The organism is Paenibacillus sp. J2TS4, assembly GCF_018403245.1.
In the GTDB taxonomy this organism is placed as follows: Bacteria; Bacillota; Bacilli; order Paenibacillales; family NBRC-103111; genus Paenibacillus_L.
The window spans coordinates 230,686-288,356 of sequence record NZ_BOSH01000008.1; the positions used below are offsets into that span (position 1 = coordinate 230,686).

Sequence of the window (57,671 nt, forward strand, 5' to 3'; positions counted from 1 at the left end):
AAATTGAAACAGAACATAGTAGGCCAGCAGCATGCCGATAGAAAACAGCATCGTCATTTCCGGACGAATCGGGCTGCCGCTCACATATTGGCTTAAATCTACATTGGCGAACAGAATATACTTGACCCACTCATACCCGCTTAGCATTTGAACAATCATGTTGCCGAGAAGCATGAACAAGAGAGAGAAGGCGATCGCCATAGACGAGCTGCGAAAAGCAGCCGAGACCATAAAAGCAAACGTTACATACATAATCAGCTCGACAACCTTGTAGCCATAGGTTTGCAAAATATGGAGCAACATGGATCCTTCCTGGACATTGCCGTCGGCCCCGATCGTCACATAAGGTCGATCGAGTCCATCCATTCCTTCAAAAACAGCTCCTAACGCAAAAGCAGCAAGGAAGCACACGACGAGCAGGAAGACAGCGAACCATAACGTCGCCAAATATTTGCTCAGCATAATTTTCGTTCGGGAGGCTGGACCGACCAGCAGCAGTTTAATGGTCCCCCATGAAAATTCCGCGGCAATCATATCCGCCGCAACAATAACGGTTAGTATGGCGACCAGAATAATCATCGAAGAAGAGATATCTACCATATTCCACAAAGTACGCTCCTGCGGATTTAAATTTTGTTCCAAATAGTAATTGTTTAATTTGATTTCATTTTCTGCCCGCAGCTTGTCCTCCGGAGTGAAATTAGCCCCCTCGCTCTCCAGATTATTCTGAATATGTTGATTTTGCCGGGCAATGTCCTGTTTCCAGTCTGCGCTTGGCTCCCTTTTACTTTCATCCCACTGGATGATTCCTCCCACTAACGCAAGGGCCAGAATTAGAATCCCGATCATCGCCCATGTGCGGGGACGACGATAGATTTTCATATTTTCATTACGAACTAAATTGTACAAGCTAGACAATGGGCTCCCCCCTGGTCATATCCAAAAATTGATCCTCCAACGATCGCTGCGCCGCTCGAATCCCATACACATTAATTTCCGCATAGACAAGCGCTCTTGTTATTTCAGGAATTCTCTCCCGTTCCACCACTATTTCCAAATGGCCATCCCTTACGGACATAAGCTCAACTGGAATAGCTGCAGACAGAAGGTCCTTCGTTAATTGCGGATCGTCGACATCGATAATAATCTGCTGCCTTTGAGCAGAACCTTGCAATTCACTCATCGTGCGGACATCGATTAATTTGCCTGCCTGAATAATGGCGACTCTGTCGCACATCAGCTCCATCTCAGACAACAGATGGGAGGACACGACGACGGCGATGTCCTCCTGACGGGCCAGATGGCGCAAATAATCGCGCAGCTCACGGATCCCCGCCGGATCCAGACCATTCGTCGGCTCGTCCAGAATAAGCACCGAGGGCTTATGCAGCAGCGCCTGAGCCACCCCCAGCCGCTGTCTCATCCCTAGAGAGTAGCTCTTCACCTTCTCGTGAATACGATGCTGCAGACCGACAAGCTCCACTACCTCGCGGATTCGTTCCTTGCTGACGCCGGAATGCCTTCTCGCGAATTGAAGCAAATTTTGATAGCCCGTCAAAAATTTATACATTTCGGGATTTTCCACAATGGCCCCGATATGGGTCATCGCCAATTCAAAATGTTTACGGACGGAAATGCCATTAACGAACACTTCGCCCCTGGTCATCGAGATCAGGCCTACAATCATCCGGATCGTCGTCGTTTTGCCCGCGCCGTTCGGCCCCAGGAATCCGAACACTTCCCCCCTGGGAATATCGAACGACAGATTATCTACAACGAGGCGTCCCCCGATTTTTTTCGTTACATTCTGAAGCTGCAGTACGGCTTCCTTACTCATGAACAGATGGACCTCCCAAGCTTTTTGTCTAAGTATACCTCCCGTATCTCCGCCTGCGGAATGGCCCCGGGTTGAGTCCTGGACTGGACTAAAGTCGGTGCTACCTCCCCGTCCCCCATATCTGGTTCAGGTCAAAGCATCCGCAGATTCAAGCTGCCAACTCCCGCTTTCGCCAACCTTTAGTTTACACATTCACTCCTCCCCGGGTAGGCAGTCCTGCCTTCGCCAAAAGTTATCATCGCAGGATTATGTATCACAAAAAAAGCTGTTCCATCAGCAGAAAAATCTACTCATGGAACAGCCTCTTCTGTCCTCTTATGAACCTGTCAGCTTTTGGGGACATGATATCCGCGCTCTCCGAACGGCTGAAGCTTGTCGATCCACTTTTCTTCCAGCTTAGCTAGCTCATCCTTCGTATCATAGTACACGTTATCTTTCGGCTTCAAAGTCTCCAGCACTTCAAGCTCGAAGGCTTCTTCCCCGTATTCCGTCCATTCCTTCTGCAGCTCCTTGTTCACGTCAGTCCCGTTGTTCAGCGCAAACCGCTTGCCATTGAGTGACTTCAGATTTGGGGTGCTGCCTATAAACAGTTTCCCGTTTTGACAATTTTTGATCTGATAGACTCCCGCTTCGATTTTCATTTCTTTATATTGCTCTGCCAACTGCTTTTTACGTTCGCGATCCATCTTTTCCTACTCCTTTTTAATCTGGTTAACCGAGCCGTTATCAAGCCAGTACTCGCTTCCGTCCGGCTTTCTGTCCAGAAATCCGTATTCAATCAAGTACCTTCTTAACGTAACGTGGTCGTCATAAACTTCCTGCAAAATGGCATTGACTTCCCTCTCACTATAGATTCGTTCGTTCGTAAACCGTTTGGCGATCTCGCGCAGTACGACTAGCTTTTGTTTTTCCTTCAGGTGAAAAGTCGTCAGGCGCCCCCCTGCTTCTCGCGGAAAATATTTCTGTAAAATAGCCTCTTTCTCTTCCAAAGTAATATTATAACGATCATCTGCCATCGTCGCCGTTTTATGAACGTCAATGAAAGTCGGAGCATGCTTGTCCTTGTCCTTGAGCAGTTCCATCAAGGTCAGAAAAACTTTAGACTGACGCTCTTTCTCCTTAAGCGCAAAGCGGTGATTCCGAATAGTCGAAGCACTGCCAATCCCCATCACCTGCTGTATTTCCTTATCGCTCTTTCCTTTGTAAAAAAGCCGCAAGAGACTGTTCTGATGCTCCGTAAGGCCCGTCAATTTTTTATCCAGCCGAATCAAATACTCGAACACGGAGTGATGCTCTCTCTCGATATGAAGGCGCATATATTTCTCCGCTTCGTAGAAATTCCCTGCATCCGGATATACGATCCCATGCTCCACCGCTTTACCGCAGAGCAAACATATATAATACTCTCCCTCGCAAACATATCCGCGTTTAAACTCCTCCGGTGCTGCATTCCAAAAACGATCTGCACTATCCATGCCTAAACACACCCTTGAATTATGTTGTGTTAATATAGACATTATCATATAACGTCTATGAATTGTCAATTCCTAGTGTCGCCCCTCTACCTCCCCTTCTTCTAACATCTTCCTCTTTTGAATTGAATCAAGTGCGTTCCGAACCATTCCCTTGGGGTTCCCTCGATCTTATCACCATTCCACTGGCATCACTTCGGAGGCACCGTCCCGATTGACATCCTCAATTGATTTCCCCATAATTTATCGTGAGAGTGTAGAAACACAGCTCCGGTTGGTAGTCCGGACGCACGGCGGTTCTTCCCGTGCCCGTGTCAGTAACCTTCCCCCCTCGGGATGTCCTTCACTCTCTGCATTAAGAGAGGGGAGTTTATATGAAATTGACGGTTTATCATGACGGCCAATTTTGGGTAGGAGTTATTGAGCTTAACGACGGTGGAAAACTAAAGGCCGGAAGGTACTTGTTCGGAAGCGAGCCCAAGGATCAGGAAATTCTCGATTTCGTAAACAACCATTTGCTGGGTTTCTGCAGGCAACTGTCTCAGGAAGTATCTGTCGGTTTCACCGAAAGGCGAGCCATCAATCCGAAGCGGATCGCGCGAATGGCGGCCCGGGAGATGAATAAACCGGGAGTGGCTTCTGCCGCCCATCAGGCTATTCAATTGGAATACGAGAAGAGGAAGAAAGAGAGAAAAACCTTTACCCGGGAACAGAAGGAACAGCTTAAAGAATATAAGCGGGAGATCGCCCGGCAGAAGGCTAAAGCCAAGCACCGGGGAAAGTGAAACTCGTTTAAGCCAGTTTGAGCATCGGTTAGCCGGATGGAAATCGGAAGTGAACACCTTTCACAAATGGGGTACAATAAGGATTGGAAGGATTATTTTACAAGGAGGCTTACCATGACTGATTTCAGGCAAAAATTAGAGCGGTATGCGGAATTGATCGTAAAAGTCGGTGTCAACGTGCAGCCAGGGCAGACCGTCTGCGTGTCTGGTTCAACGGAGATGACGGAGCTGGTTCGGCTTGTAGCCAGCAAGGCTTACGATGCAGGGGCCCACAATGTCCTTGTCGATTGGAACGATGAAGGGTTGTCCCGGCTTAAGTACGAAAAGGCCGCAGACGAGGTGTTCACGCATTTTCCCGAATGGGAAGTGGCCAAAAGAAATGATTTGCTGGACCAAAAAGCCGCCTTCATCTCCATCATCTCTCCGAATCCCGATCTGCTCAAAGGAATTGATCCGAAACGCATCGCCAATTATCAGAAAGCTTCAGGGAAAGCGCTGGAACGATTCCGGCAGTTTATCCAGTCGGATAAAGTGAGCTGGACCGTTGTGGCAGCCTCCACCCGGGATTGGGCTTCTAAAGTCTTCCCGAACGTCAGCGCGGAAGAAGCGGTTAGTCAACTGTGGGAAGCGATTTTCGAGTCGGTGCGCCTGAACACGGACGATCCGCTGAAGGCATGGGAAGAGCATAATGCTACATTACATAAAAAAGTCGATATCCTGAACAGCAAGCATTTCCATAAGCTTCATTATAGAGCGCCGGGAACAGACTTGACGATAGAACTCCCGGAGAAGCATCTGTGGGTCGGCGCCAGCAGCACGAATGAGCAGAATGTCGAGTTCATGGCCAATATGCCGACGGAAGAGGTCTTCAGCGCGCCGCTCAAAACCGGGGTCAACGGCTATGTTTCCAGCACCAAACCGCTTAGCTACGGGGGCAATCTGATCGACAATTTCAAGCTGACCTTCGAGAACGGACGCATTGTGAGGGTGGAAGCGGAGCAAGGGCAGGAAATCCTGCAGCAGCTTATCGATACGGACGAAGGCTCGCATTATTTGGGAGAAGTGGCGCTCGTACCGCATGAATCCCCCATTTCGCAATCGAACGTTCTGTTCTACAACACGCTGTTTGATGAGAATGCCTCTAATCATCTGGCCATTGGCAGCGCCTATGCCTTCAATCTGGAAGGCGGCAAAACGATGTCGCAGGAGGAACTCGCGCAGAACGGCCTGAACATCAGCATCACTCACGTCGACTTTATGATCGGCTCCGCAGAGATGGATATTGACGGGATTCATAAGGACGGCTCGGTCGAGGCTATCTTCCGCAAAGGAAACTGGGCGATTTAACGCACACAATTTCTCATGACAAAAGCAGCAGGAGCGAAGAAGCTTCTGCTGCTGTTTTTACTTTTCTGTCCAACTTTCCTTCGCCAGGCACCACCCGCTTTTCCCAGCAGAATCAGCCCTTAAAGAATGACTCAGGAAGGATACCGAGCAGCGCTTAGGCTGCAGATTGCCGCGAAGTCCGCCGGGATGCTCCAATCCCCGTAACCGCTTTGCCGATCGGCGTTCTAGACAAGAGCATCGTTACGACTACCGACATGGCTGAGCACAGTACAAAAGCAAGCATAGTGCGCAAGGTGACATTCATACCGTCCAGCAGCCAATCCGCAAGGGGGACGGCTCCTTTCAGCATTAAGGCATGCACCAGATAAGCCCCGTAGGAATAACGCCCGATGACATTCAACCATCGGTTAGTTCCTGCATCAATCCGCTCGGTCAACCGCATCGTGAGTCCATACATGACCATAATCGATGCTATCAAATAAACGGCCATCACCGGACGAAGCAGGAACAGATCGTTAAAGTGGATCTGGAAAACCGGCTCAAGCTGAAAGCCGGAAATGACCCGATAAGCGAAGTAACAAAACATGGCGATGAAAAAAAGATTAATCGGCACCCGGTATCGTTTGATCCAGCTTTTCCAGGAATGAAGCGCTATCCCGGCCACTGCTCCCAGCAAGAAATAATAAATGAAATACAAACCATTGCGATCGGCATATTCCGTGAACATTGGTGTGATGACCGGAATGTTCCATTGCTCGGCAGCCAGGTTAATGGGCCAAACCAGCGTCATGAGATAGACGTATAAGCCGGCCATAACAAGCAAAGCCGCATAAGTCCGCGCCCGGGTGTCAAGCTTCCTTTGCAAGGCGAGGACAGCACGGCGTAACACTGGGAAGAATAGATAGAACTGCAGGATCATGATGACATACCAGAGGTGATAGGAGGCTTTCCCCGTTACCGCAAGCCTCAAGAACTCGATGATCTCCGTCATCACGTCCTTATTCCAGCTCCAGGAGACGGCATAATAGACAGCGCTCCAGACCAGATAAGGGACGACAATATCTTTAAAACGTTTGGCCATAAAGTCTATGTAGCGCAGCGGACCCTCATAATTGTAAAAAAGGACCAGGCCCGTAATAAAAACGAATAACGGCACGGCAAATTTGACAGCAAGCAACAGCAAAGCAAGCGCGACGCCGTCGGCCAAGTTCACATCCGGTTCGTAGGCATAATGACCAATCGTATGCTGCAGCACAACGGCTAGAAAGGCCAGCGAACGCAAGTGTTGAATTTCTGTAATTCTGGGCTTCTTCATCTTTGTCGACGATCCTCCAATGGAATGAGGTCAAATTCCTACCGTTCCTCATTTTATTACAGCTACTGCCGGATTGGAAGATCAGCCGCCAAAGCTCTCGTCGAAAGCGGCAAACTCGATAAAATCTGCCGTATCCCATTGCCCGTCATACCAGTATTTGTGTACACTCCACATGCTTAAGCTCGGTTTCTGGAAGAGTCGCTCCTATGTCGATAAAAATGATTATAACTGGAAAATCCATCAATACCTCCACGGCCGTTCGCGTACGATATGGACCGCATCGACCCACCTTTGCTCATCATGCCGGCGTCCCCTGATCACTACGCGATCCGGCTTGGCGGCAACCAGCAAACTTTCACTGATTGTGCCGGGGATCGGCCCTTTCGTTGTTGGGCTCCACGGCTGGCGAATCGAGGAGCTTTCGATATGAGCGAAACCGACATTTCGGTAAATCCCGGGACTTTGCAGTTCATAATGCGTATGACCGGAAAACAGAATGACTTCAGGATGGGCGGACAAGATATCCTGCAGCCGCTCCCGCTGAACGACATCTTCCAGAGGTTGATGCAAAAAGACAAACACAGGCGGCTTATCGGGCGCAGAATCCCCGGCCGTGTGCTTGTTATCGTTCTGTCGCAACGCATCGTTCAAAAATTCAAACTGTTCGTCGGAAAGCCAGGCGTGTTCTCCAAACTCCCGGTTCGCATCCTGATACTGCTCCCCGGCCAGAAATATAAAATGGTAAGGTCCGAACCAGCGATCGTAGTACGGCTTTGGCAAGTTGAAATAACGGGTGAATTGGCGAACCGCCGCTTCCGAGGACCACCCGTTCGGAAACGTAGACTTATGCCATTCGTAATGTTCTCCCTTCCTGTACCACATCCGGTAATACTCATGGTTCCCCATCGTTACCCAGACGGGCAAACGGGCATGGTCGGCAAGCAAGGACAGCAATGTTTCATAATCCTCGCTGCGCCCATCCGTAAGATCGCCGTTCACGATGATCAGCTCGGGCGGTTCCGGCAGACCGGCATAATCTTCGAGCGCGGCATGCAACCGCCTATGCGATTCTGCATCCCAAAACTGGATATGAATATCCGACATCACAGCAAAACGAAACACGGAATCACCACTCCTTGCGGATAAAATTCAAAAATTCGTCTTTCTTCATCGTTTGTCTCCTGCGCCTATCCGACAAGCCCCGTACGCTCCACACTCTCCACGAAATATTTTTGCGCGAATAAATATAAAATAAAGATCGGCGCAATCCCGAGCAAAATACCCGTATTCAGCAGCAAGGACGTATGGGACACACCTCCTACATGCTCCGGCCTGACGATGCCGGGCAGCAAGTCAAGCATTCTGGACAACAAGGTGGAGTTGTGCATGTACAGAGTGACGAAATAGCTGTCATTCCATTGCCATACGAACGAAAACAGCATAACCGTCGCAATCGCCGGGACCGCATTCGGCAGCATCACCCGGGCGAATGTCTTGAACACTCCGGCTCCGTCAACATACGCGGCTTCTTCCAGATCTTTCGGCAGCGCGCGGAAAAATTGACGGAATATAAATATATACAACCCGTTCTTCAATCCCATCGCCAGCGCTGACGAAATAAAGAACGGCCAGAAGCTCTCGAGCAAGTTCATTCCTTTATTGCCGGTAAACAGCTCATACAAGCCGAACACATCGAAAAACCGAAAATGCAAATAAGTCGGAACCATCAAAGTTTGCGGCGGCACTACGATCGTAAAGATCACAATCGCAAACAAAATGCCGCTCCCCTTAAATTTCAGCCTGGCAAATCCATACCCCGCGAGCGCGCAAGATATAAGCTGAAGCACTGCCGTACCGATACTGAGCAGAAAAGTATTGGACACCGCAGTAAAATAATCCAGATACCCGATTATCGTCTTCACATTATCCAGCGTGAAGTTTCTCGGAATCCAGACGACGGTGGAATCGTACAGATCGAGCCGATCTCTGAAGGCCAGCGAGAGCTTCAACAAAATCGGGTACAAAATAATAAAGCAGATACCGAAAATAATAACACCGCGAACAAGGACCCACAGCCAATGCTTCGCTTTGTCAACCGGACGATAACGGTCGAACCATTGGGCAACAGCAGTCGAAGCCTTGTGGCTGCTCTGCTTGAAAGCCGTTTTCATGACACTTCCCCCCCTTGAACCTAATCATAGTAAAATACCCGTTTGGAAATGACATATGTCGAAAGGATCAAAATGACAGAGATGACAAGAAAATATATCCACGACATCGCCGCACTGACGCCAAAATCAAAGCGGGTAAAAGCCGCATCCTGTATCATGCTCGTTACGCTGTTACTATAGAAGGAATCGACAATCGTATAGACGACATTCGTCAAAATGAGCGGCGAGATCATCGGGAACGTGATCTTCCAGAATGCTTCGTAGCCGGTCGCTCCCTCTATCTTGGCTGCTTCATACAAGGAGGGAGAGATGGATTGCAAACCGGCGAGAAAGATCAAAATCTGCACCCCCGAAGAACTGACGATTTGATAAATGCGATCGACGGCGCCGGTCAAATATTGGACAATTTCGATGCTCATTCCAGCCTGGAGAAGAATCGGCGCCATTTCCAGGCTGCGAAGCCCCGAATAATTGCTTTCCACGTCCTGGCTCGCCGAGCCGATCATCTGCGCCAGAATGTTGCCGCTATCCAGTTTGGCAATCACCCCGGAGGCCAGAACGACCGGCAGAAAAATAATCGCTCTGGCAAACATCCTTCCCTTGAATTTTTGCGACAGCAAACTCGCAGTAAACAGGCTGAAAAAAATGATCAACGGCAAATTTAAAGCCATATTCGCAACGGCGTCGGTCAAATTGCGAATAAACCAGGCATCGACAAAAAATACATGATGAAAATTCGCCCAGCCGACAAAGTCCAAAGAATATCCGGTTGCCTCCACCTTCAATTTATGAAAACTGAACAAGATCGACTGATAGAACGGTATGGCCATCAACAAGACAAATCCGAGGAACCATGGGGTGACAAACAGCATGCCCATTCTGGCTTTCCTGCGTTCCAGGCTCAATGTCCGCTTCTTTTGTGCCATGCCATCACCCCCCCACCGCATAGTGACCGGCTTTGACCGTCATTCCGTCAATTACGGCGTCGCTGCCGCCGTAATTGACGATGATGAACTTGCCGTTCTCATAATCCATCCGGTATATGCCGTCCGCCCGCTTGCGGTGACGGATCATCTGCTGTCCGCGCACGGCTTTCAGCACATTGTTGACCTCGGCATAAGCGGTCGCAGCCTCATCCAGCCAGTGCTCATAATAGTGCGAGTTCAGATCGTCATGATGCGTATCTTGCAAAATCGAAGGCTTCTCATAGATCAGGCTATAATATACCGAAGAACTCTGTTCTATCGCTTGCAGCACATTCGTGCGCAAATTTTGATCGTCCGCGACATTAAACGGCTTCCCAGCGTAGTCAACATATCCGTGAAGCACCATCTGATAGAAAGGAACCGATTCGCTGGCAAGCTGGAAGGCATTGCTTTGCTGCGGCGCATTCAGAATATGTTTGACATACGGCAGCAAGTAAACATTGCCGCCGCTCACCATCACGCTGCCGGTTTGCTCCCCGATTCGCTTGACCTGTTCTGTAACGATATGCTTCGCCGCTTCCCGGGTCACTTCGCCATTGCGGCGAAAATCAGAGTACAGATCGGAACCGAGATCGCGCAGCGACACTGCACCCAGTTCCAGCTTCCCATACTGCTTCAGGAACCGCCCCACGACATCTTCCAGCGCGTTCGGAGACAGCAAGTAATAGGAGGGCAGGTGATGGTCTTTGCGATAAGTCGCCAGATTATACGGATAGATCTTCGTGTATTTCCGCGACATATACTGGGCGGCCTGTTTGGATACGCTGAATCCGCCCGAGCTGCGGTACACTTTCGCCAATGCGACATCCGGGTACAGCGCCCCGCCGCTACGCTGCAATCGTTCATCGATTTTCTGCCATTGGTCCAGGCTCCCCACGCTTTGCTCCAGACGGATTTTCGCCGGGAAGCCGTGAAGCAGGCCGCCGCTGAACCAGCCCTTGAAATTGACGTGAATGTTCGCCACCTGACGCTCATTTAACTGATCGATCAACTGTGTCGTCTGCGCGGCGGTCGTCAGCGGAACGAGCGCTTCATACGGAAACCCCAGCATATTTTTCTCCTTCATGATGCCTCCGACCAGTTCCAGGTAAAAAGGCGTATCGCTGTCCGCATCCAGCTTCTGCAGCCCGTAACGCTGCGTCAGATAGCTGCGGTAGTACGCCGCCATCCCGGAATAATCTGCGTCATCGCCGTTCAGCAACGTATAGCGTACTTGCAGGCGTCCCTGATACATCTGCGCCGGGGTCTTGATCATCTCCTCGGTTCTGCTCAGTTGGATGCTGTCCCGAGGCATGACAACGAACTGCGCGGATACCGTATGATACGGAAACAGGCGGCCGGCCACATCGGCGGCAAGCCTCGCGATCCCGTCCCCTGCTTCAATGATCGCGAACAAGGCGGCATCCTGTCTCTTCATGCCGAATACCGGCATCCGGCTCGCTTCAAGATAAGTAGATTTCTCCTCTGCGCTGATCGCCTGGTCCTCGCCGTATAAGGAAAGCATGATGGGCTGCCCGGACGACTTGGGGCTGTTCAGATCAATAATCGCGCCCGAACCGTCCGGCAGAAAAATATAGCCTTCATCCTGCTCGCCCGCCGCGCCGAAGTAATCCAGCAAACCGATCGAATGCAGGCGAGAATGGGGTGAAACGCCTTCAATCGCCCTTGTATCGATGAAAGCGACCAGTTGATCCCCTTCAAGCCTGTACTCCAGCGTGACAGCATATTGCGGTTTGGAACCGCCGCTGCCGCCATCCTGTCCGTGTTCGGCCTGATCGTAAGCAAGATCTTCTTCCGTATAACCGGCTTTTTCGAAAAGGGCGACAATCTTGTTCACCACCACCTTCGGAATTTCCCGCCGTTCGTAAATTTGCTCCGCTTCGTTGAAGCGATACCGCGACAAAAGCTGCTCCTGATCGTCAGTGTCCTCCAATTGCTGCAACAGCTTTTCCTCGAAGCGCTGCTTGCTGAGCTTGGCCGGCAAGGAATCGATGCCCTTCTCCGGATCGCCGAAGCGATACGTCACGGTCACGTGTGTATCCGCATACTCGATTTCAAATTGCCCATGCTTGACGCTATCGTTATAACTATCATATTCCTGCGTCTGTCCGTTGTGGGTCAGGTAAACCAGAGACACTTGGGACAACAGCTTGCCGGCCAGGTAAGGCGACAACTGATCCGTCTGCGGTTCCGGCGGATTGGAATACCACACCTGGCCGCTATACTTGTCGACGACGGCCATTTCAGCCGTGCTGCGATTCATGTATAGCCGCAGGGAGTCGCTTTCGATCGCGGGTTCCATGCCCGGAAGCTGCGGCTCCGCATCTTTGGCGGATCGCCATGTCTTGGCCGATTCCGATTCTTCGACCTGCACAGCGTCGGATAGGGGGCTTGTCGCCGCATAATCCGGACGGATATCCGCTTCCTTGCCGCAAGCGGCAAGCATGGCAATGACGAACAGCATGGATAAGATCGCCGATAGCTGCCGACTGCAAACTTTCACATCTTATCCCTCCCCGATTCTGAACATGATTTCCTTGTACACTGTCGTCAGGAAAGACAGCATTTGCTGCAGCAAGCTGAAAAACAGCAAGCCAAGGAAGACGAAAATCCCGATCACGACCATCGTGAGCAGCATCGTCACGATCGTTTTGGTTACCGTGTATTGATGCACAGTCAACATCCCGACAAAGATGAGACCGGCGCACCAGAGGAGCGCGATCGATTCAAGCATGGCGTAGAACGTGCCTTCCTGCATCGTAATCATATTCGACAATGCGATCAGCGGAAGCTGCACGAGCACTAACGGCACCAAGGCGTAACCCGTTGCCACAACGATCTCTTTGAACTTGCCCTCACCGTCCATCAGCGTCGTTAACGACCAGTTGGCTATACACCACAGGAAGAAGGGCAAGACGATAAACTTGACTTCATCAAACGTATTTACGGACTGCGAAGCATGAGGATTAAAAATAAATCCGGTATACTGCCGCTTCAGCACATAGAACAAGGATAATAGCAGCAGAATCAGCAGGGTAAACCAAACTTTGCCCTTCTTCTCGTACTTTAACTCCCAGAACCCTTTAAAAGGGTGAAATATCGTATACCAAGCCATTCCGATCGTGCCCGTCTCCGCTGTTTTCCTTCTTGTGACCATGCGCACAGCGACGATGATCCCGGCCAGACCGATCAGTCCGGCTGTCGCGATCTTGTCGAAATGCTCCCACATAAATTCTTTCCGGTATCGTTCGAACGCCCGCGAATAATAGGCGCGATGCATACCGAGCCGGAAATTTTCCATCGCCTCATAGTTGTTGCCGCGCCGCAACTCCGCTTTGCCGATGCCCAGATACGCCATTTCCAGATTGCTGTTTAGAGTCAGCGCTTCCATCCAGGCGGCGACAGACGCCTCTTCCTGTCCGAGATCGTTATAGATCACCGCATCCCGAATCGCTTGACCGTATCTGGTCGGCTCGAAGATGACGAGATGGTTGAATCCTTTATCCAGCACAACAACCTGATCGCCCATCATATCGAGCGCCACAGGCGTCTTGAAATTTCCGACCTGTTCGCCAAGCTGGCCGAAAATATACATCAGCTTGCCTTCGCGGTCATAAGTAAACACCCGCCCGCGCCTGCTGTCCAGAATGTTATAGATCCCGTTGCGATCGATGGCGACATCGACGATCGTTGAGGTTCCCGGCCTCGTCCCGCTGGATGTAAACGAAATATCGCCCTTCGGGTGAAAGTAGCCGGCACGCTGCAGCACATCGATTCCCGAAGGATTCAGCCGCTTGACGGGATCGTCTCGATACGAATCGCTGCTCGTCGCGAAGATGAAGCCTTCTTTGTCAATGTCGACATTGGTGAAGTCTACCGGGATGAACAAAATCATTTTCGAACGTTGTTCCTTCGTCATGATCCGTTTCCAGAACAGATCGACCAGATTGAACGAAACCCGGTTCACACCCATAAACCCGGTAAATTTGCCGCCGGAATCAAATTGCATAATGCCTTCGAACACACCTTTGCCGACGACATACAACCGGTCGGCCGAATCAACGACGAGTTTGGACGGCTGATAATTGAACCCTTCGCTTAGAACATCCGCTTCCGGCGCGCCGATCTCCCTGACCAAGTGGCCTTCAGGCGTCAACTCGACGACACGCTTATGCCCGGTATCCGCAACATACAGGTGGCCGTTTCGATGAATAAAGATGCCCTGGGGATCCGAGAAGCCGTCCGGCCTCCCCCGGTTGACGAATGAGTCGATAATCCTGACGACATTCCAGTCGCCGTCGAGGCATACGATCCGGTTGTTCCCCGTATCCAGTATATAAACATCGCCGTTCTCCGATATGGTAAAGTCCTCCGGCGTCTTGAACGCGCCGATGCTTAGCTGCTCGCCGTCAATTTGGCGTACCGGCAAATACGGCGCGGGGGCCGGCCCGGCCTCTCCCCACCAGGAATAATTGTAACCTTCGTATGGCGCAGCGAATACCGGGACGGCCGTACCTGCCAACATCAACAGAAGCGGAAAAAGCAGCATATATTTTCGCAATCGATTCACATTAGCCTCCCCTTTCCGATCAGTCTTTCATGCCGGAGGTTGACATGGTCTGGATGACGCTGCTCTGCGATAAGATAAAGATGGAGATCGGTACTGAAAGCAAGAGCAAGGTAGCGGCCATCGATGGGCCCGTCCGTATAATACCGCCCGCCAAAATTTGATTGAATGCATAATCAATCGTCTTCAACTGCTCGCTATAAATATACATGGATCCTGCTGCCCCGCCGGCGCCCCACAAGCCTTGAAACGAAAAAATAATCAGCGTCAGCCAGGCGGGCTTCACAATCGGCATCACGATGTTCCAATAAATGCGAAATTCGCTGCAACCGTCGATCTGTGCCGCTTCCAGCAATGCGTCGGGTACCTGCTCCATAAACTGCTTCATCAAGTACAGGCCCAAAGAGGAGCCGATCGCCGGTATAATGACCGCCCAGTGCGTATCCAGCATTCCGAGCCAGGACATCGTCATGTAGTTTGTAATTTGGGTTACCGTTGCCGAGAACATCAGCGACAGGACGACCACGGTGAACAAGACGCCAGCGCCGGGAAACTTGCGCTTGGCCAGCGGATACGCGGCCATCGAGGCGATAATAACGTGTCCCGCGGTGCCGACGATCGCAATAAAAAACGTGTTAAATATATAGCGGGTAAACGGAACCCACGACCCGGAAAGCAAATAATACAAATCCGTAAAATTACTCAGCGTCGGGTTGTGCACAAAAAAATCGGGTGGAAATTTCAAAATTTCATTGATTGGCTTAAAAGCATTGTTGATGACGAATATGAGCGGCAACGCCATAAAATAGCCGACGATCGCCAGCAACAAAAACAGTATCAGGTCGCCAAACAAGGAGCGGCTCCTTTTCTTTCTGCGGTACAGCCATTTCATCTCAACTACTCACCAACCTTCGTTAGCAGCTTCCGCACGACGAGGTTCGAACCGAGCATCATCGCAAAAAGCACCGTCGCAATCGCCGAGGCGTATCCCATCTCAAAACGAATCGACCCATAGTCCATCAGATGGGTGACGACCGTATTCCCCGCGTACTGCACACTCGGAAACCCGGCCAGCGCAACCGCAACCTCGGCCACCGCGAAGGACGCCGTAATCTGAATGACCGCGCCGAACATCAGCATCGGTCTCATTGACGGCAGCGTAATATACCATAATTCCTGCCAGCGATTGCGGATACCGTCGATAGCGCCGGCTTCAAACAAAGTTTTATCCATACTTTGCAGTCCTGCGATAAAAGCAAGGAAACTTGTGCCGAGACTTAGCCATAGCTGCACGATGATAATAATCGTCATGATGTATTTCGGGTCCTTCAGCCACAGGATCGGCTCCAGGATCAGGCTCCACTTTAGCAGAAAGGCGTTCACATAACCGTACGAATCATTGCTGAACAATAGCGTCCAGACGATAAACGCACTGCCCGACAGCGAAGGAGCGTAGAAGACGAGTGTCGCGAACGCCCGCACCTTGGGCGGCAGCTCATTGATGATCCAGGCGAGCACGAAGCAGGCGATATAGCTGACAGGACCGGTGATCATCGCGAACAAGAGCGTGTTTTTCAAGGCGATCAGAAAGACGTCGTCGCGCACAAACAACTGCGCATAATTGCGCCATCCGACCCACTCGGGGAACTGGAGCATATTGAAATTCGTCAGGCTGACAAGCAGAGACAGAACAACCGGGAGGACCGTAAATGTGAAAAAAACGATAAAATACGGGGCGATCATGGCATACAGCGCCTTGTTCTGTTTGATTTTATTCCACAGCATCCGCTTTAGTCCCCCTATTCCTTTAGTGTCGGCAAGCCGAACTCCTCGCGCTTTATCGTAATTTCCTGATTGATCGTGCGCACGTAGTTTTCCAGCGTTTCGCGCGGTTCGCTGCCGTCGTTGTACACTTCATAGAACGCATTGTTCAAATGACGGTTCAGCGAGTAATCTCCGGGAACGGCCGGTCTTCCCCGCACCCATTCGAACTGATTCATCAGTTCGTTCAATTCTCTTGCCGACCAGGGCAGCCGTTCCAACGCCTGCAAATTCGCCGCAGCGTACCTGGCGGATTCGCCAAGAATCGCCTCCATCTCCCGGCCGAAGGTGACCTGGGCTTCCGCGTCCGTCCACCAGCGAATAAATTCCCAGGCCGATTGTTTATTGTTCGCCTTCTTAAACATCACCGTACCGCCAGCCGTACTTAGCGTATCCCGCCGAACGGTGCCGTCAGCCTCCCGAACACCGGGAAGCGGAGCGAAATTCCACTGGCCCCGGATTTCCGGCGCGAACACCGTCAGGAAATTATAGGTGGAATAATCGGCGATGCCAATTGGCATTTCCCCGGTTCGGAACCGGTTGATAAAGTCGAATTCCAGAGGCAGCTTGTAATTCGTATACAATTCCGTCCACTTGCCGAATGTTTCGGTGCCTACGTCGGAATCGAGTGCGGCGGCGATGCCGTCCCCCTGATAATACTGGCCTCCGTTTTGATACAACATCGTTTCAAATACAATCGTATGCGGCATCGCAAGCTCCATATTATGCTTTTGCAGCTCCGGAATGACCTTGTACATGTCTTCCCACGTATCGGGCACCGGAAGCTCGAGCTCATCCAGAATATCCTTGCGATAGAACAGCATCGGGAATGATTGCGTTTCCGGAATCGCGAATACGCCGTCCTGATACATAAAGCCGACGAACGCACTGTCCATAAACCTGCTACTCACCTGTTCAAAATCTTCGAATTCCGTCAAATCCTGCAGCGCGCCCCGCATTGCGAAATTGATGACATCCCCCATCGAGATCGCCACGTCGGGACCTTTGCCCGCGAGCGTCGCCGGCAAGATGACGCTTCCATTCACAAGCTGCAGGTTGACATGGATTCCGCTCTCGAGCGTAAACATATTGTCGATCATCGAGCGCAGCAGCTGAGCCTGATCCCGACCTGAAGCGACCCAGACCGTAATCTCATCCTCTCCGCCCTGGCCGGAGCCGCCGCTGCTGTAATCTTCCGAGAATGATCCCAAGAAAGACAACACCTCATGCTTCATCCTCCCGAACCATCCGCTTTCCGCCGGAGGCGTATCCACATCGGGCGATTTAAAAAACAAATAATCGATTTCCAGCGGTTGCTGGTTCACCGTCAATAGCCAAGTGCCGAGCGAGCTCACATTGTCCTTGAATTGCTTCAGACGGGATGTAATCGTCTCCGGACGCGAACCGATATCTTGCAACTGGTACGCCGTCGTGCGCAGAATCGTCGTGCTTCCGCTCGCCCCTCCGACCATCTCATCCATCCAATCCGCAGCCTGGTTCAGCACTTCGCTTTGCTCGGCAAAAATTTGCTCCAGTCCGGGAATTTTGCTTTCCAACTGGTAATCACGGAAAGGATCGGGCACGGTGCCGGTCAGCATGACGATTTGCAAATAGAGCATGTTCAGTTCCTGAATGCTCCTTCTCACCGTGCGGATGACGTCGGACAGCTCGCCCATCGTTAGTTCCAGCTTGATTTGGTGCGTGCCTTTCGGCAAGTAAAACAGGTACGGCTTGCCGTCCTCGCCGGGCAACCCCACTTGCCAGCCGCCGGCGTATGGGAACGGGATCGCTTCCGCTTCTTTAAACGGCACCTGATCGTTAATATAGAGCTTGCGCACTACGTTGATGCCTCTGGACGCATTTTGCTTATAGCGCAGCCCGAATTCATACAGTCCGTCTTCGGGAATATCGACTTCCCACGTGATCCACTGACCGGGTATTTTCCAGTTCACACCGCCGATCGTATTCATTCTGATCTTGGATACGTGATACGGTTCGGTTGCCGGACTGGTCCGGTCGTTGAGAGGATATAGCGAAGGGTTCGATTTCAGTACGGCATTCTCGCCCTGAATTTTCACAAACTGTCCGATGGTCGGCTCATAACCCGCTTGCTCGTATGCCTGCGCCACATCGGAATAAGGAGCTACCTGTTCTTCCTGATACAGCTGCAAATAATCTATAATCATCGGCTCCCTGAGAGAAACAAGCCCGATGGTGTGCTTGCCTGCAGAAAGATAGAAAGAGAAGGCCTCTTTATAATAACCTTCAGCATCTCTCACCACCGTCTCTTGCCATTGCGGATGTTCAACCTGCCCGGGACGAAGATCGTTGTCCCTGGAGTCACGCTCGATTTCCGGCAAACGATTGCCCCAGACGCGGGAAAACACAAGCCGGCTCGCCTCCTCAAACGGCGTTTCGCCGTCAATAAGCAGCTCCCGTTCAATCGGAGAACTGTTGCCTTCCACCGGGTAATAACGAATACCGAGATGATACAACCCCGATTCCTCGATGTCGATGTCCCAATAAATCGTGCCCGCCTCTTCGGTCAACACAACCGGTCCCGATGCGCCGGAGAACGATTCGATTCGGCTCGCCTGCATTCCTTCTGTTCCTGAATAGGCCTCCGCCCTGATGATCTGGCCTGCTGCCGGCCTTTTTTCTTCGGCATGCCTCGCCACGTATTGTTCGTATCGGTTTAAAGTTTGCGTTCCCGTCGGATGATCCGCAAAATGTGCTTTCGGTCCTTTGCCGGGTTCCAAAATAGGAGCAAGGCCGTTTGTCCCGCTTGCAGGTGCTAAAGAGGCGTACGTCAATACAAGAATCAGAGCGGAGAAGATGGTTAGGATGATCGTCTTTTTCTTGGAAAGCTTATTCACGCGAACCCCTCATTCCTGGTCTAATGGTTGATCAGGGGGATATCCGAATATCGGACCCTCCCCGATCCCAATGTAACAGCCTTCCATCAATAGGCGGATCGCCTATTTCGCATTCAGATTCGCATCGATCGAGTCTTGGGCAAGCTGCTTGTTTCTTTCTATCGCGGACTCCGGCGCCTCACCCGTGCTGGCCACGGACCGTCCGATATCGCCCAGCGCCCCTCCTAATGGCAGGAACAACGGCAGCACATAATCGGAAATTTCCATCATCACCTGAATATCTTTTTCGCTCGCGAGATTTTGCAGTTCGCTGCCTTCCCGCTTTATCTTGTCTGTACGGTCCCACAGTTGAAGCTCTTGCCAAATCGTTGCCACTTCTTTCGGACGCTTGACGTTGGCCGGCATATACCACATTTCAAAGTTCTCGATTGTATTGGAAAACTCTGTTGCTTTCGGTCCTTTCGGGAAAGGAACGAAGCCTTGCTCGTCGGTCATCTGTTTCCGGGTCGCCCCTTCCCAAAGCTCGCCGGTGACCATAGCCACTTTGCCGCTGGAGAACAATGTCTGGGAATCGGCATAATCGTCCGGACTGTTCTTTAGCGGCACCACGACTTTATGCACGTTGAACAGATCGCTCATGAAATGGAGCGCCTCTATCGTATTCGGATCGTCATAGGCGAATACATACTTGCCGTCGCGATGGTCAATCAGCTTTCCGTTATTCGAATAAATCCAGATCCGGGTGTTATTGTTCGCCAAGCCCCATTGATCGGTCACACCGTCACCGTCTGTATCCTTTGTCGCTTTTTTGGCAATATCGAGGAACGTCTCCCACGTCCAGTTGTCCTCGGCGATCAGATCATGCGGGTCCTTCAACCCTTCGCGCTCAAATAAAGTTTTGTTGTAATAAATACCGGAACCGGAATGTATCAGGCTTTTGAATCCGTACATTTTGCCTTCGAAGGAACCGACGTTTTTAATCCCTGCCGGCCATTTCGGGTCATCGAAGTCGAAATAATCGTCGACAGGAAGCAGCAGCCCCTGATTGATCGCCGGGATCGCCTGATAGATCACATAGTTGACAATTTCCGCTACCGGCTCGCCGGATAACGCGGCGTTGGCCACCATCGTCACATTCTCTCCCCAGCCGACCGTCACCCACTCGATGTTGACGTTATATTTCTCCTCCACTTCCTTCTGCCTCGCAAGCGCAAGTTCGCCTTCCTGGGTGTCCGGATCGGGCTCGCTCGCCCATTGCAGTATCCGGATGGTCTCGCCGTTCATATCAATATCCGCTTTTTCCTTCCCGGGTTCCTCTTGCTGGGCAGGCGGAGTTTCATTGTCCGACCCCATGCCGGCCGGCCCGTTCGATTTACTGCATGCGGCAGTAAAAATCAGGGCGAGTGCCAGCAGCATCATCGCTAACATTTTTACATTTTTCATCGTCTACCCCTCCAATTCATTATGTTCAATGAACCCCTGCATTGCATAAATCCGCACTTCGCTATTTGCGATTACGATGTTTGCAAAAGCTGCGGTAGCGCTTTCGAAATCCTGCTGCTCACCTCCCTGCAAGTTGTGATGCCGGCAAGCAGATAACTTGCCTTCCGATTGCCGGCAGAAGCCCGTTTGCCGCGACAATGCAATACGGGCTTCAGGAAAGCTCTGAATCTTATTCCAATAAAGTGGGAAGCAGATCCCACCAACGGTACTTCTCAACGTAACAAACATCGAACAGCATGACGCCGTGCGATTGCCCGCGGCATAGCCTGACCGCCTTCGCGAACTGGTCCGGATGATCTTGATAATCGTTCAGAAACAGACTGGCGAAAAGCGGGATCTGGCCATTCAGCGCTTCAAGGCTTTGTTCGATGCCTCCCTGCACGCTGATCCACGCCGCGTTCCCCCGGTCCACCGCCTCTTGTTTATAAACGTCGCGATAATAGCAGCCGGTCATCAAAAAATCGAGCTCGTCAGCGTATCCCGCTTCATGATACTGCGGCGAAGTCCAATCCAGCTGCGGTCTGTATGTCGTACTTGCCCAGTTGACCCCTTCCTGATAGTAAACCGGGTACCAGGAGCCAACATAGATGCAAAACAGCAGTTCCGGCTTGAGCGACTTGACCAGCGTTTTCGCTTCCCGGACAAAGCTTTTAATGTTCCTGGCCCGCCACTCGATCCACGCTTGGAACAGCTTTCCATGCTTGATGCGGCCGCCACCTTCATCTTCTGCGGTAAAAATATCGTCCGGCCAGCGCTCCACCTTGCAATCCATAAACCGCTCGAACTGCGTGCGGCTAAGCTCGCTGAAATCGCCGTAAATGTCTGGGTAACGGCAACGATCCAGCGTGATGCCGTCCAGTTCGTAGCCTGTTGCCAGCTCACGCAGAACGGCTAGTTGATGCGCTCGCACTTCCTCATGAATCGGGTTCACAAACAGACTGTCCTCCGTATATCGCTCCGCCGGCACATAATCAAGCGGCTTATCGCCCGATGCAGGCCGGACATAAACGACCTGCCAGTCCTTATTGTCGTATGCGGTGCCATCACGACTTCGCCGTGTTCCTTCCGCGAATACGTTAACATTGGCGATCACTTTGAGACCGGCCGAATGCGCTGTTTCCAGCAGCTCGCCCAAATAATCCCGGCCTTCCCAGGCAGCATGGCGTCCATCCGACCAGTTGCCGACATGAGGCGCAACCTGGCTCGGATAAGTCGCATGTCCGTACGGAATTTTGGCGTCCACGACAAGATGGGTGATATGTGAGCGCCGGGCGTTCGAGACGAGCCGCTGCTGTTCTTGCCGATCAGCCAGCCGCTTGGCATTCGCCAGAAAGTCCACCCATAAAATATTGGAGCCTTGTTCGATCGTTGTTTTCATGTCCAGCCTCCTTAAGCGTTTCTGCAAGAAACGCACATCGTAATAGGGAACCCGGTATTTATATGCCTTCCATGTCATCCGGCCAATGGATCTCAATGCCTTGCTGCACAATCAATTGTTGATAACCATGCAGATGGCTTTTATTCGCGCGCACTTCATGTGGCGTAATGCGATGGCGGATCGCATAGGAAACCAGCAAGCCGACCGCTTCGCCGATGTTCCATTCTGTCGGATGCTCGCGATAGCAGCCGTTGGAAATGTGTGTTGTGCCAATATTCTTGCATGCCGGCAATACATTCTTCATCCGGACCGGAAGGAGCGACCCGAGCGGAATTTCGTAAGGCACCGAAGGAACGTACAACTGGCGGCCCGATCTGATCGTCGGATGCAAGTCAAGGTAATAGCTGCCCACCCCGACGCTGTCTTCATAGCGCTTGATGCCAAGGCTGCCCCGCAATTCCCGGCTGACGTCATGCTCGGTGATCGTATACAGCGCTTTGATACGCCGGGATTCACGGATGTACGGAGACTTGGCCAGCCCATCCTCCGTGCCGAGCACGTCGCCGCGCAGCCTCAGTCCGGGATATCCTTTTCCCCCGTCGGGACACGGCGCTTCGGTCTGCATCCAGTAAACGAGCGACAGACTTAGTTGTCTCGCGCCTTCCAGATGCCGCCGCTGCTCTTCCTTCGGCACATCAATAATCGAGCCTAACGGATAATCATTCTGACTCCAGTTCACCAGTGTGATATCGCTTTCATACAGACTGTGAGCAAACAGGCTTCGATCAATAATCCTGCGATAAGTCCACAGCGGCATTCCGCCGCAGCCATCCGGCATAAAAGGCCTTTGCCGCCACTGATGCGCGTGGTTCACATCGGGAATATACCAGCTCAGCAACGGATATTGAGAAAATTCGGGAATATAGCTTTGCCAATAATCGTATTGCTCCGGCTTATCAATCGTGCAATGAGCGCCTTCGACATGATCCAACGCAAACACATAAGTCATCGGCTGCATATCCAGCGGGTCGGCTTCGTCCGCAGCATGCGGTTCCCCGGTTGCGCTTTTGGCTTCGGCGCCTGTAACGTATTCCACACCGGCCAGCGGCAGCAAGTCCCCGCATTCCGTCGCGTCGATAAAGTACAACCCCCGGAGGCTTAACGGTTGCCCAGTCGAAATATGTTCGACTGTAACGGTCTGAACCCGATCTTCCTGGACGGCGGCTGTGGTCACGCGATAGCCGTAATACACGAGGATACGCCCGCTGTTGACGTACGGTGAAAGCATATCCTCAATGACCCGCAGCGATACCCGCGGTTCGTGGCAAAGCCGGCTGACCCAGCCATTGCCCGGATTTAGCTTGCTGCTGGTTTGCGCCTCTTCCGTCAAAGGGTAATTGTCCTTATAATACTGGCGCACCCGATTGCGAAATTGCCGGTATGTATTCGTACAACCGAAGCTTTCAATCCAAGGGTGTTCATCCGGCGGCACCGCCTGGCTGGTGAGCTGTCCTCCAAGCCAGTCCGTTTCTTCCGTCATGATGACCGTCAGCCCCATCTTCGCGGCGGACAAAGCCGCCATGCAGCCGCCGAGGCCTCCGCCCAGTACGATACAGTCCGCTGTTCGCTCATTCATATTCGTTTCCACTCCAGTTAACAGCATTATGATAATTAGTATCCAAACACTCGCCAGAGGTTCGACCCGGAAATTCTGTTTTGAATCGCTTCCAATTCCCGGTTCCTTTCTGCAAGTTGCTGCTATTATAGCAACCCGCGTGTCGACATCACTATACATTTCGGCACTAAACTTTTTAACTATCGTCCAAAAAAATACTCCTTCTATTTTGAACCAAAAATACATATGATAGAGTAAAGTTAATTTCCCGATCCTCTTTGCAGCTTATTGTACCGGTAAGTGGCTGGCCTCTTTGCCGTGGCAATGAATGGATGAAGCCAGGCTTGCTCTGTCAGTAGGAGATTGTTTTCATTATTGGTTACGATCTGAAAGAAATGTACTTAGATACATATGAGGTGATCCATGATGGGCATTTCCGAGCTGGTTGTCAACGGTATGTTGGAGTATTACGAAGATGGGGTCCGGGTGTTCCACTCCCGACTGGAAATGAAGAAGAACATTCCATTCAAGCTGTATAAAATTACGCAAAATTATGCTAGTCTGGGGGACCACAAGCACGACTATGTACAAATCTGGTATGTGAAAAAGGGAGGCATCATCCATACGATTCATCAGAAAAAATATAAGATGGTCGTCGGCAACCTGTACGTCATTCCTCCTTTTGTCGTTCATAGAGTCCATATGAATCCGAATCATGAAACGGAAATTATCGGTTGCGAGTTCCTCCCCCATTTCATTAACGGCCAGTTCAACGAAACATTCGAATATTTGTTTCTCGATGAGGATCGGGTGCATTCCAAGGTCGCCTTCAGCGGAGAAGCCGACTTGCAGGTGCAGCAACTGCTCGAAGGCATGCTGCAGGAATACAACACGCAAGGCCCGAATTATGAACTGATGATCAAAGGCAGCTTACTGATGCTGCTCGGGCTGACGATCAGGGAATGGCAACGGGCGCCGCTTGCCCAGCTCGACGGGAAAATGCGGAGGCATAAGGAATTTATGGAGGGCGTGATCGAGTACATACATGATCATTATAGAGAGGATATCAGGCTGGAGGACATTTGCCGGCATGCGCTCATGTCGAGGACGTATTTCTGCGCTCTATTCAAACAGTACACGGGAAAAACATTTCAGGAATATTTGATCGACTTTCGTCTGCGCAAATCTATGGAAATGCTGCTGTGCTCGGATATGAGCATTACCGATGTTTGCTTCCATGTCGGATTTAACCACTTGACTCATTTTTCGCGAATGTTCAAAAAGTATACCGGCGTCACTCCACTCTACTACAAAAAGCACGCCAAGTGCCATCTTGCGGAAGAAAGCATGAAGACATAGGTCCGTTTTTATGCAATAGCCCGCTTTTATGAATAGGCGGCTGGCCGAAAACTGTCGATAATCGCAGGAAGCACGGAGCAATTTAAGGAACGGCAGCAGCCATTAATCAATAGCTGCCAGCCGCTCACGTCCGGCACATAAACTGGCTCATGCTTATCCTTCGCCATTATGCACGTCTTGGGCCAAGCGAATCATATCCCGGCACGGAATGCCGTTCTCCATAATCTCCATCGGGTAATGCCTTGTGAAGAAATCCCGGTCCACTCCTGTAATCCGGAAGCCGCATTTCTGGTAGAGCGCCAATTGAGCCACACTTGAATTGCCGGTCCCCACTTCCATCGTTCGGGCTCCTTGCTCCCTGGCGGTTCGGACGGCATGAAGCACCAATCGCTTGCCTATCCCGCATCCATGCCTGCTCTCCTCTACCGCGACATTAACCAGTTCTACCGTTTCCGGACGGGTGGGAATGAGCACATAAACCCCGATAACCGAACCGCCTTCCTCGGCCACATAGCACTGCCCTCTTCCAAGATACCCTTCCACGATGTCTCGCGACGGATCGGCCAGCAGCAGCAATTCCATAGGCGGCTCTTCTCCGCTTCCAAGGGCGCGGATGATTATTTTGTTCATAGTATAGTCATCTCCTCAACAATGACTATACCAGAAGCGGATCGTACCGGAAAGAAACGGTTAGTACTAGTCTTTTTTCGGAGAATTCCACCTCAAATGTATGGAACATTCCACCCAAAAAAGTTTGGGAGAACGCTACAAGGATGAATATCATTTTATCAAGATAAAAAACCTCCTCCCACTGAAAAACTGCGCAGCTAACCTTATAAAGGAAAAGTGAGGAATGCCTCCTTCACTTTATTTCCCCCACGGCCCCCTCTTTTATGATTGGCAAGTGCAGCTATGCAAAAGACTGCTGAAGTGCATCTTTTTTGAGAGAATACTTGAGTAGTTGGATTAAAGCCCGCAATAGTACATCTTTTTGCTTGTTGAAGCAGGGATTCAGCCATTCGGAAAGAGAATTCATGTATTTTCGCAGGCTTTTCTTTCGAGCATCTCCATTCGTTTCATAAATTAATGTAGTATCGCAGTAATTTAGGTTCGTCCAATCAAACAAGGGAGGAAAACCGATCATCCCTCCACCAAGTCAGGCTGTCCCGAAAAACCCTAAAGCTATTCCTTCATAGCATTCTTTTTATAATAGGAAGGCGATACTCCCGTATGCTTCTTGAAAATCCGGGAGAAATACGTCGGATCATTGAACCCGACCCAGAAGCAGACATCGGTAATGGACAGGTCGGATAGCAGCAGCAGCTCGGTCGACTTGCGAACGCGAAGATCAATTAAATATTCGTTAAACGTCTTGCCCGTGAAATATTTAAACAGATAACAAAAATACGTTTTGGAAAGCATGGCCAGCTTGCAAATTTGCTCCAGCCGGATCTCCTCCTGGTAGTGATTATGTATATATTCCACTGCTTTGGCGATCACGTGGCGGTATTTATGCAGCTTGACGTCCATCCCCTGCATCGATTCCTTCGTATACTCCCTTATGATAAGCGACAGCAGCTTGAGCAAGTTTCCTTTGAGCAGGAGCTCAAAATAAGGCTTCTGCTCGGAATATTCCTCGAACATTTCCTCCAGCAGCTTTTTCACTTCCAAATCGTTGCTCCCGGTTAAGGCTACCTTAGGAATAATCTCGTTCTCATCAACCAGAAAATGCTCCAAATACGCAAAGTCAAAAAAATCTTTGGAAAAAGGAAACTGCCCGAACCGGTCGTTAATAAAGTGAGGGAGAAATTCGCACCCGATAATCTGCATCTGCTTCCCGGGGACGATTTCCACCCGATGGACCGCGAAAGGAGGAATGACAAATAAATTGCCTTGAACCATTTTGTACTTTTTTCGATTGACGGAATGGAGAAACTCACCCTTCAGCACATACCAGATTTGAAAATAATCATGGGTATGATCGTAAATATTACCGAATTTTTCATCGATTTTATACAATTTGCACGGGTTGTTCTCCAGAAATTCGATCTTGGAATGAAAGAAAATCACTCCCTGCTTCGATAATTCGTCGTGCTTCTCATTAGCCCATACATAGTTCAAGTTCATCACCCGTTCGATGATTTTTGTTCTAAAGAGCACTACTAGGCTTGCACAAGCGGCAGACACCGAAAGAGCCGAATATCCTAGGACTGACGAAAGGACTTCGAACCGGATTGGGAGGTCCCGGAAGCTCGCGGGCGGTTCGTTCGAAAGCTTATCCGGGACAGCAGCCGGACGATAGGACCGTCCACACCGGCATACATCAGATGGGAAAGAACAAAAATCAGCGGCAAGGAAGCTGCAGTGGTAAGAAGAACGTTCCACCCGTAGACCAGCCGTTCCGATAAGTGAAGGAACAGCAGGCTGGAAAAACTGCAAAGCACGGCAAAATGAACCAAATACAACGAAAAGGACACGCGCCCCAAATATTCAAGCGGTCTGCTGGCAAATATTCTCTGTCCGAGCCGGCTGCTCAGCATGACAGTCAGAAGGAGGAAGGCGCCGATCGTACGATAGGCAATCGCGTTGGTGAATAACGCCTTCCCGAGAGGAAGCCAGCCGTAAACCGTACCGGCGGGATCGACATAGGGATAGGAGCCTAAATAAATTCCGGCTGCGGCCAGACAGGCCAAGGCTGTCTTGGAATGGATGCGAACTCTGCTCCCGGCCCGGAAGTTCTCCAGATCGCTAAGCAGCAGTCCAAGCCAGAAGCCTAAATAGTAGGAATCGTGAAACCACAGGATTCCCGCCAGATAGACCGGGTATCGCAAGCGAGAGGTTCCTGCGGCCAGCAGAACCCCGAAGACGATGAAGGAGCCGAACAGCTCATAAGTCATCGTCCACAGAACGGGATTGTACGCCATGCCGTAGGTAAAGAACGTATGATACAAGCCCTGCTTAAGCAGCTCGGGAATACCCGGCGTTACCGTATATGGATCCGGCATCGTGGCCATCGTCAACCCGCGAACGTCGGCGTAATACCCCCACCCGTTCATCATAACGAGATAAGCCAGCAAAACCGAGGCCAAAGCCGGCACAGCCAACCGAAAATACCGCTTGAAGAAGCTGGCCAGCACCATTCGTCTATCCCTGGTACGGAAAAATTTATAGCTAAGCACATACCCGCTCAAGACAAAAAACAGACAAACTGCGAAATTACCGTTAAACAACAGGTTGAGGGGGGTCTTGGGCACCCCCCGGTCCCATGCGAAATGGGAAAGCTCAGGCCGGTTCTCGAACACGGCCGGGACGAATACCTGCAAATAATGGGCGATAACGACAGCCAGAGCGGCAGCCCCGCGCACTCCATCGAGGTAAGTCACTTTATTGCCTTTCACGTGCCAGTCCTCCCTTATGTCAAACAAACCCCGGTCACCCCGGGGTTTGTTTGAACAGTCTGTATATTCCGCCTGCCCTGCTTCCGACCGAATGCGGTGCCAAGGTCATCCGCATGATATAACGGAACGGGTTATGGTTCGTTTACTTGAAACCGGTAAGTGCCGAACCGGCTTTCATGAAATATTTCTGGCCGAAGAAGTACAAGAGCACCATCGGTATGGTGAAGATTGCGGACGCCGCCATGAGCAGCTCCCATTGAGCCCCGTGATCCTGCAGGAATCCTTGCAGCCCCACGGTAATGGTCCATTTGGCATTGTCGTTCAAATAAATAAGCGGCCCCATAAAGTCGGTGTAGGTCCCTACGAAAGTGAACAGCACGATGGTCATCAGCGGAGGCTTCAGCATCGGCATAATAATCTGAATGTAGATGCGCGGCTCCGACGCGCCATCCATCTTTGCCGCTTCGGACAATTCGCGGGGGATTCCCATCATAAACTGCCTCAGCAGAAAAATATAGAACGGGGCCCCGAAGAAGCTGCCGATCGTCAGCGGCAGGAACGTGTTGACCCATCCCAGCTTTGCAAAGATGATGTACACCGGGATCAACTGGACCTGGGCGGGCAGAATCATCGTCGCAACGACCAGCGAAAAAATGATGCCCCGCCCTTTCCATGGAACCTTGGAGATGGAGTAAGCCACGAGCGGAGCCGAAAATAATTGGCCCGCGATATTGATAGCGCACAGCAGCAGCGTATTTCCCATATAGCGAAAGAAAGGAATTGCTTCGATAGCCCCTATATAATTGCTCCAGTGCCATTCCTTCGGAAAGAAGGAAGGAGGAATTCTGAAGATTTCCTCCGGAGTTTTCAACGATGTCAAGAATAGCCAGAGGAACGGAAACAGAAATACGATTCCAAGAAGAGCAAGCATGACATGCGGTATAACGGGATTGTTCAGTCCGCCTGCCTTCCGGGAGGAACGGGCTTGCCGAGGTCTGCCTGATTCGGGAGGAGCAGAGCGATTCGCCCCTGCTCCTGAAGGTAGTGCGTCCATAATCATTCCCCTCCGTAATACACCCAGCGGGCGGAAGTTTTGAGCAGCACCATCGTAATCAGAACGACGATGACGAACAGAATCCAGGCCAGCGCGGAAGCGTAACCCATCTTCAAATACATAAACGCCGTCTGATACAAATACACCGAGTAGAACAATAAAGATTGATCGGGCCCCCCCAGGGTTCCCGTATTGCCTCCGGTCAGAATGAAGGATTCGGTGAAGATTTGGAAAGCGCCGATCAGCCCCATAATGAGCTGGAATAAAATAATGGGCGACAGCCCCGGCAGAGTAATATGGCGAAATCGGTGCCACATGTTGGCCCCATCGATCGAAGCCGCTTCATAAAATTGCCGGGGGATACCCTGCAAGGCGGCCAGGAAAATAAGCGAGCCGGCGCCGGAACCCCACAGTCCCATCAGAATAAGCGAGGGCTTGGTGAAGGCCGGGTCGAGCAGCCAGGCCGGGTCAGGCAGACCGAGAGCCCGCAGAACAGAATTGATGATCCCGTAATCGGGGTTAAGCAGCCAGGTCCACAGAATGGCATTGGCCACCACCGGAATAACCGCAGGCAAATAATACACCGTCCGGTAAAAAGCGATCCCCCTGACCTTGATATTGAGCAGTTGGGCGATCAGCAAACTGCTGATCAGCCCAATCGGCATGGCAATGAATGCCATATAGAAGGTATTCCGCAGCGATTTATAAAAGCTGGAATCCTGCAATATTTCCTTATAATTGCCCACACCTACCCACTGCGGAGGATTGAACAGATCATAGCTCGTAAAGCTGAAATACAGGGATCCGAAGAACGGATAGACGGTAAAGGCAAGGAACCCGATGATCCACGGCAGGGCGAAAGCCAATCCGGTCCAAAATATGCGTCTTTCCTTCCGTGTGCTCCGCCTCACGCCTATGGATGTGCCCAGTGCGCTGCTTCTCATGAACGGTCTCCTTTCTTCTTACTTTTCCAGGCTTGCTTATTGACCGTTCCGGTCTTTGCATCCGCTTCTAGAGTTGGACCAGAGGCTGGATTTTCTCTTTGATCTGCTTCAGCCCTTCGTCGATCTCAACCTTTTCTCTCAGAATATCGTTAAATCTCTTGGAAATTTCGTCCATATATTCGTTCATAAACGGCAGGGACGGGAAGGCGCCCATATTCGGGCTTTTGGCATACTCGGTAAATTCTTTAAAACCGGGAACATCGTTGTAAGCCGGATCATCCAGCGCCGAAACCCGGGTCGGCAAATTGCCGATGGCCGCCGTGAATTTGACCATCTGTTTTTTCTCCGTTAGCCATTTTAAAAACTGCCATGATTCTTCGGGATGCTTGGCGCCTTTAGGAATATAGAACACACTCGTGTTAATGTTGCCTGCATTTTTCAATTCCGGTTTGGATTCATCATAAGGAATCGGGGCAATGCCATAGTTCAGATTCGGAGCGAACTGCTCGATGAAAGTCGGGAGCCACTCCCCGTCGATGGCCATCGCATATTTACCGGCGAACAGCGGATTTTGGGCCGATTGATATTTGCCCAGTGAAGCGGAGAACCGGTCCAGATTTTCGCTTCCGAATTTATCCCACAGCTCTTTGGAGAGCTGAACCGCCTGCCTGAAGCCCGGGTCCTCCGGGGTGACTTCTTTCTTGTTCGGATCCCAGAACTTGCCTCCGAACACTTGAGTGAATGTATAGGCGTCCGTACCGGGCCATAGGCCGAGCCGCTCCAGCCGGCCGTCTTCTTTGATAACACTCAGCTTGTCTATATACATCTTTAAATCGCTAACTGTCTCCGGAGGGCCGTCCAAGCCAGCTTCCTGCAGCAGGTCTTTATTGTAGAACAGCATCGACACATGCATTGCAATAGGCAGGGCGTAAGTCACACCTTCATATTGTGCGGTGGACAGGGCTGACGGTACAAAGTCATTCAAATCAACCTGATCCCGCTTGATATATTCATCCAGCGGCTGCATCGCCCCCTTGACTCCCCAGGACGTCACGTTCTGCCCGAATTGAGAAGCCAAATCAGGCGGATTTCCTCCGGTTATGGCGGTCAGCTGCTTTTGGTAATCACTCTGGCTGAGCCCTTTCACCTGAATATGGTCATGAGTTTCGTTGAATTCTGTGATCAATTGTTCAAGTGCCTCTCCTTCGGGACCGGTCCAACCATACCAGAAGCTAAGCTCCACCTTCTTTCCCTTTCCATCCGTTCCGGAATCGGACGTTCCCCCCTCTCCGGGTTCCTTGGCGCCTCCTGACGAACAAGCCGCTGCGGAGGCGAGAACAGCAGCGCTTAACAGCATGGCAACTTTACGCATGGGATGACCTCCTTCATTTTAGAAATTCACCGAAGATGCCTTTTTATGATAACGCATACAATCTTGATTTGTTTGGACAATAATTCATCAGACTTGGAAAATTGTCCAAATTTGGTTTATTTATGGTTTATTTTCTACTTAGCGGACATTCCTACGAGGGCTTCTCCCGCACTTCCCGGTGCTCTAATCTTTCTCCGGTCGCCCGTGGATTTTTGTCCGAATGGCTCAGCAGTTTTGGATACGCGAGTGAATGGCTGGGGACAAATACAAAACGGATAAAATATGGTAATATAGAGGAGATTTTGAAGAAAGGAGGGGTAGATTCTATTTTTGCGACCACTTGCTTCATCTTTATTTGAATTATATGACATTGGAAGCTTTGATCCAGGTAAATTGCTCGCTATGACAATCCATTTACACAAGAACATTCGTTTGGTGTTATATAGAATAACAACAACTACTTAGAAGGAGATATTGTATATGACCACTCCCAGAATAATATCGAAAGGGGAAATCCGGTTCGTCGGGATAAGCGCGCGGACTAGCAATCCACGCGAAGCCTCGGGCGAGGCCTTGATTCCGGGTCTTTGGCGGAGATTTTATGAAGAGCGGGTAGCGGACCGGATTCCTCATTCATTGAACCCTGGCGTCACTTATGGAATCTATACAGACTACGAGAACGGAGCCTCCGGAATGTACACTTTAATGATCGGCTGCGAGGCCGGTTCGAACGAGCCTGTTCCCGAAGGAATGGCCGCTTGTACGGTGCCTGCCTCGAAATATGCGGTGTTCACAACAGAAAGAGGAGAGATTTCAAAGATAGTCCCCCGGCTCTGGCAGGAGATTTGGGAGTGGGATCGTTCCCATTCCCGGCGTTCTTTCACCGGCGACTTTGAATATTACGACGCAAGATGTCAAGACCCTGCCAACGCCCAGGTTGAGATCTATATTGCCCTTAATGAATAACCGGACATGTCATGGTTCTAACGGCGTCTGAAAGAAGTAAAGCAGTATACCGTCTCCCCACAAGGAAAGAAGCCTCTCTCCACTTTACGGTGGTGTAGGAGGCTTCTTCGCTTAAAATTGGGGGGCCGATCGTTCAGTCCGTTGTGGGACGCCCCCCTTCGATATAACAGGACTATACGGGTTGTGCCGGTTTCTTTAATAACGGGTTACCCGAGAACAACCCGGTCATCTGCCAGCTTTTCCCCGCGAATTCTTTCAAATTCGTGCAGCAGCCTTTCTACCGTCAAGCCTTGTTTTTCTTGGGCGGGCACATCGAGAATGATGCGTCCTTTATCCATCATAATTAACCGGTTGCCCAGCCGGATCGCCTGCTCCATATTATGAGTAACCATTAACGTCGTTAATTGGGACTCCTCCACGATCTCCTTGGTCAAGCGCGTGATCAGCTCTGCACGGGATGGATCCAACGCGGCTGTATGCTCGTCCAATAGCAGAATATCGGGCTTGGTAAAGGTCGACATCAGCAAGCTGAGCGCCTGTCTTTCTCCTCCGGACAAAAGCCCGACTTTAGCGGTTAAACGATTTTCCAGCCCGATTCCCAACCGGTGAAGCTGCTCCCGGAACAGGGCCTTCTTCTTGGAGTTCACACCCAAGCTAAGGCCACGGCCTTTATTTCTGGCATAAGCCATCGCCAGATTCTCCTGGATGCTCATATTCGGGGCCGTTCCAGCCATCGGATCCTGGAAGACCCTGCCGATCCATCTGCTTCTGCGATGCTCCGGAAGCATCTCGACCGACCTGCCGCCAATCTGGATTTTCCCTACATCCGGTATCAGTACACCGGAGATCATGTTCATCAGAGTCGATTTTCCCGCTCCGTTGCTTCCGATAATGGTGACGAAGTCTCCCGGATTTAGATGAAGATTAATTTCCGATAGAGCAATTTTTTCATCAGGGGTTCCCGGATTGAACAATTTCGATACCTGCTCCACTCTCAGCATTATTGTCCACCTCCGTTTACAGTCTGCCCCACGCCATCCTGATCCAGCTGCATAATTCTTTTTCGAGCCAGCGATTTCATTTTGAAAGAATTTCTAAGCATAGGCAAGGTTAACGCCAGGATAACAATTAGCGCCGTCAGAAGCTTTAAATCTGTCGCCTTCAACCAGCTCATTTGCAAGCCGAGCGCATAGACAAAGCGGTAAACAATGGAGCCCAGTACAGCCGCTAAGGTAGCTATGATTACCCTTCTAGCCCCGAATAACGTCTCTCCGATAATGACGGAGGCCAGTCCGATAACAATCATCCCTATCCCCATCGTCGTATCTGCGAATCCGGATTGCTGCGCAACCAGCGCCCCGGACAAGGCCACCAATCCGTTCGATAAGCTGACTCCGGCAATAATCGTCGTATCTGTATTGGCGCCAAAGCTGCGAATCATTCGGGAATTATCGCCCGTCGCCCGTATAGCCAGTCCGAAATCGGTGTAAAGAAACCAATCCAGCAGCAGCTTAACGATGATAACAAACACGGCCATTACAATTATGAGATTCCAGGTGGGACTCAGAAACGGGATAATCTTCCCGACATTGCTGAACAACGTTTCCTCACCCAATAAAGAAATATTAGGCTTGCCCATAATTCTTAAATTAATGGAATATAAGGCAATCATCATCAATATCCCGGACAGCAAGCCGTTAATTTTGCCCTTCGTGTTCAGCAAACCTGTACATACACCGGCAAGCATTCCGCCTGCAAAAGCGGCAATCGTCGCCAATACGGGAGAATATCCACTCGTAATCATGATGGCGGCTATTCCACCGCCTGTCGTAAAGCTGCCATCCACCGTCAAATCCGGAAAATTCAATATTCTAAACGTAATATAAACCCCAAGGGCCATTAGAGCATATAGCAGCCCCAGCTCTATGGAGCCAAAACCAGCCGATAGCAATCTTTCTATCACGATGTAAAAACCTCCTGCCCAACAAAATAAAGGAGCGGGGACCTTATTAGATCAGCCGCTCCCTGGCATGGCTTATTTTGAATCATTCAAAATGTTGTTCTTATCCTGAACCTTGTCTTTCATGGAATCGGTAATCTCGACCCCTTGGTTTTTAGCGGCTTCGACATTAATAATCAAGTCTAGCTTATCCGGGAGCGTCACCTTCATGTCTCCTGGGTTGGCTCCGTTCTTGAGAATTTCAACGGCCATCTCTCCGGCTTGATAACCATGGTCGTAATATTTAAAGCCATAGGTAGCAATGGCGCCTTTTTCCACCGTATCGCGGTCACTAGAGAAGAATGGAATCTTCTTTTCATTAGCTACTTTAATGATCGCGTCTGCAGCACTGACTACGGTGTTGTCCAGAGCAATAAAAATCGCATCTGCGCTTCCAACGAGCGATTCTGCCGCCTGCTTCACTTCCGAAGTATTCGTCGCCGCTTTACGGACCAGGCTGATATTATGCTTCTTCAAGGCTTCTTCCGCCTTATCGATCATGACTACAGAGTTCGGTTCCCCTTCGTTGACAACCGACCCGACCGTCTTCACATCAGGGAACTCCGCAGCGATGAAATCCATCAGTTTGACAATCGCCTCCGGATTGTAATCGGCCGATCCGCTAATATTGCCACCAGGCTTGTCCATATTAGAGATAAGCTTGGCTCCAAGCGGATCGGAAACACCCGCAAACAGAACCGGCGCGTCTTTAACCTGCTGAGCGATCGCCTGAGAGGTCGAAGTAGCAATGGACAGGATCAGATCCTTCTTATCGGCTGCCATTTTTTGCGCAATAGACAAGTTGTTAGGCGGCTCATTCTGAGCATTCTGATAATCGAGCTCCATATTCTTGCCTTCTTCATAGCCATTATCCTTCAGTGCGGCCAGGAAACCTTCACGAATAGCATCCAAAGATGGATGTTCAACCAATTGAGCAATCCCGACTTTGACCGATTCGGTTTGTTCCTGCTTCGGTGTACCTGTCCCCTCCGGCTGAGGTGACGCTCCCCCGGAATTATCTTTGCCTCCACAACCTGCAAACAAAAGAGGCACCGCAATCATTAATGGAAACAATTTTCTAAGCTTCATCTTTATACTCTCCCCTTATTCGTTTAAACTTTCAACGCGCAAAAGTATTACAGTTATCTTATTATGCTTTCCGGTGCCCGTCAATCATTGAACGAATAGTTTTTTTATCCTTTTTCTCAGATGTCCCTAATCAATTAGTGTCCCTTAGGATCTCGCTTCCGAAAATGCCTGCAGCCTATCCAGCCGAGATTCACTCCGGTAAGCAAGGTAAAGAGAAGCTTACTTCCCGGCGCTCACACTTATATTCCTTTGTCGTGGCTTTGGACTATTATCCCCTTGCCTCAGCAGAAGGGACGGATAGCATTCATTAACCTGATTCCATTCTTCAAGGGGCGCGTCTATCTTCCATCCCTCAAGGTTTCATCTGACTTGACCCTTCAAAGTCCCATACGAATCCATCCTTCAAGGTTCCATGTAGACTCGAAGCTCCCTGCCAAAGGCTACTGAGCGAAAGGGATAATGGTCAAAAAGGACGGAGAAAGAGATAAAGATACGGATTTCCCAAATCATTGGTAAAACAGAAAGGGCGGAAAATTCCGCCCACCGTTCAAAGTAATTAATTATCCTCCATCTCCATTTCCAGGCTCCCACGGATTTTTATAAGATTCCCCTCTCTAAGTTCCACCTCCATCTCCATTTCTACGGGTACACCCACCCCAAGCGCGCCGAAATCACAAATACACGAGTATTTATCCAAAACTTCAAGTACCCTTCCTACAGCCACAATATGCGGCGAATTCTCGATGGGCTGCTGATGAGAAGGTGTTTCTGCCTGCTCAAGCAAGGTGCATTCCGTTACCATTTGAATATTTATCTCCACTTGCAACCGATCCCCTACGGATAGACGGGTTGACGGCTCTCCCGCCTCCAGATATTCGTCATGCTGGAGGAAGTGACACCAAACCGATAAGTTCCTGCTTTCCAGTAAAATTTTCGCTCTCCGTTCATATCCGTCGGCCCATAGCTGCTCTATCGTAACTGTTTCCATACCGCTCCCCCTATTCTATTGAAGCTTGCCAAAGGATTTCGGATCACTCGGCATCATGGTCTGCAGCTTTCCATCCTTCATGATCACAACAACCCCTTTTTTTGCTTTTTGCGCACCTTCCACGAAATAAATATCTTTACCATCCACATGTCGATGCATGGAACTTTGGGCGACCCGCTCCGCCTGATTGGTAAAGTTCTCAAAGCCCTTTACACTAAGCTCAAAGTCCGACGGATCGACGCCAAGTCGCTGAGCTAACGAAGGGATCCGTTCCGGGTACTTCTCCCAATAATCAGCAAAATGCCGGATTCCCTGATTCGTTCCATCAGGGAGCACTCCCCAACTATCGCTGGACGGACTTTCCTGCATAGCCTGGCGCACCTCCGGGTTCACCCTTTGCCCTTCGCCGCCGCTACCGCTGTCGCCGTCTTTGCCGCCACCGTTGTCGCCACCTTTGCCACCGCTGCCGTCGCCGCCTTTGCCGCCACTGCCGTCGCCGCCTTTGCCACCGCTGCCGTCGCCGCCTCTGCCGCCTCTGTCGTCGCCACCTTTGCCGCTACCGCCGGCGCTGGCTACTGGCGTATCGGGGCTGCGGCCAGAACCAGGCCCGTGATGGCTAGGGCTCGGCGCCACGATATCCTTCGCTTTCTTGCCTGCCGCAGAGCCATCGACCATTCGCCACAGCCGCTCTTCCGCCCATTTGCCAAGCCTGCCTACCGGGAGCCGGTTCAGCGCAAGCTCCGTCCCAAGTGAGATGGCTTCGGAAGGAGACAGCAGCCGCTTCGGATCGCGAATATTCGCCGCTATCTCGTGCCCGCTCCCCGCAATGCCGCTAACGGTCATGGCCATACCTACCGCAGGCCAGAACTCGACGAACAGCAGCGCGGTGGCAAAAGCGATCAGCAATACCGCTCCCTGCTCGTACCATTCGAGCCGGTCCCACCAGCTCTGCAGGCCGTCGAACAGGCAGGAGAAACAGGCGTTCTCGGCCCCCGTCGCCCTGAATCCGCCGTCTTTTAACAGCAGCAGGACGGCAAACAGACCGGCGGCGACAATTAACGGCTTATAAAAGCGATAAACCGTGTTCCTGAGAGAAGGCAGAAGTTCCTTTGCTTCGGACTTTCCATACAGCAGGGTAAACCCGAGATCCTTCCTCTCCCGGTAAAAATGCATCAAAATCCCCGCTTTGCCTCTATCGGTAAAGATTGCCTTTCCCATGCTCCACAGCTCGGACAGAGGCTGCAACACTCCTTCGCCCGCCAATAGGGGAAGCTGCCTGCGCACCTTGTTCAGCATCCAGTAGTCCAGAATTATAGCCGCAGCGAGCATAACGAGAAACAACGGTTTGGTGGAATAGCCGCTGCCAAGGAAACTATGGAACTCCCTTAACCATTTCGGCATCCCGTATTGACCGTTAAACATGGCGTGATCCAACGTTCCCCATGTAAAGAAGAACACTGGGACCATATAACTATAGAAACCGATTCTTTGGAAAAATCTTACCGCAAACCCGATCGACAATGCAATCATGGACGTATGTACAGCATGACTTACCGTCATGTTCAAGGGAACAAAGCTCTCTTCCAAATAACCGGGAAATAGCTCGAACAAATTCCAATGCAGCGTCTGCCCTCCCAAAAATGAATAGCCGTACTCAAAAATCCCCCCAGTCGTCAGTCGGCGGGCCGCTTCCTCCATAAATTGAAACCCTGCTCCGGAAGCGGCCCCTATAAGCGCATAATCACTCAAACTAAGGGAAGTAGCCCGCCGCGAGAGAAATAAATAAACCGCCAGCGGGACAAGCTTGAGTAATTCCTCGGCTATCGGCGTAATAACGGCAATGCTCCATATATCCGATGTTCTTCCCCCGAACAGGTCATGCAGTCCCGTTACAATTAAAGCTGTAAAGGGAGTAACGAAATAAGCCCCAGTCAGAAAGAAAATCATATATTTTTTCCAGGGCAGCGTCTTTCCCCGACACAAGATCCAGAATTGGATGACTACATAGAAGGACCACAAAAATTGAACAACCATTTTGCGGGAGGCCGGAAACAAAATCAGGCTCAGCACCAAAACAGAGAGCGCGACCCAGCAATAAATAATGTAGAGCTTCACCAGAACAGGATACTTCTCCAACACCCTTTTGCCCCATGCATAAATGGCCTCCGCAGCCGATCTTATCCGCGATCGGATTTTCCTCCACCAGCTTAAACCGTCTAATCCATCATCCGCCATAGCCAGTCCCTCTCCCCTCATCCTGCGTTCCTCATTCAAGACAGTCCTATTCATATTGCCTTTCTTAAATAATAAGCTTATAAAATTGACACTAATAATCATGCTTATAATTCACCGCGAAACGTCAATGCACCGTTAAAAGACGGCGACAGCCGTTTACGCTTGATTCCTTCAACAAATGTTCAGCCGGTCAAACACGAATTAAGGATAGCCCCTAGGATAACACCGTTAATTTCTTATGTCTTCCTACATTTGCCGCAATTTTCAGGGAGAAACGATTCGCACTTTTATAGTAGATAGTCCATTTGTCCCGGTTCATAGGAGCTCCCACTGCCTCCCTTTATTGGGGCGACTTTGCTATATTATAGGTAATCGCAAACGCGAGATTCAGAAAAAAAGTCCGATGGGAGGGCTTTATATGAGGCTGGACCGGCTTCTGGCTATTACGATGATTCTGATCAATAGAAAAAAAGTCCCCGCCAAGGAACTGGCGGAAATGTTCGAGGTCTCCCCCCGAACGATCTACCGCGATATCGAGGCGATTAATCAGGCCGGTATCCCCATTGTCAGTTATCCGGGAGCCAATGGAGGGATTGGAATTGTCGAAAGCTATAGATTAGATAAGAACGTATGGACCCCGGATGAGCTTGCATCGATAACCGTAGCTCTCCGAAGTATTTCCTCCTCTTACCAGGATGCTCAATCCGATCTGGCGCTCGAAAAAATAAAGACTCTGATTCGGGACGATGAGATGGAAAGCTTTGAATCCAGGACCGCACATTTATTTATTGACTACAGTCCCTGGAGCAATGACCCTGAGCATAAACAAATGATTACCCTTCTGCAGGAAGCGGCCCGCAGCTCGCGAGTGATTACCTTTGCCTATCGGAGTGCCGAAGGGACTGTCACTGAACGGAAAGCAGAGCCCCATACCCTCGTTTTTAAGGGTCAGAAATAGTATCTTTACGCCTTTTGTCGTACCAGACAGCAATTCAGGTTGTTTAAAGCTGTCCGCATGAAAGAGGTCAAGGTACTGCCTGAGTCCTTCCAGCGCCATAATATTCGGCCTGAAGAAATCCCTTGGGATAAGGATTGGAATCAGTCACCGACTATGATCCGCCTTACCATTAAGTTCCGGCCGGAGGTAAGAGGCTTGGCGGAAGAATGGTTCGGACCGTGGAAGATTAACGAAGCGGGCGACGGATCGTTTACGGTTGAAGTGGATTATCCGGAGAACGATTGGCTTTATGGCTTCATTCTAAGCTTTGGAGATAAAGCGGAGGTCATCAGCCCCGACAAGGTTCGGGAGCAGCTTCACCGGATAGCCTCAGGCATCGTCCGCTGCTACGGCCCTTCCTTCTCTTCCAATTCGTCTACACAACGTTGACATAAGGTTGTCAGCTTTACAATGTTAAAATACAGATACATCAAGGATTACTATTTAACAGCATGAAATTTATTCTTACTAACGATTAATAAGGAGGAAACAAAGCATGAAGTCACAACATTGCCAAAGCTGCGGAATGCCTATGGAGGAGCCGCAAAGAGCAAAAGAAAAGGATGGAACGGTCAACGAGGAATATTGCCTCTATTGCTATGAGGAGGGCCAATTCAAACAACCGGAAATAACCATGGAGCAAATGATAGACATCTGCGTTCCCTTCATGAAAGAAAGCGGTATGCCTGAAGAGCAGGCGCGTGCCCTTCTGCAGCAGCAGCTTCCGACGCTGTCCAGATGGAAAGCGGCCGAAGCCTAATCTAAAGCCGCAGACGCTAATGAGCGGCTGCGGCTTTATTGTTCTTTTATTTGGAATGACTGGAGTAGTCCGGTCGGCTGTTACTTCGCTATATAGCCCCCATCAATAACGAGCTCAATCCCTGTAACAAAGGAGGATTCGTCCGAAGCCAGGTACAGGGCTCCGTAAGCTATGTCCTCCGGCTTGCCTAAACGGGGAAGCGGCGTTTCTTTCTCAAAGCTATCCTTATACTCCTTCATTTCCATCAATCCAGCAGTCATAGGTGTGACTATTATTCCAGGGTGAATGGAATTGACACGAATATTCTCCGCGGCGTATTGAACAGCCGTCGCTTTGGTTAGAACCCGGGTCGCGCCTTTGGAAGCGGAGTAGGAGCTGGCCCCCATTCCGACAATCCCGGCGATGGACGAAATGTTAACGATGGAACCTCCTCCTGCTTTACGCATTTCGGGGATGGCATGTCTCATTCCGAACTGTACGCCGTTCACGTTCACTGCCATGACCTTGTTCCATTCCTCAGCCGGCTCGTTCTCTAACGAATACATAGTGGATATTCCCGCATTATTAATGAGAACATCCAGCTTTCCGAACCTCTCAATCGTCTTGGCGACAATCGCTTTCCATTCCTCTTCATTCGCCACATTATGCTTGAGCCCGATCACTTCTCCTCCGGCTTCGGCAATTTTGCTCACTGTTTGATTCAATACTTCCTCATTTAAATCAGTGGCGACTACCTTCGCTCCTTCTTTGGCGAACAATTCCGCCGTAGCCGCTCCCATTCCCATAGCGGCTCCGGTCACAATCGCTACTTTCCCTTGAAGTCTGCCCATATCAATTACCCCTTTCTCTTTTTTCCGCTGGATATATTTTCATAGTATCCGATAAGCTCTACTCCCTCAAGATGGTTACATGGGACGGTCATTAAATAATTATGAACTTTTATAAAATGCCGATCCGTTATTGACACCTGATAAAAACTGTGAGAAGATCGACCTAACGACCGATAGGAAGGCGGGAGAATGATGACTTCTCAACGAATAAAGGAAGTGGCATTAACCCATTTTGCCAAACAAGGCTACGAGGGGGCTTCCCTTGCCAATATTGCAGAGGAAGTAGGAATCAAGAAGCCCTCTATCTACGCCCATTACAAAGGTAAAGATGACCTGTTTCTGAGCGTTATCCCGGAGGTCGCGGCGGATGAGCTTGATTTTGTCGTTCAGTACCTGGAGGAGAGCAAGGATGTTCCTTTAGAGGAGCGGTTATATCAGCTGCTAGTCCAATACCAGTACCGCTTTGAGCATCATGACAAGTCCCGGTTTTGGATGCGCGTCATTTTCTTTCCTCCTACACACCTTCATGAAGAAGTGATGAGCTATTTGTACTTCTACTTGGATAATTTGGAGAGTCTGGTCATTCCTGTTTTTGAAAATAATATTAACGAAGGAAAAATTCAGCCGGTCGGTGCCGAGCGGGCTGCTGTCGCTTATATCGCTCTGATGGACAGCGTCCTTGTCGAAATGCTGTACGGAGGACGGGACAGGTTCGCCAAACGGTTAAGTGCTTCCTGGTTTCTTTACTGGAAGGCTCTAACCAACGATTAAACGCAAACAATCATCTCAAGGAGGGAACCGATCTATGAATCGAAATTGGACGTACGTGCTCATAGCCGCTTTATTCGAAGTCGGGTGGGTCGTCGGCCTTAAACACGCCAACAATATACTGGAGTGGACAGGAACGGTTATTGCTATTATCGTTAGCTTCGGATTACTCATTCTTTCCGGTAAAAGATTGCCTGTCGGAACCGTATATGCCGTATTCACCGGGCTAGGTACGACAGGAACGGTATTAATGGAATTTCTTGTTTTTGGGGAGCCTTTTAAATGGGCTAAGGTGATTCTAATTATGGTGCTCTTAACAGGAATTATCGGATTAAAGGTGATTACCAAAGAATCAGCTGCGGAAGGAGCGGAAGCCTGATGAGCTGGCTTTATTTAATTTTGGCCGGAGGATTCGAGGTTGTTGGAGTGAGTGGAATTAACAAGGTCAACCGCGAGCGGAACTGGCAGGCTTTTCTATACTTATTAGGGGGCTTTGGCCTCAGCTTTTTGTTCCTTTCCCTAGCTATGAACAGTATTCCGATGGGGACTGCGTACGCGGTCTGGACCGGAATTGGCACCGTAGGCAGCGCGTTGGTCGGCATGCTTATTTATGGAGAACCGAGAAGTGTGCTTCGCATTGTATTCATTGCTATGGTTCTTTCCGCTGCAGTCGGTCTCAAGCTGATTTCCTGATACATCCGGAGCGAGAACTCATTGAGGAATTACAACGAGGCTGATAAGGGATGATCATACCTTGGCAGCCTCATCATTAACGTAGATATGTTTTATGGATTCCTACAGGGTTACAGGAGCTCATTTAAATATTTGGCATCATTTTTTTCTTTTTGCCCGGCAACCTCAAATTCATAAACAAAAGTGCCGTTCTCTGTTATTTTAAGAGTCGCTATCCTGGACGAGACGAAAATTTCAAGCGTCTTGCGTGCCTGGCTCAAGGACATAGAAGTATTCATCGCCAAATCCGCCACCGTCATGCTTCCTCCTAATTCCAATGCCAGTTTAAGAACAGCGGCTTCCATTCTCTCGTTACGGACAAACCGTTTATGGCGAAATCCTAAATAAATAAACCAGGACCCAAACACAATAGGCAGAACGACAACAATGAAGATAATAATAAGGTCACTAATCGATGGGAATGACGGCTCATCCGATGCCATAACGCCGATTAATAGGAATAAACCGAACAACAATAAGACAGTCCCCACAGTGTAATACATTATCGTTTTCGAATATTTCACATGCTTCTACTCCTTCCCAACCAATGAAAGAGAAATGAATTAAATAGCCCGCTAAGTAATGTATGCCTTCGAAGCATAGTCCTTCTGGACCCTAACAAGGGCGGCGTTCAAGCCTGCTTCTAATTCGCGAACGTTCTTCCTGCTTTGCTTCGGCAAGGTTTACACGTTCTTTGCGGGAAGCCCCGGAACATAAAAGAGGGCCCCTCCCGTCTTATGGAGCCCAGTATCTTCTATGGATTCTCAGGCAGTCAGTTATCTTTGCGGAGTCTTCCCAATTCCGATACAATAGCATCCATTTCGCTGACGCTGAATTGGTTCTTGCTCATGACCAGCTCATAGATATCAACCAAATCTTCATATTTATTATAATCAAAATGGCTCGCCTTAATGGCTGCGCCTGTAGCCACTCTCAGTTTGGTTTTAATGGCCTCGATCATTTGCTCCACTTCTTCAGCCGTACTGCGGGTATTACTCATTTTGGCTGTCATCCTTTCCCTTTTACTATTGTCTAATTGTACCATGGTCCGGCATAAAAATCGCTATATGTATTCCTTTTTCCAGTCATATTTCTTTTTATAATGATTTTGAAGAATAATGAGTTAATCGCTATTTCATCTGGGCTTTGAGGCAGGAATTGTTCCGTCATTACGGGATCTCTTTGCGTTCAAAACAAAAACCCCGCAGCCTCTAACAAGATCAGAAGGCAGCAGGGCTATTGCCGAAGGAACAGGTTTTCGTTAAAGAGCCCTTTTCATTCCGGTCTTCGAATCCCCCAGAACGAACCCTACATAAGTGCCCAAGGCGCCCACCAGAAGGTGATAAATACTTTCGACCATCTGGATATTCATGCTTCCAAATAACCCGGGCGTAAACACTCCCAGTGAACCGATGATCAAATAAATGATTCCAACCATTTTGGCGTACAGCACCGCATAAGATTTCTTAGTCCCCGCCCAGATTCCCCATGCCCCAATAAGTAGATGAATGGCATTGTGTATTGCGTCAAAATGAATGAAATTGAGCAATTCCTTAAAGAAAAAGCCAAAAATACCCAACAGCAAAAAGACGACCCCGGACCATTTGGCAAATGCCCTTATCACAGTCATTCCTCCTTTGAAATAAGCTTTGGGTACAAACATGGACACAATACAGTTTATGAGCAAGCTTGGGCGAAAAATGACTATGCATTCCGATTTTTGCTTTAATATTAAGTTTAAAAAGGGAAGGTTTCATGCTCGATATAAAAAGCTTCACCAAGATTTATTCGTGCCTGGCCTTGGGTAAGATCGGTTATCCATCCGGAGAAATTGTCTGCTTCTTCTTCTATCGGGAGACAGACAAGAGTCACCCGGTCCGTAAATTCGGTCTCTCCTTTAAGAATGCCTTTAAGATGAAGCTCATTCTCCAGCTTTCCCAACCAGTGATAGTCTATATCGATCCTTACCTCGCGATGCAGCACCTTGTGGACAGGAACAGCGGCTTCAATAGCGGCTACCGCTCCGTCGGTATAAGCTCGAATAAGTCCCCCGGCTCCAAGCATAATTCCGCCAAAATAACGGGTAACGACGATGACTATATTTTTGAGCCCCTGGTTCTTCATAACTTCCAGAATAGGCTTGCCGGCTGTTCCACTCGGCTCTCCGTCATCGGACTGCTTCTGAAATTCATCCCTTTCTCCGATGAGATAGGCCCAGCAATTATGGGTCGCCGACCAATGCTCCTTACGAATCGCTTCTACAAATTGCAGAGCTTCCTCTTCCGTTTGGACCGGCTTGGCATGCCCGATAAAACGGGATTTTTTGATGACGATTTCTTGGGCTCCGCTTTGTTTGACTGTTTTATATTGAGCAAGCATGGGCATTCCTTCCTCCCTTTCCTGCGCTATTCCGTTCTTCTTTTAAACCAAAAGGGCGATCCACCCGCTAAGATGAATCGCCCTCCCAGGCTCCCCCTCTGAATCGGTGGAGCCCATTATTCGGCGTGACAACCGTTTAGCCGTTCAGACGGGCTTCCAGCTCCGCTTTTTCCTTCTCGAATCCCGGTTTGCCGAGCAGGGCGAACATGTTCTTCTTGTAGGCTTCTACTCCCGGTTGGTCGAACGGATTTACGCCCAGCAGGTAGCCGCTGATTCCGCAAGCTTTTTCAAAGAAGTAGACCATATAGCCGAACGTGTAAGGAGTCAGATCGGGCAGCGTGACGATCAGATTCGGCACTTGACCGTCCGTATGAGCCAGCATGGTTCCTTCGAACGCCTTTTTGTTAACGAAATCCATCGTCTTCCCGCTTAAAAAGTTAAGTCCGTCCAGATCATCCTTATCGGAACCGATCACAATCTCTTCGGGAACCTTCGCCACTTGAATGACCGTTTCGAACAGATTACGGGTGCCTTCTTGAACAAATTGCCCCATAGAGTGCAGGTCGGTCGAGAAATCGACGGCGGCCGGGAAGATTCCTTTATAATCCTTCCCTTCGCTCTCTCCGAACAGCTGCTTCCACCACTCCGACACAAAATGAAGGGAAGGCTCGTAGTTGACGAGCAGTTCGATCGCCTTGCCTTTACGGGACAGAATGTTACGAACAGCCGCATACTGGTAGCTCTCATTCTCTTTCAAGCTGGGGTTGGAGTAGGCCTCTCTGGCATCAGCCGCTCCCTGCATCATCGCATCGATATCGATTCCGGCTACAGCAATGGGCAGCAAGCCTACCGCCGTCAGCACCGAGTAACGGCCCCCTACATCGTCAGGAATGACGAACGATTCATAGCCTTCCTCGTCAGCTAACGTCTTCAGCGCTCCACGCGCCCGGTCCGTCGTCGCATAGATTCGCTTGCGTGCGCCTTCCTTTCCGTATTTCTTCTCCAGCAGCTCGCGGAAAATACGGAAAGCGATCGCCGGTTCCGTCGTCGTTCCCGATTTGGAAATGACATTAACCGAAATGTCCTTTCCTTCAAGAAGCTGAAGCAGATGAGTAACATAAGTGGAGCTGATATTGTTCCCAACGAAGTAAACGGCAGGAGTCTTGCGCTTGTCCGCCGGCAGCATGTTGTAGAACGAGTGCGACAGCATCTCGATAGCCGCTCGGGCTCCCAAGTAAGAACCCCCGATTCCGATTACGACAAGCGCATCCGAATCCGATTGAATCTGTTGAGCCGCTTTGTGAATGCGGGCATATTCTTCTTTATCATAATTCACGGGCAGATCGATCCAGCCCAAATAATCCGATCCGGCCCCGGTTCCTTGATGCAATTGGTCGTGAGCAATACGAACGGAAGCTTCCATATTATCTAATTCATGGCTGCCGAAGAAATACAGCGCCTTGCTGTAGTCAAAATGCAGTTTAGTACTCATACTGGGAAATCCTCCTTGTGTTGGCTTCCTCGGGCGGAATTATTCATATGCTAAGAATACTGGCTGGCGCCGGGAAATGCAAGTTCGTCCGCTATCGCTTCCCGCTGCTGGGAAGCCGCCTATGTTGGCAGGAAGTCACGACCCATGTGGAGGGCGAACGCTACCCGAATTCCAGCTAATCCGCATTTATGCGCTTTTCCCGCTATATGAAATTCCCTGTCCCTCAGCTTTTCGCCAAACTTAATATAGTGTTACAATGAAACCAAATGAACCGAAGAGGTGAACCTGTTATGAAAACGATCGGATTTATCGGATTGGGCACGATGGGACTTCCCATGGCGTCCAATTTATTGAAGCAAGGCTACCCGCTCATCGTACATAATCGCACAGCGTCCAAGGCAGATCCGTTGATCGCCGCCGGAGCCCAATGGGCGACCTCTCCCGCTGAAGCGTCCCGCTCGGCGGATGTTCTCTTTACTAATGTAAGCAATGACCAGATCTTGCTGGAAGTAGTCTTCGGTGAAGAGGGAATCCTCCAAGGAGCTCATCCCGGACTCACCGTCATCGACTGCAGCACCGTCTCTCCGGAAACAAGCCGGCGCATTGAAGCCGAATTAGCTTCGAGCGGCAGCGAATTTCTGGATGCTCCGGTTACCGGCAGCAAACCGGCCGCCATTGACGGAACGCTGGTATTTATGGTCGGAGGGAAGGAAGATGTCTTCCACGATCATGCCGATCTGTTCGAAACCTTGGGGAGCAAATCCGTCTATATGGGTCCGTCGGGTTCCGGTTCTTCCACGAAAATCGCTCATAACACGATCGTCGGCATCAATGCTCTCGCCTTGGCCGAAGGAATGGCGCTCGCTGCTAAAGCGAACCTCGATCCGGAAAAGTTTCTAGGGATCGTCACATCGGGCGCAGCCAACAGCAGACAAGCCGAGCTCAAAGGTGATAAAATCATCGACCGCAATTTCGATGTACAGTTCTCTTTGCAGCTGATGCTGAAGGATTTATTGCTGGCCAACGACCAGACCTCCAAGTTCCAGCTGCCACTGCCCCTCCTGCATGCCGCCTCCACCTTGTATCAGATGGGGCTCGGCAAAGGGCTGGGAGAACAAGACTTATGTTCGGTTATTCAATGCTATGAAGAATGGATGAATCGCAAGATCGAAAGAAGTTAACCTCCCACACCATTAAACAACATTTATGACAAATAGGATTAAGAAGGCAGCCGTTTCATCGGCTGCCTTCTCTCTTATTTCAATAGAGCTTTTACTTTAGCCGCCACGTTATCGGCTGTAAAGCCGTATTCCTTCATAATAATGTCGGCTGGGGCGGATGCTCCAAACTGGTCAATGCAGAGCGTATCGCCTTGATCGCCTACATATTTATGCCAGCCGAGAGAAGAGGCCATCTCGACAGCCAGACGGGCCTTGACGTCAGGCAGCAGGACGGAATCCTTGTACTCTTGAGGCTGCTTATCGAACAGCTCCCAGCTTGGCATGCTGACTACGCGAACGCCAATGCCTTGCTCAGCCAGCTGCTTGCGTGCTTCCATGGCCAAGCTAACCTCTGAACCGGTAGCAAGCAGAATCGCTTGAGGCTTGCCTTCCGGAGCGTCCGCCAACACGTATGCACCTTTGGACAGGTTCTCCTTCGCCAATTCTGCCGTCCCTTCCAGGTTAGGCAGTCCTTGTCGAGTTAAGACCAAGGCCACCGGACCTTCTTGGTTGGCCACGGCGAAGCGCCAAGCTTGGCTCGTTTCATTGCCGTCAGCCGGACGCAGAACTTTCATTCCCGGCATGCAGCGGAGAGCGGCAAGATGCTCAATCGGCTCATGAGTCGGCCCGTCTTCTCCTACACCGATGCTATCGTGGGTGAAGACGTAGATGACCGGAAGGTTCATGATAGCTGCCAGACGGATGGCCGGCCGCAAGTAATCGGAGAATACGAAGAATGTTCCGCCGTAAGGCCGGACTCCGCCATGCAGCATCATTCCGTTCACGGCCGCGCCCATTCCGAATTCGCGCACTCCGTAGTAGATATTGCGCCCGCCGTTATCTGCTGCAGTCATATTTCCGCTGCCGGCAATATGAGTGAACGTCGACGACTCCAGGTCGGCGGAGCCTCCGATCAGCATCGGGTAATTTTTGGCAATCGCGTTCAAAGCACTCTCAGACGCTTTACGGGTAGCGATCGCTTTATCCTCAGGCGAGTATACCGGCAGATCGGCATCCCAGCCCTCCGGAAGCTCTCCGTTCACTGCTTGCTCAAACTGGGCGCCAAGCTCCGGATAAGCCTTCTTATATTCAGCAACCATCTCGTTCCAGGCTTGTTCCTGTTTGATGCCTTGCTGCTTTAATTCCTCGAAGTGGGCCCGGACAACATCAGGGACATAGAAATCCTCTTCTCCCTGCCATTCGTAAGCTTGCTTCGTTAATTTAACCTCGTCCTCCCCAAGGAAGGTACCGTGCGCACCGGCGGTGCCTCCTTTGTTAGGACTTCCGTAACCGATAACCGTCTTCACTTCAATAAGGGTCGGACGATAGTCGGCGCGGGCCGCAGCAATGGCTTGATGAATTTCATCCAGATCGTTGCCGTCCTCTACGCGCAGCACCTGCCAGCCATAGCCTTCGAAGCGCTGCTGCACATTCTCGGAGAAGGAAAGATTCAATTCCCCATCGAGCGAAATGTTATTGGAATCGTACAGAATAATTAATTTGCCAAGCTGCAGATGACCGGCCAGAGAAGCCGCTTCACCGCTAATTCCTTCCATTAAATCTCCATCTCCACAGATGGCGTAAGTATAATGATCGACTACATTGTAATTATCCCGGTTGTAGACGGCGGCCAAATGCTCTTCAGCCATAGCCATACCAACAGCCATGGCAAAGCCTTGGCCCAAAGGTCCGGTCGTAGCCTCCACACCAGGAGTATGTCCGTATTCCGGATGCCCCGGAGTCTTGCTTCCCCACTGACGGAAGTTCTTCAGCTCGTCCATGGACAGATCATATCCAAAGAGGTGCAGCATGCTGTACAACAGCATGGAGCCGTGTCCTGCGGATAATACGAACCGATCCCGGTTGAACCATTCCGGGTTCGCCGGGTTGTGGTGCATAAACTTGGACCACAGTTTATAAGCCATTGGCGCAGCACCCATCGGCATTCCAGGGTGCCCCGATTTCGCCTTCTCCACCGCATCGATGGATAGCGTACGAATCGTATTAATGGCTAATTGTTCCAATTGATTAATCGGCATAACAAATCCCCCTACTATTAAATAATTACATAACCAACATCACAACGAGCATTCATTGAACTCCAACTGCTTAAAGCCTGCAGTGTTGCAGGTAGTCGCAGCTTGATACCTCATCGTCACCGGCTTCTTTATTTCTCTCTATACATTTCTATATATCGTTCCGTCCGGTTCATGGGCTTGAGCAGCCTCATGCTTCAACCGGCGATCGATTGTCCATTCCCTCTATTGTACCATTCCCTCATCAACTACGCTATATTGACTGTGTCAAAAAATTCTATAGACGGCAAATGAAAAGCAGCGGGTCAGGTTTCTTGTGAAAACCGACCCGTCGCTTATGCTGCCTGGCCCATCATTCAATTATTAACGGCCGATGCCGTCAGTTGCATTGTTGAGGAAGACGGCTCACCGAGAAGATGTTAGCCAATCTTGTAGGAGAAAAATCCGAGGCGAATCCTACATTCAGCTCGACTTCATTCGGCTTGCTCGCATCCGGAATCCGCAGACCCATCCCTTCCGGTTCTCTGAAGGGCAGGGAGGTTCCGGCTAGAACCAGCGTCTTCCCGACGACTTCTCCCGTATCCAATTTAACTGTGGTAATATAAGTATTCCCTAACGGCTCTACCGATCCCGCAGAGCCGTAGGAGGTGCCCTCCAGCAAGTATAAGTAGCCCCGATAGGAGGCAAATCCCTGAAAGGTCCCCACCGCCGGCTGCGGCACATCTGCAATCGGAGTATACCGGTGCTCTTTCACATCCTCCAATCTATACACCGCATAGCGGAATTCCCCCTTCAAGCGGTAACGCATAGTCAGAAGATGATCGCTCATATCGATATTGACCGTTGTCCGATCCGCCCCCGGAATCGGTGCGAACTTCTCTAGCTCTGGAGAATCCGGAGTCAGAATTTTCCCGTCCTCGAAGGTAAAGCGGGCAATTTTTGTCCCCCAGCCGGAAGTGCCTTCTGTTACCGAATCCGTTTCTGTCCACAGGTAGGTGGAGTCGCCGTCCGTCTCTACTCCCATCTGGACTCCATGACCAAATCCTTTCAGGAACATATAGCCCAGCTTGTTTCCCGACAGATCAAGCTTCGTCAAAGTCATATCCCCGTTAGCACTTCGGACCGCACCGCTGACGGGCTCGGATTCGTCCGGGAGCTGCTGGCCTCCGGACATCAGTTGCAGCACATAAACATGTTCATTGACATTGTCAAATGCAAAGGATTGCATAACCGTCCCGTTATGAAGCGGTTTTTGCCGAATAACCTCGGCCGCCGGCCCATCGAAATTAAATCTTTTAGGTAAAGAAACGGATGCAGCCGCAGAGTTTTCCGAAGAGACCGCATAAGTCCCTAGTGGAACGGCAGGGATCAGGCACAAAGCCAACACTCCTGCCAGCAGTTTACCTCCAAATTTACCGCTGGACATTTTCCGATCGGCCTTCTTCGCTTCTTCATTAACGCAGTTCATTCTGCACCTCCATAGAATAGGCAGAGTGGAGATGGAAGGAGGATTCCGTCGAAACTTCTTAACAAGGGCGTACTTTTTACCCAGGGCCTCGTGACGAGCGATCCATTTTGTACATGTAGCTGGGGTTGCCCCTTTATTATGCACCGCACATTGCTTCGAGCGCGCGGTGCAGCACAGCATGACGGTGGTTTTCCCGGAACCTCCTCCCAGTTCCAGTGCCAATGAATAATTTGCTAAATAGTTAGTTGCCTAAAATTCTTTCCGTCTCTTTCTTGAAATTATCCAGCGTTGAGGCCACATCTTTGTTGTCATACATAATCGCCTGAATAGCCGAGAAGAACTCCTGCTCAACCTGCGGCCAAGCGATATTCTTATTCGTATCGACAGCATGCTCCAGTTGCTCATAGGCTACCTTGCGGTTCGGCTCCTTGGCCCATAGCTCCTCCATCTCCTTGGACTCTACCATCGACTTGGTGAATGGAAGATACCCCGACTCCATAACAAAATTCAGAGCCCCTTCAGGACTGGTCATTAACCAGTGAATAAATTCCCAGGCCGCCTCTTTATTTTTGGAAGCTTCCAGCATCGCAATGTTGGCTCCGCCGGTAGGATTCGCATAAACTTCATCTTTAGGCAGGAATGCCGTGACATAGTCGAAATTAGTGCTGCCTATAAAAGTCCCGATAACCCCGGTCGACTGGAAGATCATCCCGACCTTTTCATTTATAAACATCTGGTTGGTTATGTTGCCGGAATCCTGGGCCGGCGGATAATACAGCGCTCCGGAATTCTGAAGATCCTTGAGGAATTGAAACACTTTAACTCCTTCCCCATTCGCAAATCCGACCGAAGTCCCGTCATCGTTAAAAAACTTTCCATTAGCTTGAGTGATCATCGCCATAGGATACCAAGTATCATACGGCATGGTCAGGCCATAGCGTTCATTCTCTCCGCTGCCCTTGATGACGAGTGCTTCCGCGACTGTCTTCAGCTCTTCCCAAGTTTGAGGAACGGCCAGCCCCAACTCATCCAGCATCGTTTTGTTGACGTGCAGAATAGGAGTGGAGCGGTTCAAAGGCAAGGATACCAATTTATCATCGAAGACGGAGTGACCGAGCAGCCCCGGAACAAAATCGTCAAGGCTCATATCCGACTTCTCGAGATAAGGGGCCATATCCTCCAACACCTCGGATTCAGCGAACATTTGAACATATGCCCGTTCCATCATAGTGATGTCCGGTCCCGTTTTGGCAGCCACAGCCTGTTGGAGCTTGGTCACGGTTTCCGCATAAGAACCTTGGAACGTTCCGACCACCTCGACTTGATCTTGAGACTTATTAAACTTATCGATAAGGCCGTCGATGCGCTCTCCGTTCTTCCCGCCTAACGAGTGCCAGAACTGTACCGTCGTCTTGCCGGAAGGCGCCTGCGTATTCGAATTATTATTCGTATCGGGATTGGAGTCGGACGGCGAGCCGGACGGCTGACTTTCGCCTCCGCCGCCGCAACCGGCAATAACAGCTACAGACATCAAAGTGGCCAATGCCGTTTTAGAAAGCTTTTTCAATGGGAACTCCCCCTTGGTTAAATTTATTTAATCCCGGAATAAGCAAAAGCTTTGACAATTTGCTTGGATGCAAATAGATAGACGATGAGAATAGGAATAACCAGAACCACGTTGCCTGCCATTATAATGTGCCAATTGCTGATTCCTTCCGTTTCTCTTAACATGGCAATCCCTATAGTAAGAGGACGAACGGCGGACGAATCGGTCATAACCAGCGGCCAGAAGTAATCATTCCAGTGGCTGACAAAGCTGAACAGTCCAATCGTGGCCAATGCCGGCATAGACATCGGGATCATGAGCTTCCAAATAATCTTGAACTCACTTGCGTTATCCAATCTGGCCGATTCTATCAATTCCTGTGGAATCTGCATAAAATACTGGCGCAATAAAAAGATACCGAACGCATTCGACATGAAAGGTATAATTTGCGGCCATAGAGTATTGATAATGCCCCAGTCGGCCAACATCAGATAGACGGGGATAAAAGTGACCTGACCTGGAATCATGAATGCCAGCAGAACCAGGCCGAACCCTATTTTCTTCCCTTTAAAATCATATTTGGCAAAAGCATAAGCAGCGGGAATCATGACAATAAACTGCAGAATGATAATAGTAACGGTAATAATGATAGAGTTTTTGGCATAGGTCAAAAACGGCCCCGCGTTCATAGCATCCACGAAGTTGCTCCATTGAGGCCAGGCCGGAAGCCAGGTGGGCGGAAACGCCATAGTCTCCTCAAACGTCTGCAACGAAGTGGAAATCATCCACAGAAACGGGAAGATAAACACCGTCAGAACTACCAGCTTCAGTATAATATCCAATGCCCGCCTGATGTATTTAAGATCAAAAGCCACCGTGTACCCACCTCCTTTTTCTTGCGTCTTGGGAAGATCCCGGGAATTCCTGCATGTCTTGTCCGAAGGCACTATCATTGATAGTGAATTTTTTTGGACAACAGCCGGAAGTACACCACGGTAAGAATGGCGATAAGGATCATCAAGATGACTCCGGCCGCGGAAGCGTAGCCTATATTGGTCGTTCTAAATTTATAAATATAATAGACTAGCGTGGTTGTGGCGTTATTAGGTCCGCCTCCGGTCATGATTCTCACCGTGTCAAACACTTTGAAGGAACCGATGGTCATAATGATCAGGATGAAAAACAGCTGAGGTGAAATCAGCGGTAAAGTAATCTTGTAAAATACTTTGAACTTGCTCGCATTATCCAGCGCCGCCGCCTCATAAATAGAAGGAGGGATGCTTTGCAAAGCAGCCAGAATGATAAGTGCAAAGTAACCGACATTATGCCATATGGACACGATCATGACCGACATCATTGCCGTGCCGGAGCTTTGCAGCCACTGGGAAGGCGGAAAGCCGACAGCCTTCAATATGAAGTTCAGCAGGCCGTGACTCGGCTCCATCATCCACATCCATACCAACGCGATCGATACGATCGAGATAATGTGCGGTGTAAAAATACCCGCCTGTACAATGGAGTTGAGGCTCCCCTTCTTGTTCAGCCATACGGCAATAATTAGGGAAATAAGCATCGTAAAGCCGACGACTCCAATCGTATAAATGAAGGTGTTGGAAACCGTAATATAGAAGTCCTCCCGGCTGAGAATCTGCTTGTAATTGCTCAGTCCGACGAATTGACTCTTATCTTTGTTCAATAAATTGTATTTATATAAGCTTAAATAAACGAGATAAATGACCGGATAGATGACAAAAAGAATGATGCCGGCCATGGCGGGGAGGATCAACAGATACGGACGAATCGCTTCCCAAACTCTTTTGTTATCCATTGGCTTACCCTCTCAACGCTCTCATATAATCGTCATAACGGGCATGGCTCGCTTCAATTCGCTTTTCATCCGCTCCGAATAAATAAATCTTGGAAGCTTCCACCCCTAAATGAATTTCCTGGTCGACGGAGAACAAGTCCTCCGTGCATTTCACCATAAAAGATTGCTCGTCCGATCTCACCTGATAGATCGTCTCCGATCCGAGCATTTCCCTGGTCGCAATGACGCCGCGGGTAGAAAAATGATAATCGCCCGGCTGATCAGACAATGCTGCGCTCTCCGGACGAAATGCGAACCTCACCCCATCCACGCCGAGATCCCCGACATTCATCGGCGGGGAGCCAATGAACTGCGCGACGAATAAATTGCTCGGCTCGCGATAGATGACATCCGGGGGGGCCTCCTGCTGGATTTTCCCTTGATTCATGAGCACAATCGTATCGGCCATAGACATCGCTTCTACTTGGTCATGAGTAACGAAGACAAAGGTGCTGCCTAACTTTTTATGCATTTCGATCAGTTCCAGACGCATTTGGACCCTCAGCTTGGCGTCCAGATTGGATAGCGGCTCATCCATCAAAAATACGGAAGGCTTTTTAACCATTGCACGAGCCAATGCTACACGCTGACGCTGCCCGCCGGATAAGGTGGATGGCTTCCGGTCGAGATAATCGTATAGTCCTACCGTGGCGCTTATGCTTTCCACCAGACGAGTTCTTTCTTCCTTGCCCACCTTGTTGTTCTTCAAACCAAATTCAATATTTTCCCTAACGGACATCGTAGGATAAATAGCATAGTTCTGAAAAACCATGGCTACCCCCCTTTGGCCGGGTGCAATGCGGGTTACATCCTTACCGCCAATGAGCACTTTGCCGGACGTCTGAGGGTCCAGCCCGGCAATCATTCTTAGAAGAGTAGTCTTCCCGCAGCCGGATGGCCCTACCAATACAGTAAATTTGCCGTCTTCAATCTTTAAGTCCAAATCCTGGATGATGACTGCTTTATCGAACGATTTCGTAACCTGAACAAATTCAATAGATGCCAAGGGTACCCCTCCTTACCAACTCTACGGTCACTTCGATACTACTCTGCAGCTTGATTTGTTTGTTGATAACCTCTGATTCAGCACCCGTATCAGATCCTATCCTGGAGTTTCCAAGCGATAGCATGAATAGACAAAAGCGTTTACATAAACTTAATGATAGCGTTATCAAATCTTAACATTAGTAGTAATATGTGCTACAATTCTATCGACTGTGTACAATCTGGGGGCACTTCCACTGGTCACCAGTGGAAGTGCAGGATTGTTTTTTTCCAGTCCCTGTGAGCCATGGCAGCTTCCATTGCCCTGGATAAATCGTCTGCCGTGCTCACATCCGTATATTTCTCCGGAATCAATTTACGCAATGTCTCCTGACAAGCCGGATCCTCCATCACTTTCAACACCTGCTTGAAATCATCCGCCGAGCTGCGGCTGCTGCCGTGGAGGGTGATTCCCTTTTCCAGAATATCTCGCGTATTAATCGGTACGAGATCCTCGCTTACGCCTAGCGCGATGAGATGGCCTCCGGGTTGAAGGATATCAATCCCCTGATTAATGGCGCTTTCACTGAATCTTCCTCCTGTGCACTCCACCACTATTCCCACTCTCTCTCCTGAATGAAAATCGTAGTCTTGCACCATGGCGATGTTACCCAAGGAAGCAAACTGCTCCAGCTTCTCTTTTACGGCCCCAAACACGATCAGACGCTCTTTCTCCACCTGATAGCCGTGATGCAGCATGGCTGCTGTAATATAGCCTACCGGTCCGTCACCAAAGACCGCCACTGCATTCCCTTGATCCAGCAAGGGAGCAATTCTTCTCAGCGCCCTGTAGGATACACTGCAGAGTTCCGCTAATACGGCAATCTCATCCGGTATCGAATCGGGAATCGGCAAAGCACATTCTACCGGGATCACCAAGCGGCTTTGGGCAATCCCGTCGGTTCCGCTTCCCAGAAATTCTGATTTGTCGCAGTAGTTGTCCTCGATTTCATGTCTGCACGCGGGACAGCATTGCTTCGGTTCAAGCTGGTGAAGCAAATAGCCCGGGAGATTCGGGACGATAACTACCCGATGTCCTGGGGACAGTGTCGCAGAAGAGTCCTGCACCACCGTTCCAATACCTTCATGAAGCAATGCCATCGGCAATTTCTTGCTTAACACTTCCGGCTTCCTCAATCCGCCAAAGTAACGGAGATCGGCGTGACATATGCTTGCAATCGTCGGCTCTACGACAACAAAATGGTTCTTGACTGCTCTACTCAACAATAATTCCTCAATCACATTAGGACGCGTTAAACGAAGCGTTCGTGATTCTACTGATCCGTTTGTTAAAATGGCTGTGAACACCTCTTTTCTTTAAACAATATATATATGAATTTCCCGACCGCCAGCTCAACGGCCATGAAAGATTCACCGAAGGTGGAAATGGAGCAAAGTCTAACGGTTATACGGTAATCACATTGATGCCGGAATCGTAAAATTGCTTGATATCAT

Annotated in this window: 53 protein-coding genes (2 of these 53 only partly in view); 12 read left to right on the forward strand and 41 right to left on the reverse strand. The window is 50.1% G+C overall.

Features of this window, described 5'->3' with window-relative positions; all coding sequences use genetic code 11:
• The 4 genes from KJS69_RS18200 to KJS69_RS18215 form a co-directional block, all read right to left on the reverse strand.
• On the reverse strand, positions 1-918 hold the 5' portion of the coding sequence (locus tag KJS69_RS18200) for an ABC transporter permease (RefSeq protein ID WP_213585215.1). The gene continues 42 nt to the left of window position 1, outside the view; the window shows 918 of its 960 coding nt (coding positions 1-918); it begins with the start codon at positions 916-918; the stop codon falls past the left edge of the window.
• Entirely contained in the window at positions 911-1,837 is a 927-nt protein-coding gene (locus KJS69_RS18205; RefSeq protein WP_213585216.1) for an ABC transporter ATP-binding protein, read from the reverse strand. The genes KJS69_RS18200 and KJS69_RS18205 overlap by 8 nt, the downstream gene beginning before the upstream one ends.
• Positions 1,838-2,163: 326 nt before the next feature.
• A complete protein-coding gene (locus KJS69_RS18210) occupies positions 2,164-2,523 on the reverse strand; it encodes a GIY-YIG nuclease family protein (protein WP_213585217.1) in 360 nt (119 codons plus the stop codon).
• Between the two features lie 6 nt (positions 2,524-2,529).
• Entirely contained in the window at positions 2,530-3,312 is a 783-nt protein-coding gene (locus KJS69_RS18215; RefSeq protein WP_213585218.1) for a DUF2087 domain-containing protein, read from the reverse strand.
• Between the two features lie 371 nt (positions 3,313-3,683).
• Here KJS69_RS18215 and KJS69_RS18220 point away from each other — a divergent pair, with 371 nt between their 5' ends.
• Entirely contained in the window at positions 3,684-4,094 is a 411-nt protein-coding gene (locus KJS69_RS18220) for a YjdF family protein (protein WP_213585219.1), read from the forward strand.
• A gap of 114 nt (positions 4,095-4,208) precedes the next feature.
• Positions 4,209-5,441: an aminopeptidase gene (locus tag KJS69_RS18225; RefSeq protein WP_213585220.1), complete on the forward strand. Its 1,233-nt coding sequence runs from the start codon at positions 4,209-4,211 to the stop codon at positions 5,439-5,441.
• 154 nt (positions 5,442-5,595) lie between these two features.
• On the opposite strand, the gene KJS69_RS18230 is transcribed toward KJS69_RS18225, so the two are convergent.
• The 12 genes from KJS69_RS18230 to KJS69_RS18285 form a co-directional block, all read right to left on the reverse strand.
• Positions 5,596-6,756, reverse strand: a complete 1,161-nt coding sequence (locus KJS69_RS18230) for an acyltransferase (RefSeq protein ID WP_213585221.1) — start codon at positions 6,754-6,756, stop codon at positions 5,596-5,598.
• 240 nt (positions 6,757-6,996) lie between these two features.
• Complete coding sequence (locus tag KJS69_RS18235; RefSeq protein WP_249730584.1) at positions 6,997-7,878, reverse strand: metallophosphoesterase family protein; 882 nt, start codon at positions 7,876-7,878, stop codon at positions 6,997-6,999.
• A gap of 65 nt (positions 7,879-7,943) precedes the next feature.
• Positions 7,944-8,927, reverse strand: coding sequence for a carbohydrate ABC transporter permease (locus tag KJS69_RS18240; protein ID WP_213585222.1), 984 nt, complete (start codon positions 8,925-8,927; stop codon positions 7,944-7,946).
• A gap of 20 nt (positions 8,928-8,947) precedes the next feature.
• On the reverse strand, positions 8,948-9,853 hold the full coding sequence (locus KJS69_RS18245; protein ID WP_249730585.1) for a carbohydrate ABC transporter permease: 906 nt from the start codon (positions 9,851-9,853) through the stop codon (positions 8,948-8,950).
• 4 nt (positions 9,854-9,857) lie between these two features.
• Positions 9,858-12,416 carry a DUF5696 domain-containing protein gene (locus KJS69_RS18250; protein ID WP_213585224.1) on the reverse strand — a complete coding sequence of 853 codons (2,559 nt, stop codon included), beginning with the start codon at positions 12,414-12,416 and terminating at the stop codon, positions 9,858-9,860.
• 3 nt (positions 12,417-12,419) lie between these two features.
• A complete protein-coding gene (locus KJS69_RS18255) occupies positions 12,420-14,483 on the reverse strand; it encodes a YIP1 family protein (RefSeq protein ID WP_249730586.1) in 2,064 nt (687 codons plus the stop codon).
• Positions 14,484-14,502: 19 nt separating this feature from the next.
• Positions 14,503-15,372, reverse strand: coding sequence for a carbohydrate ABC transporter permease (locus KJS69_RS18260; protein ID WP_213585225.1), 870 nt, complete (start codon positions 15,370-15,372; stop codon positions 14,503-14,505).
• 5 nt (positions 15,373-15,377) lie between these two features.
• Positions 15,378-16,265, reverse strand: coding sequence for a carbohydrate ABC transporter permease (locus tag KJS69_RS18265; protein ID WP_249730587.1), 888 nt, complete (start codon positions 16,263-16,265; stop codon positions 15,378-15,380).
• A 14-nt stretch (positions 16,266-16,279) separates the two neighbouring features.
• Positions 16,280-19,177 (reverse strand): extracellular solute-binding protein, encoded by a 2,898-nt coding sequence (locus KJS69_RS18270; protein WP_213585226.1) that lies wholly within the window; start codon positions 19,175-19,177, stop codon positions 16,280-16,282.
• 102 nt (positions 19,178-19,279) lie between these two features.
• On the reverse strand, positions 19,280-20,620 hold the full coding sequence (locus KJS69_RS18275; protein WP_213585227.1) for an extracellular solute-binding protein: 1,341 nt from the start codon (positions 20,618-20,620) through the stop codon (positions 19,280-19,282).
• Between the two features lie 229 nt (positions 20,621-20,849).
• Positions 20,850-22,058 carry an alpha amylase family protein gene (locus KJS69_RS18280; protein WP_213585228.1) on the reverse strand — a complete coding sequence of 403 codons (1,209 nt, stop codon included), beginning with the start codon at positions 22,056-22,058 and terminating at the stop codon, positions 20,850-20,852.
• A 58-nt stretch (positions 22,059-22,116) separates the two neighbouring features.
• Positions 22,117-23,694 (reverse strand): FAD-dependent oxidoreductase, encoded by a 1,578-nt coding sequence (locus KJS69_RS18285; protein WP_213585229.1) that lies wholly within the window; start codon positions 23,692-23,694, stop codon positions 22,117-22,119.
• A 402-nt stretch (positions 23,695-24,096) separates the two neighbouring features.
• Here KJS69_RS18285 and KJS69_RS18290 point away from each other — a divergent pair, with 402 nt between their 5' ends.
• Complete coding sequence (locus KJS69_RS18290; protein WP_249730588.1) at positions 24,097-25,032, forward strand: helix-turn-helix transcriptional regulator; 936 nt, start codon at positions 24,097-24,099, stop codon at positions 25,030-25,032.
• A gap of 153 nt (positions 25,033-25,185) precedes the next feature.
• Here the strand turns inward: KJS69_RS18290 and KJS69_RS18295 are convergent, their stop codons facing one another.
• The 6 genes from KJS69_RS18295 to KJS69_RS18320 all read right to left on the reverse strand — a co-directional run bounded on the left by KJS69_RS18295 (position 25,186) and on the right by KJS69_RS18320 (position 31,800).
• Positions 25,186-25,653, reverse strand: coding sequence for a GNAT family N-acetyltransferase (locus KJS69_RS18295; RefSeq protein WP_374706670.1), 468 nt, complete (start codon positions 25,651-25,653; stop codon positions 25,186-25,188).
• Between the two features lie 561 nt (positions 25,654-26,214).
• Positions 26,215-27,153 carry an AraC family transcriptional regulator gene (locus KJS69_RS18300; RefSeq protein ID WP_249730589.1) on the reverse strand — a complete coding sequence of 313 codons (939 nt, stop codon included), beginning with the start codon at positions 27,151-27,153 and terminating at the stop codon, positions 26,215-26,217.
• Positions 27,154-27,236: 83 nt separating this feature from the next.
• Positions 27,237-28,430: an acyltransferase family protein gene (locus tag KJS69_RS18305; RefSeq protein ID WP_213585231.1), complete on the reverse strand. Its 1,194-nt coding sequence runs from the start codon at positions 28,428-28,430 to the stop codon at positions 27,237-27,239.
• Positions 28,431-28,572: 142 nt separating this feature from the next.
• Positions 28,573-29,361 (reverse strand): carbohydrate ABC transporter permease, encoded by a 789-nt coding sequence (locus tag KJS69_RS18310; RefSeq protein WP_306434416.1) that lies wholly within the window; start codon positions 29,359-29,361, stop codon positions 28,573-28,575.
• Positions 29,362-29,486: 125 nt separating this feature from the next.
• On the reverse strand, positions 29,487-30,428 hold the full coding sequence (locus KJS69_RS18315) for a carbohydrate ABC transporter permease (protein ID WP_213585233.1): 942 nt from the start codon (positions 30,426-30,428) through the stop codon (positions 29,487-29,489).
• 67 nt (positions 30,429-30,495) lie between these two features.
• The gene (locus tag KJS69_RS18320; protein WP_213585234.1) at positions 30,496-31,800 is read right to left on the reverse strand and encodes an ABC transporter substrate-binding protein; all 1,305 of its coding nucleotides are present in this window, start codon (positions 31,798-31,800) and stop codon (positions 30,496-30,498) included.
• Positions 31,801-32,280: 480 nt separating this feature from the next.
• Between KJS69_RS18320 and KJS69_RS18325 the strand changes: the two genes are divergently transcribed.
• Positions 32,281-32,766, forward strand: a complete 486-nt coding sequence (locus KJS69_RS18325; RefSeq protein ID WP_213585235.1) for a GyrI-like domain-containing protein — start codon at positions 32,281-32,283, stop codon at positions 32,764-32,766.
• 206 nt (positions 32,767-32,972) lie between these two features.
• Here KJS69_RS18325 and KJS69_RS18330 read toward each other — a convergent pair whose 3' ends face one another.
• The 5 genes from KJS69_RS18330 to KJS69_RS18350 form a co-directional block, all read right to left on the reverse strand.
• A complete protein-coding gene (locus tag KJS69_RS18330; RefSeq protein ID WP_213585236.1) occupies positions 32,973-33,767 on the reverse strand; it encodes an ABC transporter ATP-binding protein in 795 nt (264 codons plus the stop codon).
• Positions 33,767-34,726: an ABC transporter permease gene (locus tag KJS69_RS18335; protein ID WP_283777474.1), complete on the reverse strand. Its 960-nt coding sequence runs from the start codon at positions 34,724-34,726 to the stop codon at positions 33,767-33,769. The genes KJS69_RS18330 and KJS69_RS18335 overlap by 1 nt, the downstream gene beginning before the upstream one ends.
• A 75-nt stretch (positions 34,727-34,801) precedes the next feature.
• Positions 34,802-35,854, reverse strand: coding sequence for an ABC transporter substrate-binding protein (locus KJS69_RS18340; RefSeq protein ID WP_213585237.1), 1,053 nt, complete (start codon positions 35,852-35,854; stop codon positions 34,802-34,804).
• Between the two features lie 556 nt (positions 35,855-36,410).
• The gene (locus KJS69_RS18345; protein ID WP_213585238.1) at positions 36,411-36,842 is read right to left on the reverse strand and encodes a hypothetical protein; all 432 of its coding nucleotides are present in this window, start codon (positions 36,840-36,842) and stop codon (positions 36,411-36,413) included.
• Positions 36,843-36,857: 15 nt separating this feature from the next.
• Entirely contained in the window at positions 36,858-39,098 is a 2,241-nt protein-coding gene (locus tag KJS69_RS18350; protein WP_213585239.1) for a PrsW family glutamic-type intramembrane protease, read from the reverse strand.
• 397 nt (positions 39,099-39,495) lie between these two features.
• Here KJS69_RS18350 and KJS69_RS30485 point away from each other — a divergent pair, with 397 nt between their 5' ends.
• The 3 genes from KJS69_RS30485 (at position 39,496) to KJS69_RS18360 (ending at position 40,834) form a co-directional block, all read left to right on the forward strand.
• Positions 39,496-40,035: a helix-turn-helix transcriptional regulator gene (locus KJS69_RS30485; protein WP_249730590.1), complete on the forward strand. Its 540-nt coding sequence runs from the start codon at positions 39,496-39,498 to the stop codon at positions 40,033-40,035.
• 57 nt (positions 40,036-40,092) lie between these two features.
• On the forward strand, positions 40,093-40,464 hold the full coding sequence (locus KJS69_RS30490) for a WYL domain-containing protein (protein ID WP_249730591.1): 372 nt from the start codon (positions 40,093-40,095) through the stop codon (positions 40,462-40,464).
• Between the two features lie 106 nt (positions 40,465-40,570).
• Positions 40,571-40,834 carry a zinc ribbon domain-containing protein gene (locus KJS69_RS18360; protein ID WP_213585240.1) on the forward strand — a complete coding sequence of 88 codons (264 nt, stop codon included), beginning with the start codon at positions 40,571-40,573 and terminating at the stop codon, positions 40,832-40,834.
• 80 nt (positions 40,835-40,914) lie between these two features.
• On the opposite strand, the gene KJS69_RS18365 is transcribed toward KJS69_RS18360, so the two are convergent.
• Complete coding sequence (locus KJS69_RS18365; RefSeq protein WP_213585241.1) at positions 40,915-41,664, reverse strand: SDR family NAD(P)-dependent oxidoreductase; 750 nt, start codon at positions 41,662-41,664, stop codon at positions 40,915-40,917.
• A gap of 189 nt (positions 41,665-41,853) precedes the next feature.
• On the opposite strand from KJS69_RS18365, the gene KJS69_RS18370 reads away from it, so the two are divergent.
• Genes KJS69_RS18370 through KJS69_RS18380 form a run of 3 tightly spaced genes read left to right on the forward strand, consistent with a single transcriptional unit; the run spans position 41,854 to position 43,125 of the window.
• Positions 41,854-42,435 carry a TetR/AcrR family transcriptional regulator gene (locus KJS69_RS18370; protein ID WP_249730592.1) on the forward strand — a complete coding sequence of 194 codons (582 nt, stop codon included), beginning with the start codon at positions 41,854-41,856 and terminating at the stop codon, positions 42,433-42,435.
• A 34-nt stretch (positions 42,436-42,469) separates the two neighbouring features.
• A complete protein-coding gene (locus KJS69_RS18375; RefSeq protein WP_213585242.1) occupies positions 42,470-42,811 on the forward strand; it encodes a DMT family transporter in 342 nt (113 codons plus the stop codon).
• Positions 42,811-43,125, forward strand: coding sequence for a DMT family transporter (locus KJS69_RS18380; RefSeq protein WP_213585243.1), 315 nt, complete (start codon positions 42,811-42,813; stop codon positions 43,123-43,125). Before KJS69_RS18375 ends, KJS69_RS18380 begins: the two co-directional genes overlap by 1 nt.
• Positions 43,126-43,235: 110 nt before the next feature.
• On the opposite strand, the gene KJS69_RS18385 is transcribed toward KJS69_RS18380, so the two are convergent.
• The 5 genes from KJS69_RS18385 to KJS69_RS18405 form a co-directional block, all read right to left on the reverse strand.
• Positions 43,236-43,688, reverse strand: a complete 453-nt coding sequence (locus KJS69_RS18385) for a hypothetical protein (RefSeq protein ID WP_213585244.1) — start codon at positions 43,686-43,688, stop codon at positions 43,236-43,238.
• Between the two features lie 248 nt (positions 43,689-43,936).
• On the reverse strand, positions 43,937-44,164 hold the full coding sequence (locus tag KJS69_RS18390; RefSeq protein ID WP_213585245.1) for a DUF1128 domain-containing protein: 228 nt from the start codon (positions 44,162-44,164) through the stop codon (positions 43,937-43,939).
• A 261-nt stretch (positions 44,165-44,425) separates the two neighbouring features.
• A complete protein-coding gene (locus KJS69_RS18395) occupies positions 44,426-44,788 on the reverse strand; it encodes a DUF4383 domain-containing protein (protein WP_249730593.1) in 363 nt (120 codons plus the stop codon).
• A gap of 113 nt (positions 44,789-44,901) precedes the next feature.
• Positions 44,902-45,543, reverse strand: coding sequence for a YigZ family protein (locus KJS69_RS18400; protein ID WP_213585290.1), 642 nt, complete (start codon positions 45,541-45,543; stop codon positions 44,902-44,904).
• A gap of 136 nt (positions 45,544-45,679) precedes the next feature.
• Positions 45,680-47,035 carry a glucose-6-phosphate isomerase gene (locus KJS69_RS18405; protein ID WP_213585247.1) on the reverse strand — a complete coding sequence of 452 codons (1,356 nt, stop codon included), beginning with the start codon at positions 47,033-47,035 and terminating at the stop codon, positions 45,680-45,682.
• 47 nt (positions 47,036-47,082) lie between these two features.
• Here KJS69_RS18405 and KJS69_RS30015 point away from each other — a divergent pair, with 47 nt between their 5' ends.
• Positions 47,083-47,214, forward strand: coding sequence for a hypothetical protein (locus KJS69_RS30015; RefSeq protein WP_283777473.1), 132 nt, complete (start codon positions 47,083-47,085; stop codon positions 47,212-47,214).
• Positions 47,215-47,325: 111 nt separating this feature from the next.
• The gene (locus tag KJS69_RS18410) at positions 47,326-48,216 is read left to right on the forward strand and encodes an NAD(P)-dependent oxidoreductase (protein ID WP_213585248.1); all 891 of its coding nucleotides are present in this window, start codon (positions 47,326-47,328) and stop codon (positions 48,214-48,216) included.
• Between the two features lie 74 nt (positions 48,217-48,290).
• Here the strand turns inward: KJS69_RS18410 and tkt are convergent, their stop codons facing one another.
• The 8 genes from tkt to KJS69_RS18450 all read right to left on the reverse strand — a co-directional run.
• A complete protein-coding gene (gene tkt, locus KJS69_RS18415; RefSeq protein ID WP_213585249.1) occupies positions 48,291-50,294 on the reverse strand; it encodes a transketolase in 2,004 nt (667 codons plus the stop codon).
• A gap of 376 nt (positions 50,295-50,670) precedes the next feature.
• Positions 50,671-51,759 (reverse strand): phage baseplate protein, encoded by a 1,089-nt coding sequence (locus tag KJS69_RS18420; protein WP_213585250.1) that lies wholly within the window; start codon positions 51,757-51,759, stop codon positions 50,671-50,673.
• A gap of 241 nt (positions 51,760-52,000) precedes the next feature.
• A complete protein-coding gene (locus KJS69_RS18425) occupies positions 52,001-53,326 on the reverse strand; it encodes an ABC transporter substrate-binding protein (RefSeq protein ID WP_249730594.1) in 1,326 nt (441 codons plus the stop codon).
• Between the two features lie 23 nt (positions 53,327-53,349).
• Positions 53,350-54,090 (reverse strand): carbohydrate ABC transporter permease, encoded by a 741-nt coding sequence (locus tag KJS69_RS18430; protein ID WP_249730600.1) that lies wholly within the window; start codon positions 54,088-54,090, stop codon positions 53,350-53,352.
• A 164-nt stretch (positions 54,091-54,254) separates the two neighbouring features.
• A complete protein-coding gene (locus KJS69_RS18435; RefSeq protein ID WP_213585252.1) occupies positions 54,255-55,133 on the reverse strand; it encodes a carbohydrate ABC transporter permease in 879 nt (292 codons plus the stop codon).
• Between the two features lie 4 nt (positions 55,134-55,137).
• The gene (locus KJS69_RS18440) at positions 55,138-56,178 is read right to left on the reverse strand and encodes an ABC transporter ATP-binding protein (protein ID WP_213585253.1); all 1,041 of its coding nucleotides are present in this window, start codon (positions 56,176-56,178) and stop codon (positions 55,138-55,140) included.
• A 239-nt stretch (positions 56,179-56,417) separates the two neighbouring features.
• Entirely contained in the window at positions 56,418-57,440 is a 1,023-nt protein-coding gene (locus tag KJS69_RS18445; protein ID WP_249730595.1) for an alcohol dehydrogenase catalytic domain-containing protein, read from the reverse strand.
• A gap of 181 nt (positions 57,441-57,621) precedes the next feature.
• Positions 57,622-57,671, reverse strand: partial view of a DeoR/GlpR family DNA-binding transcription regulator gene (locus KJS69_RS18450; protein WP_213585254.1) — the 3' portion only. The gene runs 712 nt beyond the window's last position; the window shows 50 of its 762 coding nt (coding positions 713-762); the start codon falls outside the window, past its right edge; its stop codon occupies positions 57,622-57,624.

Bases quoted from the DNA above. Each gene is read 5' to 3' on its own strand.
- KJS69_RS18205 (WP_213585216.1), bottom strand. From the start codon at position 1,837: ATGAGTAAGGAAGCCGTACTGCAGCTTCAGAATGTAACGAAAAAAATC.
- KJS69_RS18210 (WP_213585217.1), bottom strand. From the start codon at position 2,523: ATGGATCGCGAACGTAAAAAGCAGTTGGCAGAGCAATATAAAGAAATG.
- KJS69_RS18215 (WP_213585218.1), bottom strand. From the start codon at position 3,312: ATGGATAGTGCAGATCGTTTTTGGAATGCAGCACCGGAGGAGTTTAAA.
- KJS69_RS18220 (WP_213585219.1), top strand. From the start codon at position 3,684: ATGAAATTGACGGTTTATCATGACGGCCAATTTTGGGTAGGAGTTATT.
- KJS69_RS18225 (WP_213585220.1), top strand. From the start codon at position 4,209: ATGACTGATTTCAGGCAAAAATTAGAGCGGTATGCGGAATTGATCGTA.
- KJS69_RS18230 (WP_213585221.1), bottom strand. From the start codon at position 6,756: ATGAAGAAGCCCAGAATTACAGAAATTCAACACTTGCGTTCGCTGGCC.
- KJS69_RS18240 (WP_213585222.1), bottom strand. From the start codon at position 8,927: ATGAAAACGGCTTTCAAGCAGAGCAGCCACAAGGCTTCGACTGCTGTT.
- KJS69_RS18245 (WP_249730585.1), bottom strand. From the start codon at position 9,853: ATGGCACAAAAGAAGCGGACATTGAGCCTGGAACGCAGGAAAGCCAGA.
- KJS69_RS18260 (WP_213585225.1), bottom strand. From the start codon at position 15,372: ATGAAATGGCTGTACCGCAGAAAGAAAAGGAGCCGCTCCTTGTTTGGC.
- KJS69_RS18265 (WP_249730587.1), bottom strand. From the start codon at position 16,265: ATGCTGTGGAATAAAATCAAACAGAACAAGGCGCTGTATGCCATGATC.
- KJS69_RS18275 (WP_213585227.1), bottom strand. From the start codon at position 20,620: ATGAAAAATGTAAAAATGTTAGCGATGATGCTGCTGGCACTCGCCCTG.
- KJS69_RS18280 (WP_213585228.1), bottom strand. From the start codon at position 22,058: ATGAAAACAACGATCGAACAAGGCTCCAATATTTTATGGGTGGACTTT.
- KJS69_RS18285 (WP_213585229.1), bottom strand. From the start codon at position 23,694: ATGAATGAGCGAACAGCGGACTGTATCGTACTGGGCGGAGGCCTCGGC.
- KJS69_RS18290 (WP_249730588.1), top strand. From the start codon at position 24,097: ATGATGGGCATTTCCGAGCTGGTTGTCAACGGTATGTTGGAGTATTAC.
- KJS69_RS18310 (WP_306434416.1), bottom strand. From the start codon at position 29,361: ATGCTTGCTCTTCTTGGAATCGTATTTCTGTTTCCGTTCCTCTGGCTA.
- KJS69_RS18315 (WP_213585233.1), bottom strand. From the start codon at position 30,428: ATGAGAAGCAGCGCACTGGGCACATCCATAGGCGTGAGGCGGAGCACA.
- KJS69_RS18320 (WP_213585234.1), bottom strand. From the start codon at position 31,800: ATGCGTAAAGTTGCCATGCTGTTAAGCGCTGCTGTTCTCGCCTCCGCA.
- KJS69_RS18325 (WP_213585235.1), top strand. From the start codon at position 32,281: ATGACCACTCCCAGAATAATATCGAAAGGGGAAATCCGGTTCGTCGGG.
- KJS69_RS18330 (WP_213585236.1), bottom strand. From the start codon at position 33,767: ATGCTGAGAGTGGAGCAGGTATCGAAATTGTTCAATCCGGGAACCCCT.
- KJS69_RS18340 (WP_213585237.1), bottom strand. From the start codon at position 35,854: ATGAAGCTTAGAAAATTGTTTCCATTAATGATTGCGGTGCCTCTTTTG.
- KJS69_RS18345 (WP_213585238.1), bottom strand. From the start codon at position 36,842: ATGGAAACAGTTACGATAGAGCAGCTATGGGCCGACGGATATGAACGG.
- KJS69_RS18350 (WP_213585239.1), bottom strand. From the start codon at position 39,098: ATGAGGGGAGAGGGACTGGCTATGGCGGATGATGGATTAGACGGTTTA.
- KJS69_RS30485 (WP_249730590.1), top strand. From the start codon at position 39,496: ATGAGGCTGGACCGGCTTCTGGCTATTACGATGATTCTGATCAATAGA.
- KJS69_RS30490 (WP_249730591.1), top strand. From the start codon at position 40,093: ATGAAAGAGGTCAAGGTACTGCCTGAGTCCTTCCAGCGCCATAATATT.
- KJS69_RS18360 (WP_213585240.1), top strand. From the start codon at position 40,571: ATGAAGTCACAACATTGCCAAAGCTGCGGAATGCCTATGGAGGAGCCG.
- KJS69_RS18365 (WP_213585241.1), bottom strand. From the start codon at position 41,664: ATGGGCAGACTTCAAGGGAAAGTAGCGATTGTGACCGGAGCCGCTATG.
- KJS69_RS18370 (WP_249730592.1), top strand. From the start codon at position 41,854: ATGATGACTTCTCAACGAATAAAGGAAGTGGCATTAACCCATTTTGCC.
- KJS69_RS18375 (WP_213585242.1), top strand. From the start codon at position 42,470: ATGAATCGAAATTGGACGTACGTGCTCATAGCCGCTTTATTCGAAGTC.
- KJS69_RS18380 (WP_213585243.1), top strand. From the start codon at position 42,811: ATGAGCTGGCTTTATTTAATTTTGGCCGGAGGATTCGAGGTTGTTGGA.
- KJS69_RS18390 (WP_213585245.1), bottom strand. From the start codon at position 44,164: ATGAGTAATACCCGCAGTACGGCTGAAGAAGTGGAGCAAATGATCGAG.
- KJS69_RS18400 (WP_213585290.1), bottom strand. From the start codon at position 45,543: ATGCTTGCTCAATATAAAACAGTCAAACAAAGCGGAGCCCAAGAAATC.
- KJS69_RS18405 (WP_213585247.1), bottom strand. From the start codon at position 47,035: ATGAGTACTAAACTGCATTTTGACTACAGCAAGGCGCTGTATTTCTTC.
- KJS69_RS30015 (WP_283777473.1), top strand. From the start codon at position 47,083: ATGCTAAGAATACTGGCTGGCGCCGGGAAATGCAAGTTCGTCCGCTAT.
- KJS69_RS18410 (WP_213585248.1), top strand. From the start codon at position 47,326: ATGAAAACGATCGGATTTATCGGATTGGGCACGATGGGACTTCCCATG.
- tkt (WP_213585249.1), bottom strand. From the start codon at position 50,294: ATGCCGATTAATCAATTGGAACAATTAGCCATTAATACGATTCGTACG.
- KJS69_RS18420 (WP_213585250.1), bottom strand. From the start codon at position 51,759: ATGAACTGCGTTAATGAAGAAGCGAAGAAGGCCGATCGGAAAATGTCC.
- KJS69_RS18430 (WP_249730600.1), bottom strand. From the start codon at position 54,090: ATGATTTCCACTTCGTTGCAGACGTTTGAGGAGACTATGGCGTTTCCG.
- KJS69_RS18435 (WP_213585252.1), bottom strand. From the start codon at position 55,133: ATGGATAACAAAAGAGTTTGGGAAGCGATTCGTCCGTATCTGTTGATC.